Source organism: Amycolatopsis sp. NPDC051373, from assembly GCF_040689465.1.
Lineage (GTDB): Bacteria > Actinomycetota > Actinomycetes > Mycobacteriales > Pseudonocardiaceae > Amycolatopsis.
This window is the reverse complement of sequence record NZ_JBFBAE010000001.1, coordinates 1-54177: the sequence shown is the minus strand read 5'-3', so window position 1 is coordinate 54177 and position 54177 is coordinate 1. Positions and strand designations below refer to the sequence as shown.

Sequence of the window (54177 nt, the reverse complement as noted above, 5' to 3'; positions counted from 1 at the left end):
CGAACGCGTGCTCATCGAGCGTGAGATGGTGAGCGCGATCCTCGCCGCCGTGCACCAGGACAACGCGGCTTCGGCGGCGTTGTTCGAGCGCGCCGGGTACGTCGAGTCGGCGCCCGCCGAGGAGGGCTTCCGGTGGCTGCGCAAGACTCGGGGGTGACCCGCACGCGCATCACCGGGAGGACGCCACCCATGTCCGAAGTCCGCATCGGCGCCCACACGCTCGGCCCGGACCGGCCGCCGTTCGTCATCGCCGAGATGTCCGGCAACCACAACGGCGACCTCGACCGCGCGCTCGCGATCGTCGACGCCATCGCCGACACCGGCGCGCAGGCGGTGAAGCTCCAGACCTACCGCCCCGACACGATCACGATCGACGTCGACGGCCCCGCCTTCCGCATCGGCGACGGACATTCCTTGTGGGGCGGGGAAAACCTGTACAAGCTGTACGAAAAGGCCCACACCCCGTGGGAATGGCACGAACCCATTTTCGAGCGCGCCCGCTCGCGCGGCCTGGAGGCGTTCTCCAGCCCGTTCGACCCGACGGCCGTGGAGCTGCTGGAATCGCTCGACGTACCCGCGTACAAGATCGCGTCTTCCGAGATCGTCGATCTGCCGCTGGTCGACTTGTGCGCCCGCACCGGCAAGCCGCTCATCATCTCGACGGGCATGGCGAGCATCGCGGAGATCGACGCCGCCGTCCGCACCGCCCGCGACGCCGGCAACGACCAGCTCATCGTGCTCGGCTGCACCGCCAGCTACCCGGCCTCGCCGTCCGAAAGCAACCTGCGCGGCCTGCCGGTGCTCGCCGGCGTCACGGGCACGCTCGTCGGCCTGTCCGACCACACGCCGGGCATCGGCGCGCCGCTGGCCGCCGTCGCGCTGGGCGCGGTGGCGATCGAGAAGCACGTGACGCTCGCTCGCGCCGACGGTGGTGTGGACTCGGAGTTCTCGCTGGAGCCCGCCGAGCTGGCCGCGCTGGTGACGGAGAGCCACCGCGCGTGGGAGGCCCTCGGCCGCCCGGTGATCGGCCCGCGCGAGAGTGAGAAGGAAGGCCTTCGCCTGCGCCGCTCGCTGTACGTCGTGGCGGACGTCCGCGCGGGCGACGAGGTGACGTCGTCGAACGTCCGGTCCATCCGCCCGGCCGGCGGCCTGGCGCCGGCCGAGATCACGACGGTGCTGGGCCGCACCTTCCGCGTCGACGCCGCAAAAGGCACGGCTTTGACCTGGGACCTGATCTAGTCTCGGCCGCATGGCACGAGCGAAGTCGCGCAAGGCGTTGCTGACCGTCCTCGGCGTCCTCGGGGCGATCCCCGTCGCCAGCGGCCTGACCGGGATTTTGGGCGGCCCCGAACGCGCCCCCGGCGGCGCCCCCGCCGCGCCCAGCGTCGACAGCGAATACCGCTTCGTCAACACGTTCTGGACCGCGGCGGGCCTCGCGCTCTGGTGGTCGCTCCGCCACCCGGAAAAACGTGCGGCAACCACGCGTGTTGTCCTCGGCACCGCCGCTGTCGGCGGGGTGCCGCGGCTGATCTCGGCCCGGCGGGTGGGCGCGCCGCATCCGGTGTTCCGCGCGGCGATCGTGCTGGAGCTGGTGGTGGTGCCGTTGGTGCTGGTGTGGCACGCGGTGGTGGTGCGCGGTGACGGTCAGTCTGAGGAACCCGGCACCTCGGACCGGTGACCGCGGCGCGGCCTCACCGCGCCCAACCGGCTCGCAGGAGCGGGCCGTGCGCGCCCGTAGCGGCGCAAACGCGAACCGCTGTTACGTTCGCTGGAAAAGCCGCGATCACATACCCATGGACGAGGCATACCGCTTCATTTCCCGACGGAAGAATGGCGACCGGCTGATCGGCATCGCGGGTCCGCTTGGCGAAGACTTGTATGCCGCCGGCACACCACCAGTGTGGGGACTTGCTACGAGGCCGGCCCCATCGTCACGACTCGGTGCGGTCAGGATCGGCGATCGGCTTCACGTTGCACGGGAAGGTGACCGGTGGGTCGTGCGGGACATCCACGGAATCCTGGGGAACCTGCGGTGGCTGCCGGGAAATGACGGCAAGATCGCTGCCGACACCGGCGCTTTGCTCCGCCTGCCAGTTTCGGGCATTCTGCACGTTCAGCGCCTGGTCATCGATCCGAACGGCCTCGTCAAGGACGTCGGCGGTTATGTAGAGCCGAACTAACCGGCGAAGCGATGATGCAAGTTTCCCGGCCGTCTGATTGAGGGTCAGACCCCGAAGAAGCTCCGCACTCCGTCCACAACCCGGTCCACATCCGCGTCCGTCAGGGACGGGAAGAGCGGCAGCGACAGCTCCTGCTCGTAGTACGCCTCGGCGTTCGGGCACAGGCCGCGGCGGTAGCCGAGGTCCTCGAAGACCGGGTGCCAGTAGGCGGGGATGTAGTTGACCTGCACGCCGATGCCCAGCCCGCGCAGGTGGTCGAACAGTGCGCGGCGGTGGCCGTCGAGGACGCGCAGCGGGTAGAGGTGCCAGACGGGGTCGGCGCCGGGCCGCGACGGCGGGGTGAGTACTCCGTCGACGTCGGCCAGAGCCGCGTTGTAGCGCGCGTGGATTTCGGCGCGGCGCTTCTTGAACTCGGCCAAGCGCGTGAGCTGGCTGCTGCCCAGGGCACACAGGACGTCGGGCAGGCGGTAGTTCAGGCCGAACTCGTGCACCTCCTGGTGCCAGCCGCCCTCGTCCGGGTAGCGCTGCAAGGCCTTGTCGCGCACGAGGCCGTGGTTGCGGAAGGCCTGGGCGCGGCCGAGCAGCTCCGGCGACGCGGTGACGACGGCGCCGCCCTCGGCCGTCGTGAGGTTCTTGGTCGGGAAGAACGAGAACGTGGTCAGGTCGGCGAGCGAGCCGACCGGGCGGCCCTGCCAGCTGCCGCCCACGGAGTGCGCCGCGTCTTCCAGCAGCAGTGCGCCCGCGTTGTGCGCGACCTCGGCCAGCGCGTCGAGTTCGGCGGGGTGGCCGGCGTAGTCGACGGCGGCCACGACCTTCGTGCGGTCGGTCACGAGAGCCGCCGCGGCCTCGACGGCGAGGTTGCCGGTGTCCGGCTCGACGTCGGCGAAGACCACCTTTGCGCCGTGCAGCGCGGCGGTGGCGGCGGTGGCGACGAACGTCATCGGCGACGCCACGACCTCGTCACCAGGCTTGATCGCGGCGGCCGCGTACGCGACGTGCAGCGCCGCCGTGCCCGAAGTGACGACAACGGCCGGGGTCGCGCCGGTGTGCAGAGCGAGGTCGGCCTCGAACCGCGCGACGGCGGGACCGGTCGTGAGCCAGTCGCCGCGCAGGACCTCGGTGACGGCGGCGATGTCCTCGTCGGTCACGGACTGGCGGCCGTACGGGAGAAACTCCGCCGACGTGCTCTTTCCCGCGGAGGCGGCGTCGGACTCAGCCATACTGCTCGACCAGCTTGCGCAGTTCGTCCGCTTCGAGCCACAGGTCGTTGGTGTCCGAGCGGTACGCGAACCCTTCGGGCATCGGCTTGCCGTCGGCGGGCGCCTCGTAGCCCCAGCCCGCCAGGTGCGGCTGCACGACGTACCGGTCGGGCAGCTGAACGGTCCGGCGCGCGTCGTCGGGCGCGATCATCTCCTCGTGCAGCTTCTCGCCCGGCCGCACGCCCACCTCGTGCATCGGCGAACCCGGCGCGATGGCCTGCGCGAGGTCGACGAGCCGCATGCTCGGGATCCGCGGCACGTACAGCTCACCGCCGTGCATCTGGTCGAACGAGTCGACCACGAACTGCACGGCCTGCGGCAGCGTGATCCAGAACCGCGTCATGTCCTTGTGCGTGATCGGCAGCGACTCGCCCTGCTCGGCGAGCTTGCGGAAGAACGGGATCACGCTGCCGCGGGAGCCCATCACGTTGCCGTAGCGCACCACGGAGAACCGCGTGACGTGCGCGGCGGCATAGTGGTTGCCGCTGATGAACATCCGGTCGGCGCACAGCTTGGTGGCGCCGTAAAGGTTGATCGGGCTCGACGCCTTGTCGGTCGACAGCGCGACGACCTTCTTCACGCCGGTGTCGATCGTGGCCTCGATGACGTTCTGGGAGCCCATCACGTTGGTCTGGACGAACTCGAACGGGTTGTACTCACCCGTGTCCACCTGCTTGAGCGCCGCGGCGTGCACGACGTAGTCGACGCCGTGCATGGCGCGCTCGAGACGGCGGCGGTCGCGGACGTCGCCGATGAACCAGCGCAGCCGCGGGTCGTCGTTGAACAGTTGGCGCGCTTCGTACTGCTTGAGCTCATCGCGGGAGAGCACGACCAGGCGGCTGGGGTTCAGCTCCGCCAGGGCGTAGGTGATGAACGCCTTGCCAAATGAGCCGGTCCCGCCGGTGAGCAGGATGCTGGAGCCATCCAGCTCGGACATCGACGACCTCCGCGGTTGGGGTTCTTGGTTCTGGCGCGTTGCCGCAGGCCATCATGTCACCCATGCGTGAAGGCCTCGGCGTCAACGCCGTGATCCAGGCCCGGTCCTCCTCGACGCGACTGCCGGGCAAGGTGCTGCGGCCCCTGGCCGGGCGCAGTGTCCTCGGCTGGGTCGTCCGCGCGGCGGCCGCCGCTCCCGGTGTGGACCAGGTCGTCGTCGCCACCTCGGACGCGCCCGACGACGACGCGGTCGCCGAGGAGGCCGCGCGCTGCGGCGCCCTGGTCGCCCGCGGCCCGCTCGACGACGTCGTGGCGCGCTTCGGCGTGGCCCTGGCCGCCTACCCGGCCGACGCCGTGATCCGTCTCACCGCCGACTGCCCGCTGCTCGACCCCGCTTTGATCGGCAGGCTGGCGGCGGTGTGGCGCGCGGAGCCCTCACTGGACTACGTGAGCACCACGCTCGTGCGGTCGCTGCCACGCGGCTTCGACGCGGAGCTGGTGCGGGCCTCGGTCCTCGCGGAGCAGGTCGAGACTGCCGAGGGCCCGGACCGCGAGCACGTGACCTCGGCGATCTACCGGCAGCCCTCGCGGTACTCGTGCACGGGCATCGTGGTGAGCCCGGCCGCCGACGACCTGCGCGTCACCCTCGACACCCCGGAGGACTGGGACCTGATCTCGGCGGTTGTTTCGGTTCTGGGTGATCAGCCCGCGTCCTGGCGTTCGGTGGTTTCGCTGCTGCGCTCCCGGCCGGATCTGGTGGCTTTGAACGCGCACGTCGAGCAGAAGAAGCTCGGCCAGTGAAGCTCCTGCTGCGCGCCGACGCGTCCGCGGTGATCGGCGCGGGCCACATCGCGCGCGTCGTGGCCTACGCCGAGCGCGCCGTCGCCCGCGGCTGGGATGTCTCCTTCGCGGGCGCGACCGACAACGCGGAATGGCTCGCCTCCCGTTTCGACGCGCTTTCGGTGCCCGTTTTGCCGGTCTCTGACTGGGCTTCTCTGGCCTCCGGCTTCGACGCGGTCCTCGTGGACCACTACGCGCTGGGCGACGTGCGCGCCGAGGTCAACGCCGCGGGCGCGCTGCTCGTGTCCCTTGAGGACGACACCTTCGGCCGCCGGCCCGCGGATGTCGTGGTGGACGCCGGGTTCGCGCCTTCGCCCCGCCCTTCGGACGGTTCGGGCGTGCTGCTGCGGGGCGTCGAGTACACGGCGTTGCGCTCGGGGGTCTTGGCTGCTCGGGCCCGTCGCTCCGCTGACGCTTCCCCTTCGCCCCACGTCGCGGTCGTCTTGGGCGGCGGCGCCGAATGGTCGGGGACGGTCAGCCTGCTGCTCCGTGCCCTCGCTGCCACCAGGCTGCCGTTCTCCGCCGACGCTCTCGTCCGCGGCGAGCCTGCTCTGCCGGATCTGTCGGACGACCAGTCCATCCGAGTCGCCGCCCCGCACCCGGGCCTGCTCGACCTCCTGGCCACCACCGACGTCGCCATCAGCGCCACCGGCGTCACCTTCCTGGAACTCTGCTGCCTCGGCATCCCGACGGCGGCGGTGCAGCTCGTGGACAACCAGGCGCCGGGCTACCGGGCCGCCGTGGACCTCGGCCTGGCAGTGGGCCTGGGCGACGCCGGTTCTCTGTCGGATCGGCTGCCCGCGGTGGTTTCCGCACTGGGTTCGCTGCTGTCGGACGCCGGCTTGCGGTCCTCTTTGTCCTCCGCTGCCGCGTCCAGTGTGGATGGACTCGGCGCGGACCGGGTCCTGGATGTCATCGCTTCGAGCCAAGGGGGATTCGATGGATTTCTCAGCCGTTTTCGGCACTGAGCACGCCTCGCCACAGGACATCGACTGGGCGGCGGTGGAAGCCGCCTTGGGCACCGCGCTGCCCGCCGACTACCGTACGTACGCCGACACCTATCCCGCCCTGTACCTGGACAAGCTGATCACCATCCGGCACCCGCTGGCCGTGAGCGAGTGGGCGAAACTCGTCGAGGGCGCGAAGCCGGTGCTCGAGTCGTTCGCCTACGGACGCAGCCAGGTTCCCGACGCCGTGCCGTACCCGCTGTTCCCCGAACCGGGCGGCCTGCTGCCTTGGGGGTACGACGACGACGGCGCCGACTACTTCTGGCGGACCGCCGGCTCGCCCGACGAGTGGACCGTGCTCGTCTTCGACAGCGGCGAGTGGTGGGAGTTCCCGCGCGGCTTCGGCGCGTTGTGGACGGAATGGGCCGGTGGGCGGATCACCACTGCGCCGCTGGGCCGGGAAGACGTCCTGCTGCCCGGATTCTCCGTCGAGCGCGTGGGTGATTGAGGAACGAACCTGTCCTCAAGGGATTCTAGCGTTTTCGGCATGACTCTCACCCCGTTCCGCGTCGACATCCCGCAAGCCGACCTCGACGACCTGCACGAACGGCTTGCCCGGACGCGCTGGCCGGACCAGCCCGAGGGCGTCGGGTGGGAGCTGGGGATTCCGGTGGACGAGGTGAAGGACCTGGCCGAGCACTGGCGCCTGCGGTTCGACTGGCGGGCGGCCGAGGAGCGGATCAACGCGTTTCCGCAGTTCACCACGACGATCGACGGCGAGAACGTGCACTTCCTCCACGTCCGCTCGCCCGAGGAAGGGGCTACGCCGCTTCTGTTGACGCACGGCTGGCCGGGGTCGATCGTGGAGTTCCTGGACGTGATCGGACCGCTCGCCGACCCCCGCGCGTACGGCGGGGACCCCCGCGACGCTTTCCACGTGGTCGTCCCGTCGATCCCCGGCTTCGGCTTCTCCGGCCCGACGCGCGACCGCGCCTGGGGCCCGGCCCGCAGGGCGCGCGCGTGGGCTTCGCTGATGACCACCCTCGGCTACGACCGCTTCAGCACCCACGGCGGCGACTGGGGCGCGCTGATCTCCCGCGAGCTCGGCGTCCAGTTCCCTGCGCGCGTGCTCGGGGTGCACGTCACCATGCTGCCCACCGCCGTCGCCCGCTCGGAGTCGGACCTGGAGGGCTTGACCGGCACCGACCTGTCGTTGGCTGAACGTTCATTGGCGAAATCCCGCGCCTTCCAACACACCGGAACCGGCTACGCGATCATCCAGTCCACCAAGTCGCAAACGCTTGCCTACGGCCTCACCGACTCACCCGCCGGCCAACTCGCGTGGATCGCGGAAAAGTTCCGCTCCTTCTCCAACACCACCCACGACCTCATCGACCGCGACGACCTCCTCACCGACGTCGCCCTCTACTGGTTCACCGCCACGGCCAACTCATCCGCCCGCATCTACGCCGCATTGGAGGGTCCGTGGGGCGCGCCCCTCCCCGTTTCCACGGTCCCCACCGGCGTCGCGGTGTTTCCCGACGACATCGGCCTGCCCCTCCGCCCCCTCGCCGAACGCACCGACAACATCGCCCGTTGGTCCGAGTTCTCGGCCGGCGGCCACTTCCCGGCCCTCGAACAACCGGACGCGCTGATCGGTGACATCCGGAAGTTCTTCGGGAGCTTGTGAACTGGGGGTGTGAAGGGTCCCTTCGTGCTCGGTCGCCGGCGCGAGGGGACCGTTCGGACTCAGTCGGCGGTGCGAGGGGACTGTTCGTCCGGTGCCGCGGCGCGAGGGGACCGTTCGCGCCGGTGCCGCTGGGCGAGGGGACCTTTCGCGCCGGTGCCGCGGGGCGAGGGGACCTTTCGCGTCTACGTGGCGGCGCGCTGGGACCGTTCGCGCACCCGGCGTGAACGGTCGTTTCACACTCGCCCGCCGGCGCGAAAGGACGGTTCGCACGAAGGCGGCGGCGCGAAGGGACGGTTCGCACTCAGTCGGCGGTGCGAGGGGACTGTTCGCGCCGGTGCCGCGGTGCGAGGGGACCCTTCGCGTCTACGTGGCGGCGCGCTGGGACCGTTCGCGCTCGCCGGCGTGAACGGTCGCTTCGCGCTCGCCCGCCGGCGCGAAGGGACGGTCTGCACCCACCCGGCGGCGTGAAGGGACGGTTCGCGCTCGGGTCACGGCGCGGAAGGACCGTTTGCGCTGCGGCGCCGGTTCGAGCGGACCGTTCGCAGCCGCCCACACGGTATGAGAGGACCGTTCGTGCTCCGGCAGCGGAGCGAGGGGATCTTTCGCGGCCACGCGGCGGCGCGCTGGGACCGTTCGCGCCCACCGGCATGAACGGTCCCTTCGCGCTCGGTCGACGGCTCGACTGGACCGTTCGCACTCAGTCGGCGGCGCGAAAGGCGCGTTTGCACCGAGTTGACTAGGCGAGGGGACCGCTCGCGGCCGCCCGCGCGGCATGAGGGGACCGTTCGCGCTCAGGCAGTGGCGCGTGAGGACCGCTCTCGCGGGAGCGATGGGACGAAGGGATCGCTCGCGACCACCAACCGACCGACCGCCAACCGACCGACCGCGAAAAGCCCACTCACCCCGAAACAGCAAGAAGGGACCGTTCACACGCCACCCAGCGCACGAACGATCCCCTCATCACCGACGACTCACCGCGTCGAACAAGACCTCAGGACCTCAAGACCTCACAAATCAAGACCTCACAAATACTGCCCAGTCCCACTGATCCCAGGCCTCTGCCCCTCAGCACCGGGGCCACCCGGCATCACCGCACCCGAGGACCCCGCCGGCAACCCCCGGCGCATCTGCTCCAGCTGGACCCGCGCCGCCATCTGCTGGGCGAACAGGGCCGTCTGGATGCCGTGGAACAGCCCCTCCAGCCACCCCACCAGCTGGGCCTGCGCGATCCGCAGCTCGGCGTCCGACGGAGTCGAGTCGTCCGCGAACGGGTGCACCAGGCGCTCCAGCTCTTCGCGCAGCTCGGGCGCCAGGGCCTCCTGCAGTTCGAGCACCGAGTTCTGGTGGATCTCGCGCACCCGGTTCCGGCTGGCGTCGTCCAGCGGTGCGGCGCGGACCTCCTCCAGGAGCTGCTTGATCATCGTCCCGATGCGCATCACCTTGGCGGGCTCTTCGACCAGCTCGCCGACGGCCTCCTCGCCCTCGGGTGCAGCCGAGGAAACACCCCTGACCGGGGCCCCGTCGGGGCCGACGACCACCACGTGGGGGGTCGACTCGGCGTCGGAAGTCTGCCGGAAGTTCGGCTCGCTCATGTGCTCCATCCCATCAGAAACGCCAGCGTCGCGTCCGAGCGTAGTCGCATGAGCCAACCCCGCGGTAACCGCTAAACCGCACGTCCGTACGGTGTCACCATGGCGTTCGACGTCGCTCGTATCCGTGGGTTGTTCCCCGCGCTGGGTGACGGCTGGATTCACTTCGACGGCGCCGCCGGAATGCTGGTCCCGGAACAGGTCGCTTCGGCCGTTTCGACGGCCATGCGTGCCCCGGTGTCCGGGCCGGGGGGAGCGTTTCCGGCCTCACAGCGTGCGGAGAGCATTGTCACCGCGGCCAGGCGAGCCGTGGCAGATCTGGTCGGGGCGGACCCGGCTGCCGTCGTGCTCGGGCCGAGTGCGCCGGTGATGCTGCGGCGCCTCGTGGACGCGCTGGCGGAGCGCTGGACGATCGGCGACGAGGTCGTCGTGTCCCGGCTCGACGAGGAAGCGAACCTCGCGCCGTGGCAGCGCGCCGCGAAGCGCGTGGGCGCGGTCGTGCGCTGGGGCGAGATCGACATCGAGACGTGCGAGCTGCCTGCATGGCAGTACGAGAACCTCGTGTCCGCCCGCACCAAAGCCGTCACGGTCACGCTCGCGTCCGGCTCGGTCGGCACGCGGCCCGACGTCCCCACGGTGATCGAGTTCGCCAAGCGCGTCGGCGCGCTCGTGGTGGTGGACGCGACGTACGCGGCCCCCTTCGTGCCCCTCGACCTCGCCGAGCTGGGCGCAGACGTCATGGTCGTCTCCGCGCAGGCGTGGGGCGGCCCGTCGGTGGGCGCGCTCGTGTTCCGCGACCCCGAGATGCTGGAACGCATCCCGTCCGCCTCGCTCGACCCGGCCGCCCGCGGCGCCGCGCGCCTCGAGCTCGGCCCCCACGCGTACCCGCTGCTCGCCGGACTCGTCGCCTCGATCGACTACCTCGCCGGCCTCGACGACGCCGCGTCCGGCTCGCGCCGCGAAAGACTCGTGACGTCCCTCGGCTCCGCCAAGTCGTACCACGCTGGCCTGCTCGCCCAGCTGTCCACGGAGCTCCGCTCGCTGCGGCACGTGATGGTGATCGGCGACGCGATGCGCCGCATCCCCGCGCTCGCGTTCGCCGTGCAGGGCAAGAAATCGCCGGAAGTCGCGGAGTACCTGGCGTCGCAAGGCCTCTGCGCCTTCGCCGACGACGGATCGGCCGGCGTGTTCGCGTCGCTCGGCGTCGGCGAGGTGGGTGGCGCGGTGCGCATCGGGCTCGCGCACTACTCCAACGTCTTCGAGATCAACCAGCTCGTGCGCGTCCTGGAAGAGCTGCGCTGACGCCCAGCGCAGCTCCCCGGCTCAGGACTTCGCGGTCAGCAGGATCTTCCCGAACACGTCGCCCTCTTCCAGCATCCGGTGCGCGGAAGCGGCCTCGGCCATCGGCACGACCTGGCCGATGATCGGCTTCACGGACCCGTTTGCCACCAGCGGCCACAGGCGTTCGCGCACGTCGGCGACGATCGCGGCCTTCTGGTCGAGCGGACGGAACCGCAACCCGGCGGCGAAGACGCTCGCACGCTTGCCCAGCAGGCTGCCGATGTTCAGCTCGCCCTTGATCCCGCCCTGCATGCCGATGATCACGAGCCGGCCGTCGGTGCGCAGCGCGTCGACGTTGCGCTGCAGGTACTTCGCGCCCATGTTGTCGAGGATGACGTCGGCGCCCTTGGCCTCGGCGCGCAGCACCTCGACGAAGTCCTGCTCCTTGTAGTTGATCGTGATGTCGGCGCCGAGCTGGCGGCAGCGTTCCAGCCGCTCGGGCGAACCGGCGGTGACGGCCACGGTCGCGCCCAGCGCCTTGCCGACCTGGATCGCGTGGGTGCCGATGCCGCCCGCGCCGCCGTGGACCAGCAGCGTCTCGCCTTCGGCGAGCTTCGCGTGCATCACGACGTTGGCCCACACCGTGCAAGCGACCTCCGGCAGCCCGGCCGCCGCGAGCAGCTCGACCTCACCGGGCACGGGCAGGAGCTGGCCGGCGGGCACGACCACGCGCTCGGCGTAGCCGCCGCCCGCGAGCAGTGCGCACACCTCGTCGCCGACTTGCCAGCCTTCGACGCCCTCGCCCAGCTCCGCGATCGTGCCGGAGCACTCGAGGCCGATGGTCTCGCTCGACCCGGGCGGTGGCGGGTAGTTGCCCTGGCGCTGCAGCAGGTCCGCCCGGTTGACCGCGCCGGCGGCCACGTCGAGCAGCACTTCACCGGGGCCGGGGCTGGGGCCGGGGACTTCGGTCCACTCGAGAACTTCGGGACCGCCGGGTTCGCGGATCGTGATCGCGTACATGTGCCCGACTGTATCCCCCACCTCGCAGTCTCCGCCGAATGCCGCATTGACGTTCCGGACATCGGGCACAAAGGTGAGCAACCATGTCATTAACCCGTAAAAGACTCATCCCGCCGGTGATCCTGGCGGCCTGCGCGACCCTGGCGATGGGCACCACCCCGGCCGTGGCCGCGAAGAGCAACGACCTCGCCAAGCAGCTGACGAAGAAGGTGACCCTCGACGGCGTCAACCGCCACCTGATCGCGCTGCAGCGCATGACCGACGCCAACGGCGGCACCCGAGCCGCGAGCACCGACGGGCACAAGAAGTCCGCCGAGTACATCGCGGGTAAGCTCGAAGCCGCGGGCTTCAGCGTCACGCGGCAGGAGTTTCCCTTCACCTACAACGAAACCCTCGCCGAGACGCTCACCGTCGACGGCGCCGGCGTGCCGGTGATCGCGATGGAGTACACGCCCTCGACGCCGGTCGGCGGCATCACCGCACCCCTGGCCGTCGTTCCCGCCGACGCCACTCCGGGCTGCGAAGCGAGCGACTACACCGGCGTGACCGGCAAGATCGTGCTCGTGCCGCGCGGCGCGTGCCCGTTCGCGCAGAAGCAGCAGGCCGCGGCCGACGCGGGGGCGATCGGCGCGCTCATCTCCAACAACGAACCCGGCCCGCTCAACGGGACACTCGGCACCCCCGCCGACGCGCGCATCCCCACCGGCGGCCTGTCGCAGGCCGACGGCCAGGCGCTCGCCGCGAAGGACGGCGCCACCGTGCAGCTGGAGCTGCGCACCTTCCAGGAAGCGCGGATCAGCTACAACGTGATCGCCGAGACGAAGACCGGCCGCAAGGACAACGTCGTGATGCTCGGCTCGCACCTCGACAGCGTCCCGGCGGGCCCCGGCATCAACGACAACGGCACGGGCTCCGCGGCCCTGCTCGAGACCGCGCTGCAGCTGGGCGCGAAGCCGAAGGTGAACAACGCCGTGCGCTTCGGCTTCTGGAGCGCGGAGGAGTTCGGGCTCGTCGGGTCCACGTACTACGTCGATTCGCTGAGCTTCGAGCAGCAGCTCGACCTCGCGCTGTACCTGAACTTCGACATGATCGGCTCGCCCAACGCCGGCTACTTCGCCTACGACGGCGACGATTCCGACCACGTCGGCGCCGGCGCCGGCCCGTATGGCTCCGCCCAGATCGAGAAGACGTTCGTCGACTACCTGACCGGCCGCGGTGTCGCCGTCGAGGGCACCGACTTCACGGGCCGCTCGGACTATGGCGAGTTCATCGCCGTCGGCATCCCGGCGGGCGGCCTCGACACGGGCGCCGAGGTGCTCAAGACCGAGGCCCAGGCCGCGAAGTGGGGCGGCACGGCGGGTATCGCGTTCGACCCGTGTTACCACCAGGCGTGCGACAACCTGGGCAACGTCGACCGCGTCGCCCTGGACCGCAACGCCGACGGCCTCGCGTGGACGCTGGGCGTCTACGCGACCAGCACGGAGTCGGTGAACGGCGTCGCGCCGGGCAAGCCGGGCAAGGCGGCGAAGAAGCACTCCGCGCACAAGCTCGCCGCCACCGGGGACACGGCGGCCGCGTAGTTTCCCGAAACAAGGAAGGGCACCTTGAGGGACTGAGAGTCCCTCAAGGTGCCCTTCCTTGTGTGTGCGGGTCAGCCCAGGTTGTTGGTGCTGAACGTGTTGCAGCGCGCCGGCTGCCCCGACGTGAAGCCGGTGGTGAACCACTTCTCCCGCTGCGCCGACGTGCCGTGGGTGAAGCTCGACGGGTCCGCCTGCCCGCTGCCGAGCTTGGTCTGGATGTAGTCGTCGCCGATGCGCGACGCCGTGTCGAGGGCGCTGGTGATGTCGTCCTGCGTGATGTTCTGCACCAGCGGTTTGCCGGATTCCGTCGGCGTCGTGGAGGCGTGGTTGGCCCAGACACCGGCGTAGCAGTCGGCCTGCAGCTCCAGCCGGACGGAGCCCGACGTCGGCCCGGTGCCGGTGCCGCGCTTGGACGTGCCGGTGAGGTTTTGCACGTGGTGGCCGTATTCGTGGGCCAGCACGTACGCCTCGGTGAACAGCCCGCCCTGCGCGCCGAAGCGGGTCTTGAGCTCGTCGAAGAACGAGAGGTCGATGTACACGTCGGAGTCGGCCGGGCAGTAGAACGGGCCCGTGTCCGACGTCGCGCTGCCGCAGCCCGTGCGCACGCCGCCGGTGAAGAAGCGCGTCGGCGCCTTGCGGTAGGTCTGGCCGCTGCGCGCGAACTCCTGCGACCAGTAGTCCTGCACGGAGTTGATGATCGCGACGATCGCGCAGTCGTGGTCGCGGTTCGCGTCCGCGCCGGTGTGGCACTTCTGCGAGAGCGTGGTGCTCTCCAGTTGCTGGCCGGAGCCCACGTTGTCGAGCCCCAGCCCGCTCGACGCGCTGTTGGTTCCGAGGCTCGCTCCGCCGAACTGGGAGATCAGGAAGTAGATGATCAGACCGACCACCCCGATCCCGCCACCCCCGATCGCCACGCGGCCGCCGATGCCACCGCCGCCACCACCGCTGCCGCGGAGGTCCTGGACCTCCGAGGTGTCCAGCCCCGCGTCGTCGTCGAATTGCACAGCGGCAGCGTAACGGGCGAGCCGGACACAAGCCGTCCTGCGGGCCGTACCCCGGACACAAGCCTGGGTGCGGCCCATGCGCTGCGGACCGCACCCAGGAACTACCGAGGTTCTTCTGTTGACGGCGGTTGGCCACCGGCCGGGCCGGCGTCCGGCGGAGCCGTCGCGGTGCCGAGGCCGCGAGGAGAGAACAACGCCAGATCGACGCCGGATGCGCGAGAAGAATGCCGAGCGCACCGTAGATGCCCACTCGTGCTGTTCACAGTCGCGACCGGTCCGTATTCAGGCCGTGCCGGCCGCGGGGACACAGCGGGCGGTCAACCGCGGGAATCACCTGCCATGCAACCACCTGGCCTTCCCGGTGGGAGGTCGGTCCGGCGGCGCCCTGACGGCCCGCCTGTTACCTGATCAGCCCATCCGTTGACAAGAAGAATGCGCTTTTTCGGCTCAAGTCTCAACCGTTTCGTAACCCACCTTCGGGGGAAGCTTCCCGAGTTTTTCACCTGACTCCTCGGTTGGGTCTCGACCTGGTGCCGGGGCGCGCAGCGCGTCGGCCTGCCTTCTACCCTTTTGCGATGACCGACGAGCAGGCCGTGCGCTGGCTGACCGGCGTCGAGCAGCACGCGTGGCAGATGTACATCGTCGCCTCGCTCCGGCTGCGCCAGCGCCTGCACCGCGAGCTCACCGAGGCCCACGGGGTTTCGCTCGCCGACTACGAGGTGCTCGTCTGCCTCGCCATCTACCCCGACAAGCGCGTCCGCATGTCCGAGCTCGCCTACCAGCTGGGCTCCACGAAGAGCCGCCTGTCGCACCAGATCAGCAAGCTGGAGGTCGGCGGCCTCGTCCGGCGCTGCCCCGACCCGGACGACAGGCGCGGCGTCATCACCGAGCTCACCGGAGCCGGCCAGGCCCTGCTCGACGCCGCCGCGCCCACCCACGTGCGCGGCGCCCGTGAACACCTCATCGACCTGCTCACCCCGGAGGAACAGGCCACGGTCGGCGCGGTCTTCGGCCGCGTCCTCGAACACCTGGACGACCTGGACAACCGGCGCGATACCCTGACCGACAGGGAAGCGTGGCAGAGCGGCCGAATGCAGACGCCTTGAAAGCGTCCGTAGGGAAACCTACCGGGGGTTCAAATCCCTCCGCTTCCGCAAGTGCGCGTCGAAAAAGCCGCTGAGGGCGGCTTTTTCCTTGCGCAGCATGGTCTCCGGGTCCACGTCGCCGATCACGGCGCGCACCTTCGCCGGGTCGGCGCCGAGCTGCGGCAGCCATGCCTGGTAGTCCGTGAACGAGCCGTGCTCGCCTGCCGGCTCGTGGAGGTCGGCGAGCGGCCCGCGCTGATGGCTGACGAACGAAGCCCAAGACGGATCGGTCGCGCTGCTGTGGTCACCCGCGCTCATCAGCAGGAACGGCCGGTCCAGCCCCTCGGTCGCGGCTCGGCCGAACCGGCTCGCGGGCGCGTTGAAGACCATGCTGCCGTCGAGGTTCGCGCCGGCCACCACGCGCGGGTCGGCGGCCATGACCTCGGCCGCGGTGAAGCCGCCGGCGGAGTGGCCGAACATGCCGACGCGGTCGAGCCCCAGCCGGTCCAGCACGAGCTCCACGTCGGCCACTCGGGCGGCGATGAGCTTCCGGTTCACCGCCTCCGATGAAGGCGGCAGCGTGCTCGGTTCGACGCGTCCGCCGGGCAGGTCCACCGCGAGCGCGTCGTGCGTGTGGTCGAGGCTGACCACGACGTAACCCTCACTGGCCAGCTGCTCGACCAGTACGGTGCCGAGCAGGCGCGAGCTCTGCGCGCCGGGGGAGTAGAGGAGCACCGGGTGCCGGCCGGGCAGCATCGGCGCGCCGGCGCGGGCGGGCGTGGTGAAGCCGAAGTCGAACGGTCCGGCGCCGAGAGCGGCGTGGGCCTGCGCGTTCACGGCCGCGGCGATGCCGTCGGGCAGGTACTGCGCCGGCCCGCCGCCGGGTCGCGCCGGGTAGGTGAGCGTGATCATCAGCTCGCGCGACCCGCCGGTCCACGGGTCTTCGCGCGTCCGGTCCACGAGGTAGCGGTCCTGCGTGCCGACGGCGTGACACCCGGTCGGCGCGGGCAGGTGCAGCTGCGGCGTGGCCGTCGCGGGGACGGAGGCGAGCAAGCACAGCGCGGCGGTGAAAACGGCGATCAGGGATCTTTTACGCATGCCACCGACGCTAGTGAGACAGCCCTTCGGCGCGGATCGGGAACGTCCCCGAGCCCGACCCTGAACCTGTCACTCCGGCGGACCCCCAGGTCGCACCGCGAACGCCTGACTCGTTCCCAGGCAGCGTCAGGGCTTCTTCAGTTCCTTCAGCGCCATCCGCGCCCGCACTTCCGGCCGGCGCAACGGCGGCACGGTCGCCGGGGGCTGACGGCGGTCCGGGAGCTCGTCCAGCAACCGCGCGGTGATCGCCGCGATTTCCGCCACCGCCGCCTCGAACGGGTCGCGCGTGGCGTCCGAAAGCGACTGCACGCCGGTCACCTTGCGGACGTACTGGCGTGCTGCCGCTTCGATCTCTTCGGTTGTCGCGGACGGTTGGAGCCCGCGCAGCGTCGTGATGTTTCGGCACATGCGTGACAGGGTACGTCCCTTCGGGAGCCCTCATCACACTGTCGGGCCATCCTCGTTGACGCCGCCAGACGCGCTTGGGCAGTCTCGATGAAGTGCCCCTCAGACCACGTTCGCTGCGTCCCGCTCGCTCCGCCGTCGCTCAAGAAGTCCCTGAAGACACACCGATTCCCGAACAGGTCTGGCAGCGCGTGCCGGCCGATGAACTGGTCACGCTCGTTTCCCTGATCCTTGTGGCACATGATTTTCCCGACGATCGCGCGCGCATGGCCGCGGAAGCCTTGTGCCACGGCGATCTCACGGGTTCGCCCGACACCGGCGTCGTGGAGCTGCTGCGAATTCACCTGCCCGCTCTGGAAAACGGTGAGGTCGCACCGCGCGCCGAGCCGTTGATGATCGCCGACCGCGGTGCCGCCGCGCTCATCGACTACCGGCGCGCCACCGGCCTGTGGGCCGTCGGCGACGCGATGGACCGCGCCGTCACGCGGGCCGGGCGCTTCGGCGTCGGGCTGATTTCGATGCGGGGCGTCGGGCCGTTCGGCCGCGTCGGGCACCACGCCGCGCGCGCGTTGCCCCACGGGATGATCGGCCTGGTGATGGCCGCCGGCGAGGTCGGTGCCGGCCACCCGCTCGGCATGGCCGCGCCCGCCGGCGCGTACCCGGAGTTCGTCCTCGACGTCGACTTGGGCGACGCCTCGCGCAACCCGCAGTTCGCGGGCTTCGCGTTGCTCGTGGACGTGCTGGCGGGCGTGCTCTCCGGCGTCGCCGACCACGAGAACGACACGGGCCTGCTCGTGCTCGCCATCGCGCCCACCACGCTGCGCAGCGCCGACGGCTTCTACCGCGCGGCCAGCGCGTTGTTCGGCAGCATGCTCGGGTGGGAAGGCGGCACGCCCATCCGCTACCCGGGCTGGCGCGAAGCCCAGTACCTCGAACAATGCCGGGCGGTGGGCGTGGCGCTGAGCGCGCCGGTGCGGCGTCAGCTCGATTCGCTGGCGCTCGGACTGGGGCTACCGCCGCTGACCAGCATGGGTTAGCGCGCGAGCGTCACCCGTCCGCGGTCGCCACCGACGGCCACCACGTCGCCGTCGGAGAGCTGGCGGCCGCGGCGGGTCTCGACCTCGTCGTTCACGGTGACCTCTTCGTTCTCGATGAGGTCCTTGGCGTGGCCGCCGTCCTCGGCGAGACCGGCCAGCTTCAGGAACTGGCCGAGCCGGATCGGTTCGCCGGTGATGGGCACGTCACGCACGGGCTCGCTCATACGCCGCATCATCCGCCATCGGCGCTCACGGGCGCGAGGTGGCTTGTCGGTACAACGCGGTGACGTCGTCGTCGAAGTAGCTGTTGTACGACACGTCGTCGGTGTCGCCGCCGGTCTCGAAGCCGCCGACCACACCGATGACGGTGCCGAGCTTCGTGCGCGGGTCGGCGTCGGCCACGAACGGGCCGCCGCTGGTGCCGGTGGCGAAGCCGGAGCAGTCCACGCGCAGCTGGAAGGTGTCCTCCTTCGAGGTCGTCGTGCTGCAGACGGTGGGGACATCGGAGCCGTCGGGGTAGCCGGTGACCGTCACGGATCGCGCGAACGGACCGTTCGCGCCGAGGCGGTTCGCGCCCGTCACGGTCTCGAGCGGTCCTCTCGCGCCGGTCTGGTGGGCGGTGGCGAAGCCGACGTCGAGGTTCGGGTCGGAGTCGTCGGCCCAGCCCCGCGCCACGAGCTCGTCGCCGACGTCCCAGAAGCCGAACGGAGCCACGCCGTCGTGGAAGCCGGGCGCGAAGGTGACGCCGGTGAGGTACGTGCCGCCCGCGCCGTCGTGAAGGCAGTGGGCGGCGGTGAGCAGCTCGTCGCCGCGGTCGCTGTGGACGACGCTCGCGGTGCAGTAGTGGGAGCCGTTGAGGAACAGCGCGCCGACGGCCGCGTTGTCGGGCCGTGCGGGCGTTTGCGCTGGTGACGCACGGTGTCCGGTGACGGCCACGACGGTCCCCGTCGCGCCGAGCACCACCACCGCGCCCAGCGCGAGCACCACCCGTGCCCGTCGCATCCATCCTCCCGAAGATCGCTTCCGCCACTAGTATCCAAAACCTGGAGCACCGGACGAGGGGGAGCGGCGATGAAGGAGTTCACCGACAAGGTCGCGGTCATCACCGGAGCGGGTTCGGGCATCGGCCGCGCACTCGCGCTTGGGCTGGGCCTGCGCGGCGCGCGGCTGGCACTGTCCGATGTGGACGCCGAGGGCCTCGAGGGCACGGTCGAGGCGGCGAAGGCGCAGGGTGCGGACGTGCGGGGCTACTCGCTCGACGTCTCCGACCGCGCCGCCGTGCTGGCACACGCGGACGAGGTGGCCAATGCGTTCGGCCGGGTCAACGTCGTGGTCAACAACGCCGGCGTCGCGCTGGGCGCCACGGTGGAGGACATGACGTTCGAGGACTACGACTGGCTCATGGGGATCAACCTCGGTGGCGTCGTGAACGGCACCAAGGCGTTCCTGCCGCACCTCGTCGGCTCCGGCGATGGACACCTCGTGAACATTTCGAGCGTGTTCGGATTCGTCGGAGTGCCCACTCAGAGTGCTTACAACGCGGCCAAGTTCGCCGTTCGCGGATTCACCGAGGCGTTGCGTGAAGAAATGCTCGCGGCGCGTCATCCGGTGGCCGTGAGCTGCGTGCACCCGGGCGGCATCAAGACCAACATCGCCCGCCACGCGCGCGGCGGCAACGACGGCGACCAGGAGGCCGCGGCCGCGGGCTTCGAGAAAATTGCCCTGACCACACCGAAGAAAGCCGCCGAAACGATCATCCGCGGGGTGGAACGGCGGTCCGCCAGGATCCTCATCGGACCCGACGCGTACGTCATCGACGCCATCCCGCGCGTGCTCGGGTCGGCGTATCAGCGGCCGCTCGCGACTATGGCGCGGCTCGGCTTCAAACGGATGGGGAAGAACTGAATCCCGTCCGACGTGCGGGAGTTCGGTTGCCCCGGAAAGTCACCGTCACCCAATGGAGTTGCCTTTCTGACAAACCCGTCGGAAATGCACCAGAATGCTGACGTCCATCCGAGTGCCCGTACCCCGGAGGTACCTTCCATGCTGCGCACCGCCGAGCGACGCGCCACTTCGCCCGCCGATGAGCTGCTCGACCGCACGGGCATCCTCGCGGCGAGCGTGCCGCGCGGGCGCCGCAGTCCGGAGGACACCCAGCCGATCCCCGTGGTGCCCGCGCTCCTGCCCATCGCCGGAGACGGGGCCAGCGCCACCGTGCTCGCGCCTCTCGCGCCGCGCCCGCGCGTCGTCGCCCGCCGCCGCACGCGGGGCTGGGTCGCCGGCACCGCCGCCCTGGCCCTGCTCGCCCTCGGCTGGTTCGCCGGCGGCCTCTTCTCGGGCTCCTTCACCGGCCGCACCACCACCGACGACGTCGCCGTGCCGGCCGACCAGCACGAGCTCGTCGCCCCGGCCGCTCCGCTTCCGGCTCGCGCCTCGACGCCTGCCGCCCCCGCCGCGCCCCCGGCCGCCCCGGTGACCGTGTACGTCCCGGTCCCCGACCACAAGGCCGCCACACCCGCGAAACAGCACGTCCCCAGTCGCCCCACCACCCCCCGCACCTCCGCCGGCGGTTCCGACCACCGCCCCACCTCCACCCCGGACGACGACGACCTCCGCTCCGACACGAAGTCCACCCCGGCCAAGTCACCGGCCGCCACGCAGTTCGGCGAGTACATGTCGCAGTGGCAGCCGTGGATCGACTTGGCGGACCGGATGTCGCGTCGCTGACCAGCGGTTCAGCCAACCAAGACGCTCGGCGCGCAATCGCTGACCGGCGGCCGGCCTGCTTCGCGCGACACGGCGTGCCCGCGCGTCGAGGCCCCGCGCTGACGGCAGGCCTGTGCCATTGTCGGCGGACGATTGCCGCGAGTCCGGTTCCGAACCCCGGCTCCGGAGCAAGGCGCGGTTGGACCGCTGACCAGCGGTTCAGTCCAGCTCGGCGCGTGACCCGAAGCCCCAGCCCGGCCAGGGTCAGCCGATCCAGACGTACTCGTGTTCCGGGCGTCCGGTCGCCCCGTAGCGGAGGCGCATTTCCACCGCGCCCGAGTCGGCCAGGGCGGTGAGGTAGCGCTGGGCCGTGGCGCGCGCCATGCCCAGCTCGCCGGCGACCTCCGCCGCCGACAGTGGGGCGCCCGACGTGCGCAGCCGCTCCGACACGAGCCGGGCCGTCGCGGTGGACTGGCCCTTCGGGGTGGTCGCGCGGTCCTGGTCGTGCAGTGCGCGGTAGGCGCGGTCGACGTCGTCCTGGGTGAACGGGCGGTCGGTGGTCACCTGGGTCCGGAAGCGGGCGTACGCGGTGAGCCGCTGGGCCAGCTGGCGGGTCGTGAAGGGCTTGATCAGGTAGTTCAGGGCGCCGGCGCGGATGGCGGCGGTGATGGACGCCGCGTCGGTCGCGGCGGAGAGGACGATCGTGTCCGTCGCGAGGTCCGGCAGCACGGAGAGGCCGGGCTCGTCGGGCAGGTAGATGTCGAGCAGCACGAGGTCCGGCGTCAGCTCGCGCACGCGGGCGCGCGCCTCCGCTGCGGTGTGCGCGATGCCCGCGACGGTGAAGCCCGGCACCTCCGCCACGAACCCCGCGTGGACGCCCGCCACGCGGAAGTCGTCGTCGACGATGAGCGTGCGGATCATGAAAGAGCCTCCACGAGCAGATCAGGCAGTTTCGCGACGAACAGCGCGCCGGCCGCCTCGCCGCCGGCGTCGGCGAGCCAGACGTCCCCGCCGCGAGCGCGGGCCGCCTGCCGCGCGAGGGCGAGCCCCAGCCCGTGGCCGGGCGTGAGTTTCGTCGAGACGCCTTCGTCGAACAGTTTGTCACGCAACGGCTCCGGCACGCCGAGCCCACTGTCCACAACGGACATGTGCAGCGTCGAGCCCTCCGCGAACAGCCCGACCTCCACCGTCGCCGGCCGGCGCGGGCCCATGCGCGCCGCGTGCAGTGCGTTGTCCACGAGGTTGCCGATCACGGTCCCCGTCGCGACGGGATCGGTCACCGAACCGCGCACGAACGAGTCGTCCGCCAGCTTCAGTTCCACGCCCTTTTCCAGCCCCTGCTCGGATTTCGCCACCAGCAACGCCTGCAGGTACGGGTCGCGCACCGCGTCTCCACCCAGCGGCGCCGAGCGCGCCGCCGTCGTCTCGGTCAGCGTCTGCAGGTACTCCTCCGCCTCGGCGTGGTGCCCGAGCTGCAACAGCCCCGACAACGTGTGCAGCCGGTTCGCGAACTCGTGCCGCTGCGCGCGCAGGCCGTCGGACAGCGAGCGGATGCCGTCCAGCTCTCGGCTGAGCGTGTCGAGGTCGGTGCGGTCGCGGAACGTCAGCACGGTGCCGAGCGCGCGGTCCTCTCGCTGCACTGCGCGCGAGTTCATCACCAGCACGCGGTTTCCCGCGACTGCAAGGAGATTGTCCACGGGCTGACCGTCGGCCACGGCCTTGCGCACCCGCGGTGACAGGTCCAGCTCGTCCAAAGTGGCCCCCACCGGCAGGTCGATTCCGAGCAGCCGCTCGGCTTCGTCGTTGCGCACGGACACCCGCCGTGACCCGTCGACGGCCAGCATCCCCTCGCCGATCCCGTGCAGCACGGCTTCGCGTTCGTAGAGCACCTCGGTCAGCTCGTGCGGTTCGAGGCCGTGGGTGACGCGGCGGAGCCGGCGGTTGAGCAGCGCCGACGCGCCGGCGCCGAGCAGCAATGCGAAACCGGCGAACGCCAGCGTCAGGAGAAGTAGCCGGTTGAAGTCGCTGGTCAGCTCGCTCACGTCAAAGCCGACGCTCACCTCGCCGACTACTCGCGAGTCCTGCCAGATCGGCGTCTTGCTCCGCACCGACACGCCGAGTCTGCCAAGCTGGACCGCGCTGACCACGTCGTTGCCGGCCAATGCCTCATCGGCCGGGGTACTGACCTTTTGCCCGATCAGGTCCGGTGTCGGATGGGCTAGCCGGATCCCGTGGTCGTCGGTGATCACCACGAACAGGGCTTCGTTGGCATGGGTGGTGTTCAGCACCAATTGTTCCAGCGGTCCGCCTTGATTTCGGGCAGCGGCCGCTTGGATCACATCCGGGTCCACAGCGACCGATTTCGCGATCGCGAGCGCCCGTTGGCCGTACGCCTCGGCGGTCGTCTCGCGCAGGAGCCAGGCCACCAGCGCCACGCCAAGACCTACCACGAGCACCACCACCCCGATCTGCAACAGCAGGACCTGGCGGGTGAACCGCATGCGTTCGAACAACGCCCACTTCGGCATGCGAGGCAACATACCCCCAGCTCAGGGCCGTGCGCGAAATGAGCAAAACGTGGAGAACGAGCAGAGCGCACGCAGAACGTCGACAAGCTTCCCGGGCTCTTGATGCGCTCTTAACCTCCGTCGCAGTCCCCACCGTGACGAAGGAGTCACCACGATGGCGCCACCCCTCATCGAACTCGAGCACGCGACCAAAAGGTTCCCCAGCGGCTCGGGATCCGTCCACACCGCGGTCCGCGACCTGACCATGACCGTGCAGCCGGGCGAGTTCGTCGCGGTCGTCGGTCCCACCGGCTGCGGCAAGTCGACCACGTTGTCCCTGGTCAGCGGTCTGCAGCCCGCCTCGGCCGGCAGTGTCCGCGTGAACGGCACCGAGGTGAAGTCCATTCCGGACGGTGTGGGCTACATGTTCCAGACCGACGCCGTGATGCCGTGGCGTTCGGTGCTCGACAACGTCGCGTCCGGCCCGCGCTTCCGCGGCGTGTCCAAAGCGGACGCTCGCGAAAAGGCCCGTGACTGGATCGGCCGCGTTGGACTCGAAGGCTTCGAGAAGTACTACCCGCACCAGCTTTCCGGCGGCATGCGCAAGCGCGTCGCCCTGGCGCAGACGCTGGTCACCGACCCGAAGATCCTGCTAATGGACGAGCCGTTCTCCGCGCTCGACGTGCAGACCCGCGCCCTCATGCAGGACGAGCTGCTGCGCCTGTGGTCCGGGTCCGGTGCCGCGGTGATCTTCGTGACGCACGACCTCGACGAGGCCATCGCGCTCGCCGACAAGGTCGTGGTCCTGACCACGAGCCCGGCGACGGTGAAGGACGTCTTCGAGATTCCGCTGGAGCGTCCGCGCAAGGTCGAGGACCTTCGCCTCACCGAGAAGTTCCGGTCGATCTACTCCGACATCTGGGAATCGCTGCGCGGCGAGGTCGACAAGGCCCGCCAGAAGGGGGCGACCAGTGTCGCTTGATCTGATCGTCCCGCCGTCCAACCCGAACCCGCGGATCGAAGACGAAGCGAGTCTCATCGCGCGCCAGAAGCTCAAGACCAACGCGCGCCGGCGCGACATCTGGTTGCTGCGCCTGGCGATCGTCGTGGTGTGGCTCGGCAGCTGGGAACTCGCGGGCCGCTACTGGATCGACCCGTTCTTCTACTCGATGCCGTCGAAGATCTGGGAACGGCTCGTGGAGTGGTTCACGACCGGCACCGATTTCGGCTCCATCTGGTACCAGATCCTGGTGACGGTGGAGGAAGCCGTGCTCGGGTTCGTGCTCGGCGCGATCCTCGGCGTGGTGTTCGGCGTGGTGCTGGGCCGCAGCCAGTATCTCGCCGACGTGCTGGCGCCGTTCATCAAGGCCGCCAACGCTTTGCCGCGCATCGTGCTCGCCGCGTTGTTCGTGATCTGGTTCGGCCTCGGCATGTCGTCGAAGGTCGCGACGGTTGTGGTGCTCGTGTTCTTCGCGGTGTTCTTCAACGCCTTCACCGGTGCTCGTGAGGTGGACCGCAACCTGATCGACAACGCGCGGATCCTGGGTGCGTCGCGCTGGGCCGTGCTGCGCTCGATCGTGCTGCCGAGCGCGACGTCGTGGATCCTGTCGTCGCTGCACGTGGCGTTCGGGTTCGCGCTGATCGGCGCGGTCGTCGGCGAGTACACCGGCGCGAAGGCCGGCATGGGCTTCCTGATCGCCAATGCGCAGGGCACCTTCGACACCGCCGGCGTCTACGCGGGCATGCTGATCGTCACCGTCGTCGCGCTGCTGGCGGAATGGGGCATCGGCACGGCCGAGTCGCGGCTGCTGCGCTGGCGGCCGCAGATGATCACCCAGGCCGGCGCGGTGATCTGATGCGTCTGAAAAGGACACTCGCGGTAGCCACCGCGTTGCTCACCCTCGCCGGCGTCACGGCCTGTCGCGATTCGCGGAACATCGACCTCGGCAACGGCGGCAAACCGCACCTGAAGATCATGATCGGCGGCATCTCCAAGGTCATCTACCTGCCGGGCCAGCTTGCCCAGCAGCTCGGCGAGTACGAGAAGCAGGGCTTCGACGTCGAGCTGTTCGACCAGCCGTCGGGCGCGAACGCGGAGACGTCGTTGCTGGCCGGTGAGGTGCAGGCCGTGGTCGGGTTCTACGACCACACGATCGACCTGCAGGCCAAGGAGCAGTGCCTCACGAGCGTGGTGCAGTTCTCGAACGTGCCGGGCGAGGCCGAGATGGTCGCGTCGGCCAAGGCGCCGGAGATCCGGTCCGGAAAGGACTTCCGCGGCAAGAACCTCGGCGTGACGTCGCTGGGTTCGTCCACGGACTTCCTCACCAAGGCGCTCGCGAGCCGCGGCGGTGTGGACGGCAAGGACTACACGCCGGTGAAGGTCGGCGCCGGGCAGACGTTCATCTCCGCGATGCAGCAGGGTTCCATCGACGCGGGCATGACCACGGACCCGACGATCGCGCAGCTCACCAACACCGGCCAGGCCAAGATCCTCTACGACATGCGCACGGTCGAGGGAACGCGCGCCGCGCTCGGTGGGCTGTACCCGGCCAGCTCGCTCTACATGAGCTGCGAGATCGTGAGGCGCTACCCGGACATCGTGCAGAAGCTGGCCAACGCGTACGTGGATTCTTTGCGGTGGTTGAAGAACCACACGGCGGAGCAGGTCGCCGACGTGATGCCGCCGTCGTTCGCGGGCGGGGACAAGGCGTTGTACGTGAAGTCGCTGGAGGACAGCCTGCCGATGTTCACCGCCGACGGCCGCATGGATCCGGCCGGGGCGCAGAACGTGCTCAACGTGCTCGGCGCGTCGTCGAGCAACGTGAAGCCGAAGAAGGACCAGATCGACCTCTCGAAGACCTACACCACCCAGTTCGTGGACGCCGCGCTCACGCGCTCGGCGCGGTAGTCCACCCGTGTCCGTCCTTCCGCGCGGAGGACGGGCGCACCGTGGCGGCCGCCTCGCCTTCCCGGGGCGGCCGTCACGGACTTCGGCGTACAGAAGGGAGATTCGGGACATATTGGTGAAGTTTTCCCGAAATGTGAAGACCCTTCGAAAGTAGCTACCCACCTGCTCACGCGGATCCAACACTTGTTACCGGTGCGCACCGCCTGTAACACCCCGAGTCCCCATCGGTGATCAGATTGGATCCGCATGAACTCCCCCCTCTCCTCACGGACCGCGCGGGTGCTGGCCGTCACGGCGGCCGCCGCGGCGAGCATCGCGGCCGCGGCCGGCGTCGCCACGGTCAGCACGCCGTCGTTCGGCTCCTTCCACGGCCAGAGCTTCTCGGGCGGCAACTGGGGCGGCTACGTGAGCTTCGGCAGCTTCACGACCGCGACCGCGAGCTGGACGGAACCGTCGGTGACCTGCCGGTCCAGCAACGACCTGTTCGCCCCGTGGGTCGGCATCGACGGTGACGGATCGTCCACTGTGGAGCAGACCGGCGTGGCCACGGACTGCTCCAGCGGCCGCCCCGTCTACCAGGCCTGGTACGAGATGTACCCGGCGGCGCCGGTGTACTACTCGTCCTCGTCCGCCCCGGTCAGCGCCGGTGACCACATCTCCGCGACGGTCACGCGCACCGGGACGAACACCTACAAGCTGGACATCAGCGACACCACCAAGGGCTGGTCGAAGACGATCAGCAAGTCGCTGACCTCCAAGCACTCCTCGGCCGAGGCGATCATCGAGTCGCCGACGGACTCGTACCCGACGATCTCGGGCGGGATCTCGTTCACCGGCGTGAAGTTCAACGGGCAGAGCCTCGCGTCGACCAGCCCCGAAGGCCTCGACGCGGACGACCGCGGCTCCGGCACCTTCAGCCCGGGCGCCATCGGCTCGGACGGCCAGAGCTTCACGATGACGCGCCACTGAAGTTTCGGTCCGCGGGGCTCCGGCTCCGCGGACCGGCTTCAGCGCGTGAAGCCGTACGACCGCTCGACGCGCGCCACCCGCACTTCGAACTCCTCGTACCACTCCGCCCGGCCCCGTCGGCGACTCTCGGTGTGTTCGAGGTTCTTGCGCCAGCCGGCGATGGCTTCCTCGTCCCGCCAGTACGACACGGTGATGCCGAGAGCTTCGTCCCGTGCCGACTCCTCTCCCAGGTAGCCGTCCTGCTCCGCCGCGAGCGCCGACATCCGGGCGGCTCGCTCGGCGTAGCCGTTGTCGCTTTCGGTGCGGCGGGACGTGAAGATCACCGCGTAGTACGGGGGTTCAGGTCTGGGCATGCTCGGTGTATACCCCCTCGGGTCTGAGCCGCGCGAGTGCTTATCCCTGCAACGCCCCGACCGCCCACGCGAACACCATGACGGCGAGCAACAACGACACCGCGGCCTGCACCATCATCGTCAGCTTCGCCCAGATCCGCAGCGGCATGACGTCGGTGGGGCTGAAGGCCGTGGAGTTGGTGAACGAGAGGTACAGGTAGTCGGCGTAGCGCGGTTCCCAGTCCTCGCTGGTGAGCTCGGGGCTGTCCATCTGGGGGAACTGCAGGTCGGGGAACTCCGCCCGCCCCTTCGCCCGCCGCGCCGGCCCGCCGCGGTCGAACTCCCAGTACCAGAGTGAGAAGACGACGATGTTCGTCCAGTAGACGATCGCGCCACTTACGAGCACCTGCGGCGCGTGCCCACTGAACGGCCCCTGCACGATCCCCAGCACCAGCCGCACCGCCGACGCCGCCGTGGTCGCGCTCACCACGGCCAGCAGCACCAACGACACGATCCGTTCGACTCTGCTGAACTCGCCCATCCGGCCGGGGTTGATCAACAACAACGCGACGAGCAACAGCACCGACACCGCGGGCAACAGCCACCACGGCCTCAACACCACCCGGTCCGGCAACGCCAACTGCAACGCGAGCGTCCCCACCACCACCCCGGCAGCCGGCCACCGCGTCTCCCCAGCGGTCACCCTCCGCCACGCCGGCAGGGCGCCGGCTTCACCTGAGTCCACGTGCGTCACGGTAGGGCGGTTGCGCGCACGCTGCTACAACACCGCCGCGAACGCGTCATACGCCCGCTGATCGAACAACACAAACCGCACGAAATCGAACGCCGACGTATCCGCATCCCGAACCGTCGACACCGCGATCCGCGCCGCGTCCTCAATCGGCCATCGGTACACACCCGTCGAGATCGCCGGGAACGCCACGGTCCGGGCGCCGAGCGAGGCAGCCACCGCAAGTGAGTTGCGGTGGCAGTCCACCAGGAGCGAAGACCGGTCTTCCGAAGAAGACCACACCGGCCCCACCGTGTGCACCACCCAGCGAGCCGGCAGCCGGCCCGCCGTGGTGGCCACGGCCTGGCCCGTCCGGAGCCCCTTCCCGTAGTGGCCGGCGCGTAGTGCCCGGCACTCGGCCAGGATCTCCGGGCCGCCCTTGCGGTGGATGGCGCCGTCGACTCCGCCGCCGCCGAGGAGGGAGGAGTTGGCGGCGTTGACGATGGCGTCGACGTGTTGTTCGGTGAGGTCGCCGAGGGCCAGTTCGATGGGTGCCATCCCTGCACCCTGTCACGAAACCGCCGCGTCTCCCGACGGGAGGTGGCGGCCGACGTCCGCCCGTCCCCGTGCCCCCAGCTTGCGCAGCACCTTCGCCACGTGTTGTTCCACCGTGCGCGGCGACAAGAACAGCCCGTCGGCGATCTCGCGGTTCGTGCGGCCCTCGGCGAGCATGCGGGCGACCTCGCGTTCGCGCGGGGACAGCTCGCGGCCGTAGCCGCGGCGGCCGCGTTGCGAAGGGGCCCACGCGCCGTGCTCGCGGAGCAGGTGGTGGCAGCGGCCGGCGTCGCGCGTGGCGCCGAGGCGTTCGTAGGCGCGAGCCGCGGCGGACAGCGCGTCGACGGCCGGGCGTTGGCCCGCCAGCAGGCGCAGGCAGGCGGCGCGCTCGACCATCGACGTTGCCAGGTACGGCATCGGCAGGCGTGCGTACGCGGCGGCCGCCGCGTCGAAGCCCGCGGCCGCGGCCAGGTGTTTGCCGCGGGCGCCCGTCAACACCGCGCGGCCCGCGGACAACGCGGCCACGGCCAGGGGCGCGTCGCGGCCGGTGATGCCGCGCGCGAACTCCTCGACGAACGCGTCGGCGTCCGACCAGCGGCCCGCACGCGCGAACGCCTCGGCCGCCGCCGGCACCAGCGACGCCGCCCACACCCAGACGCCCTTGCGTCGCGCCGCGTCCACGGCGACGTCGGCGACGGCGCAAGCACCCGTCACATCGTCACCCGCCAGCAGGATCCCGATCCGTACCGACGTGGCCGAAAGCGCCACGGGGATCGGGCCGTCAGCGGGGACCGAAGCACGTGCCAAATGTTCAGCAGCCGCGGCGAATTCGCCCCGAACCGCCGCCAAACCGCCGAGCACCAGCGAAGTCTCCATCACGATCGGCCCCAGCTCCGGGTACCGCGAGCGCACGTCCTCCGCCGTCTCCGCGAGCCCGTCCCACTCGCCGCGGAACCACGCCAGCCGCGCGTGTGTGCCCTGGATCAGGCCGATCGCGTACAACGCCCCCGCGTCTGAAGCGCGCCGCGCGCCCTCCTCGACGAGCTGCGTGGCCCGGTCGAGGTGTCCGGCCCACGACTGCGCGTCGGCCAGGTTGCACCACAGCCGCGCGAGCTGCACGCGCTCGGCCACGCTGTCGCCGACGTCCGGCAGCGCCTCGAACTCCGTCCACGCCGAGCCGTCGCCGATGTGCGAAGCGTTGATGATCCGGTCGACGGTCAGCGCCAGCCGCAATTCCGGGTCCGTCAGTCCGGAATGGACTTCCCGCGCCCGTCGCATCCAGCCTTCGTGCCACGAAAGGGGAGTGAGCCCGTCGATGGGTTGCGCCAGCAGGTTGATGCCGCGCGCGGCCAGCTCCGGCCGGTCCACGAGCTCGGCGACGGCACGCTCCACCTCCTCGCGCCCGCGTTCCAGTCGTCCGATCGTGCGCACCAGCAGCATGCCGAGCGACAGCCGGATCGTCCCCCGCACGGTCGGCGGCAGCGGCCGGTCCTCCAGCACGCGTTCCAGCGTCTCGATCACGTCCGGGCGAAAACCGCGTAGCGCCACCTGACTCAGCTTCGTGGCGAGCCGTCCGACATCGTCCGAAGCCGGCAGCACGGCCTGGAGCAGGTCGATCGCGCGCGAGGTCTCGCCGTGGACGATGGCCTCGTCGGCCGCCGCCTCCGCGTAACGGAGCCATTTCTCCGTGCGCCCCGCCGCATACGCGTGCTGCGCCAGCAACAACGAAGGCGGCGAAGGCAACGCGCCCAGCGCCCGCATCGATTCCGTGTGCAGCAACGTCCGCTCCGGGCCGCTCACGGTGTCGTAGACGGCCTTGCGCGCCAGTGGATGCCGGAAGCCGTACCGGTTTTCACCCAGCTCAGCCACCAAACCCCCGGCCAACGCGGCCAGCAGCGCCGAGCGCAGCGACTCCTCACCGAGCCCCGCCACCTCGGCCAGCGTCGCCGGCTCCGCGGGCACCGCCAGCACCGCCGCGGCCCGCGTGAGCTGCGCCGCCTCCGCGGGCAACACGGCCAGCCGCTCCGTCACGGACTCCCGCAACGGCGCCGGCACCTCCAGGTTCTCCAGCAGTCGATCCGACAGTCCCTCACCCGCCGGCAACGGCACGTTCCGCACGGCCCGCAACGTTTCCTCGACCACGAACGGGATCCCACCCGTGCACTCGTGCAGCTTCGTCGCGAACTCGTCACTCACGCGCGGCACCTCGAGCACGTGCACGGCCATCGCCCGCACCGCCGCGACGTCGAGCGGCCCGAGCGTGACGCGTGCGGTGTGGACACTCGGCGCCGCCCGCACCGGCGCACCCAACGGCCCCGGCCACGGCTGGGCGCCCGTGCGGTAAGCGGCCACCACGGCCAGCTCGGGCGGCAGGTCGGCGGCGAGGAACCGCATCAGGTCACACGTGCCCTCGTCGGCCCACTGCAGGTCGTCGACCAGCAGGATCGTCGGTCCACAAGCGACGAACAGCTCCCGCACGGCGCGGAACACGCGGTGCCGCTGCGCGCCCGGGTCGTCCAGTGGCTCGGTTGTCGGCGGCAGCCGGTCGGCCAGCTCCGGCAGCAGCGGCCGCAACACGCCGGCCACGGGGCTCAACGGTCCCAGCGGACGCTCGCCCGCCGCGTGCAACGCCTCCAGCACCGGCCCGTACGGGAACGGCTCGCGCAACGGCTGGCAAATCCCACGCAGCACGCGGCCATCGGCGAACTCGGGCCGTCGGGCCAGCTCGGCCAGCAGGCGCGAGCGGCCCATCCCCGGTTCACCCTCCACGAGCACGGCGGCCGGTCGGTGGGTGAGTACCTCGGCCATCGCGGCGAGCTCCTCGTCCCGGCCCGCGAAAGCCGTCGGCCCGGTGCGCACGGTGACCGACGTCGGACGGGAGACGGCCTGCCACATGTCGACCTCCCTGCACGCTTGTCCGTTTCGTCGGGAGCCTAAGCAGCGTTCGGCCACTCGTAAACCAGCTGACGACCTGCGTCTCGGCACCCGGCTCACACGTCTGCGTACACAGCGTCACCGGTTGGCAGACGGATCTTCGGCCCAGGATCACCATGTGTACGAAACTTCGGGCATCTCCTCGCTCCAGAGGCGCATACCACGTTCCGGCCGTTGAAAGAGCTACGCAAAGTAGTTGCCGGAATCCCTACTTATGGACGGTGCCGCGAGAGAAAATGGTGCCGATACGGCGCTTGGAGCAGGGCGTTCGGCCAAGGGGATTGCGTATACCTATCCGCGCCGAGCCCTTATTGCAGTGGACTGGACCACGCTGCACGCTCTCATCCCGGGGGAAGGGATGCGCCGCGTGGCCGGACCGGTGCCGCGCGTAATCACGAGGGAGAAGCATGAAGATCATCAGATTCCTCGGTATCGCCGCCGTCGCCGCCGCGACGGCGGGCACGATGGCCGCGGTCACGAGCCCGGTCGCGGGTGCCACCTTGTTGAACCCCGACATGGTGCCGGCGATGCAGCGCGACCTCGGTCTCACCCACGACCAGGCCATCGCGCGGCTCGCCGCCGAGGACTCCGCCACGAAGGTGGGCCAGGCGCTGGAAACCGCGCTCGGCGACAGCTTCGGCGGTGCGAGCTACGACGCGGCCACGGGCAAGGCGCGCGTCGGCGTGACCGACGCTTCACTCGTGGAGAAGGTGCGCGCGGCGGGCGCGGAGGCGCAGGTCGTGCGCTTCAGCGAGCGTCAGCTCGACTCCAGCGTGGCCAAGCTCAACGCGGGTGAGAAGACGGCGCCGCAGTCGGTCACGGCGTGGGGCGTGGACGCGGCGTCGAACCGCGTGACGATCACCGTCCTCAAGGGACAGCGGGCGGCGGCGGAGAAGTTCGCCCGCCAGTCCGGTGTGGACACTTCCTCGCTGGAGGTCACGGAGACCACCGCCAAGCCGCAGCTGCACTACAACGTGCTCGGGGGTGACGCGTACTACATCGGCGGTTCGTCGCGCTGCTCCGTCGGCTTCTCCGTGAACGGTGGGTTCCTCACGGCCGGCCACTGCGCCGCGCTCACCGGTGCGGGCCCGCTGACCGGCTACAACCGCGTGTCCATGGGTTCGTTTTCCAGCTACCGCTTCCCTGGCAGCGACTACGCGTACGCACGGGTGAACAGCAACTGGACCCCGGTCGGCCAGATCAACAACGGCACCCGCGTGGCCGGCTCGACGGCCGCGGCTGTGGGCGCGTCCGTCTGCAAGTCGGGCTCCACCACGGGCTGGACCTGCGGCACGATCCGCGCCAAGAACCAGACCGTGCGCTACCCCGAAGGCACCGTCAGCGGCATGGTGCTCACCAACGCCCGCTCCGACCACGGCGACTCGGGCGGCTCGTTCATCTCGGGCAACCAGGCGCAGGGCCTGCTTTCCGGCGGTGACACCGTGAACACCTACTTCTACCCGATCGCCAACGCCCTCTCGGCAACCGGCACGACGCTCGTGCGCGGCTGATTTCCCGCGAACAGAAGAAGGGCGGATCGAGTGCCTCCAGAGCACTCGAGCCGCCCTTCTCCCTTATGCCGCCGCGGGATCGGCAGTCTGGGGGGTCAGACGTTGCTGATCTCCTCGATCAACCCGTCGATGTCGAAGCTCTCGCTCTCGGTGCCGAGCGGAACCAGTTCGTAGGAGGACTCCAGGAACGTCTCGACGTCCTCGCGCTCCAGCTCGAACGACGCGTACCCGTCGGGTGACTCGATTTCCAGCGTGAGCATCGCCGGGTCCTCGGACAGGTCGGGGCGGATGCGCACGTCGCCCAGCCCGGACGGCTCCTCGAGCCCGGTCACGAGCAGGTCACGTGCGAACGTCCACTCGATCCACCGGCCGCGCTCGGTCCGGAACGCCACGGTGACCGCGAACGGCTCCGCGCAGTGGTAGGACAGGCGGGACAGCACCGGCGTGGTGCTCTCGTTCAGCAACACGAACTGGGTCTGGTGTACGGCGTCGGTGTGCACGGCTGCTCCTGGGGTTTCCTCCGGTGGTTCGCGCCCTGCGAACTGGTCGGCAAGGAGATGATCAGCTTCGGCTCTCGTGACGCCGTTTTCCCGCCATTCACGCGATCGGCTGCATCCGTCCTCTGTGGCGTAACACGGACCACATACCCCTTGCGTTCGACCGTTGACCATCCGTCACCCGGGAGGGCAGGGGGTGGGGGACTTTCGTGCACCGTCACGGATGTGTCACGGTCCGAAGTAGACCGTGGCTTTTCCGGGGCTTTCCGTGGGGGTTCAGTCCAGTGGAAGCGTGAGCCCCACCTTCACCCGGTCCATGGCCACGCTCGTGGTGAAGTGCCGGACGTTGGGGTTGTCGAAGAACATCCGCCGCGTGAACGCCTCGAACCCCGCCATGTCGGGACAGGTCACGATCAACACGAAATCCGCCGTGCCCGTGACGTAGTAACACTGCTGCACGCAGTCGTCGCCCAGCACCTGCCGGCGGAACGCGTCCAGCACGGCCAGATTCTCCCGCTCCATCTCCACCATGACGACGAACGTCATCGACAGCCCGAGGGCGCCGGGGGACAGCACGGCGACCTCCTTCTCGATCACGCCCGTCTCGCGCAGGCGCTTGATGCGGCGCTGCACGGCGGCGGCCGAGAGACCCACCTTCGCGCCGATGACCTCTGCGATCGTGCGCGAGTCGGCCTGCAGGCAGGCGAGGATGGCGAGGTCCAGCCGGTCGAGGTCGGGAGTGAGCACGCTTCAGGCTAACCGGGTGCACCGACTCGACGCCTCGTCTTTACCGAGGCTCACCCACTGATCAAGACCGGGTTCGCCCAATACCTCCTATCGAGCGAACGTGAAAGAGGAGGATTAGTGACGTGCACCACAACTGACCGGTCTACCCAGGGGTAGCCCATAGAAGTGGAGCGAGCCGGTGGAACCGCCGTCCACCGGCCGGGGAGGTAATAGCTGTGAGTCCTGTCGGGTTCCCACCTGGTCGTACCGCTGTCGTGACCGCGCTCGGCCGCGCGCTGCCCGAACGGGTTGTGACCAACGAGGAGATCGCGCAGACACTCGACACCTCCGACGAGTGGATCCGCACTCGCACCGGCATCCGTGAGCGCCGCATGGCCGCGCCCGGTGAGTCCACAGTGGATCTCGCCGTCGCCGCCGGCCGCGAAGCGCTCGGCGACAGCTCTGTCGACGCAGTGGTGCTCGCCACCTCCACCGCCGACCAGCTCTGCCCCGCCAGCGCGCCCCAGGTGGCCGCGCGGCTCGGGCTCGGCACGGTCGCCGCGTTCGACGTGAACGCCGTGTGCAGCGGCTTCGTCTACGCCCTGGCCACCGCGCAGGGCTTCATCGCCGGCGGCATCGCCAAGCGCGTGCTGGTGATCGGCGCCGACGTCTTCACCTCACTGGTGGACCCGACGGACCGCACCACCGTGCCCATCTTCGGCGACGGCGCGGGCGCGGTCGTCCTGCGCGCCGGCGACTCGAACGAGCCGGGCGCGATCGGCCCGTTCGACCTCCACAGCGAGGGCGAGCTGGCCGACCTGCTGTGGGTCGAGGCGGGCGGCTCGAAGCACCGGTTCTCCGAGGACCCGCGTGACCACCACCTCGTCATGCAGGGCACGGCGGTGTTCCGCCACGCGTGCGCGCGCATGGCGGAATCGTCGCGGGCCGTGCTGGAGCAGGCCGGCTGGATGGTCGGCGACGTCGACCGGTTCGTGGGCCACCAGGCGAACATCCGCATCCTCCAGGCGACGGCGAAACACCTCGGGCTGCCCGCGGACGCCGTGGTGGCGAACATCGACCGCGTCGGCAACACCAGCGCCGCCTCGATCCCGCTCGCTTTGGCGGACGCCGTGGACGACGGGACCTTGGTGCCGGGTCACCGGGTGCTGCTGACCGCGTTCGGGGCGGGGCTGACCTGGGGTTCGACGTTGCTGACCTGGCCTGAGCTGGGCTAGTTCGTCCAGGCCCTAGTTCGTCCAAGCCTCAGTCGCTTGCTGGCGGCCGCGCAGCAGGAGTGAGCCGTGCGGCTGCCACAACTCGCGCTCGCCGCCGAGCGCGGCCTTCACGGCGCCCTCGCTGGCCAGGATGCGTGACGGCACGGACTTCGCGTGCTCCGTCAGCCGCGCGGCTTCGTTCACGGCGTCGCCGATCACGGTGTACTCCAGCCGGCTCGACGTGCCCAGCTGGCCCGCGAACACCTGCCCGCACGCGACGCCGATGCCCAGGTCGAGCTCGCCGTCGGCCACCACGGCGTCGCGGATCGCGCGGGCGGCGGCCAGCGCCATGGTCGGGGCGTCGGACAGGCGCGTGGGCGCGCCGAAGATGCACAGGGCCGCGTCGCCCTGGAACTTGTTGACCAGGCCGCCGCGCGCGTCGACGGCCGAGACCACGCTGGCGAAGAAGCGGTTCAGCTTGGCCACGAGCTCCTCCGGCGGCGTGCGCGACGCGAGCGCCGTGGAGTCGACGACGTCCACGAACAGCGCCGTCACCTCGCGCACGTCGCCGGACAGCGAGGCGCCGTATTCGAGGGCGTGCCGCGCGACGTCCGTGCCGACGTGCCGGCCGAACAGGTCCCGCATCCGCTCCTGCTCGCGCAGACCGGCGGCGAGCTCGTTCACGGAGGTCTGGAGCATGCCGATCTCGCTGGAGTCGTCGACGTCCACGGACACGTCGGTGGTCCCGCGCGCGATCCGGTCCAGAGCCACGCGCAGGCGGTGCAGCGGCGCGGCGACGGCGCGGGCCAGCAGCGCGGTGCCGATGGCGCCCGTGGTGAGGCCGATCACGGACAGCGTGATCAGGCTCGCCGTCGGGTTGGCCCGGCTGACGTCGGGCGGCGTCGCGACCAGCAGCACGCCGACGAGCGGCACGCCGCTGGCCAGCGCCCACGTGACGATCAGCCTGGTCAGCACGGTCACCGGGAGCGAGCCGTGGGGCGGCGTCACGTCGAGGGCGATCGTCATCACCGGCCGCGCCACCCACTCCGCGGCGAGGTACATCAGGCCGACGGTGGTCAGCCCGCCGAGGCCGATCGTCAGCGCCATGCCGGACGCGTCCTCGAACGAGCCGAGCGCGCCGGCCAGCGTGCCGAGCGCGATGGTGCCGATGAGCCACAGCGTGCCGCTGACCACGGCCATGTCCACGGGCAGCCGCAGCGCGCGCTTGGCCTCGTCCTCGGTCGGCGGGCGGCCGATCGTGAACCACACCACGGTGCGTCGCTGCAGGTAGGCGGTCCAGAGCGTGCCCACGAGCAGGCTCACCGCCACGATCCCGCCCGCCGTCAGGCCGAGGATCCACCCGCGGTCGCCGACGTCGCCGGGCAGCCCCTGCAGGAACAACAGCAACGCGACGACGGCCGACCCGGCGACACTCGACCCGATGCCGAGCGCGGCGAAGCCCAGACTCGTGCGCAGAACCAGCCGGAACCGCCCCGCCGTTCGCTTGCGCACGCCGCCGATCGTACGGGCTGGCGCTCGCGTCCGGCTCGGCGAGAAAAGGCGTGGCAGCGCTCGCGGCCGCGTCGCTACCGTGCTGCCCATGCAACCCCTCGACGCCGACGCGATCCGCGCCTCCTTCGTGAACTGCTCCCGCGGCGAGGCCAAGTCCGTCACCCTCCCCGCCGACGTCGCCTGGGCCACGCGCGACTTCCTCGGCTGGCGCGACCCGAAGGCCCCCGGCCGTGCGTACCTCGTGGTGCCCCACGACGGCGGCGTCGTGGGGCTGTCCCTGCGCGCCGCGCCCCCCGCTACGTCGCGCTTGCGCAGCAACATGTGCGCCTTCTGCTCCACCACCCACGCCACGTCCGACATCACCCTCTTCACCGGTCGCCGCGCCGGCAAGTCCGGCCGCGAGGGCAACACCCTGGGCACGTACGTCTGCGCCAACCTGTTTTGCAGCGCGTACGTCCGCGGGGAGCTCAAGCCGGCCGTCCCGCAGCCCGTGGAGACTCTGACCCTGGACGAACGCGTGGCGCGCATGGAGGACAAGGTGCGGCGGTTCGTGGACCGGATCCTGGAACCGCACTAGTGCGGGTGCTCGTCACGGGCATGTCGGGGGTGGGCAAGAGCGCCCTGTTGGCCGAGCTGGGTGCCCGCGGGTTCCCGACCGTTGACACCGACTACGGCTCGTATACCGAGGTGGTTGACGGGGAACGGTTGTGGCGTGAGGACGTCATGGCGGAGTTGCTGGCTTCGTCTGTGACGCTGTTCGTTTCGGGAACGGTGCGGAACCAGGTGCGGTTCCGTCGGTTCTTCTCTCATGTGGTGCTGTTGAGCGCCGCTGGGGATGTGCTCGCGGCGCGGCTGGCTACGCGCACGTCGAACTCATACGGGAAGGACCCGGCAGAACTCGCGGAGACGTTGGGGTATCTGGAAACTGTGGAACCTCTGCTACGCGCGTCGGCGACCCTTGAGGTCGTGACGACGGTTCCGGTCGCGGAGGTCGCGGACCTCGTTCTGGCGCATGTGTTGTGAGGTCTTGGTTTTAGGGATGCTTCCACCGAATCTCGACGGCGTTGTGGGAACTTGAGGTTCTGACCCCCTCCACGAGCGGTTGACACCGGGCGCCGCCCGTGCAGATCCGAGGCAGCGGCGAAGGAATGCCAACGCACAGGATCCCGGCGATGCGCGCAGAAGCTCAAACAACAGCCCAAGCCCAGCGTGCTCGGAGTTCCCCGATGTACTTCAGCCGGCCCCGAATCGGCTACATCGCAGAGTCGTTGCCCGCCGCGTAATTGTGAGCATAAGACTTCGCATCCAACAAATGCTTCAGCGTGATCTCCCGTGCGGCAGGTCCGTCGGAGGCCTTCAAAGCCGACAGGATCGCCCGGTGCTCGTCCACCGCCTTGCGGATCTGGCCCGGCAGCCGCAGCGCTGCCCGGCGCTCCTCGCCCACCAGGGCCAGGACGGAACGCAGGAGGTCGGCGACGTCGTCGTTGCCGGCGTTGCCCGCCATGACGCGGTGGAACTCGGCGTCCGTCGCGATGACGCGCAGCATGTCGCCCTCGGCGGCCGCGGCTTCCATCTCGGCGACGTTGTCCTCGAGCTTCTGGATCGTCCGCGGCGAGTGGTTGCCGGCGAGCCGCTCGGCGAGGGTGGGCTCGACCGTCGCGCGCAGGTCGAACAGCTTCTCCACCAGCTGTTCGTGCTCGGAGAACCAGCTGCTCAGCGGCGCTTCGGTCTGCTCGCGGACGTAGGTGCCGGAGCCCGCGCGGATCTGGACGTAGCCGATCGAGTCCAGCACCCGTAGCGCCTGCCGCAGCGACCCGCGGCTGATGCCCAGCTGCTCGCACAGGGCGCGTTCCGCGGGCAGCCTCGAGCCCGGCGGGAGCTCGCCACTGTCGATCATCGCGCGCAGGCGGTCGACGGTGGCGCTCCAGACCTGTTCGGATTCGTGGGCCACCCGCCCATCCTGGCAGGTCGTGGCGGGCGGCGGAAAATGTCGGTGGTGCGTGCCACTCTGAGAGCGTGACTGCGAAGTTCAAGGACTTGGCCCTCGACGCCCAGGACCACCAGAAGCTGGCCGACTGGTGGTGCGTCGCGCTGGGCTACGTTTGGCGCGGCGAGGCCCGCTCAGCCGACGATCCGGTGCCGATCGTCGACGCCGCCGGGGTGGGGCCGTTGATCTGGGTGAATCCGGTGTCTGAGGCGAAGACGGTGAAGAACCGGATGCACCTCGACGTGTTCGGTGACGTGGGGGAGCTGGTTTCGTTGGGGGCGGTGCTGGTGAGGAACAAGGGCGTAGATATCGATTGATGGGTGATGGCGGATCCGGAGGGGAATGAGTTTTGTGTGTTCGAACCACGGGATTGAGGCAGCTGGTTGATGTTTCGGCCAGGCGGGTAGTTCTTCAGGAGCAGGAGGTTTCACGCCGCTGGTTTTGATCATGGAGTGTCCATGAAGCCGATGAAAGGTTGGTTCGGCCAGGGGAGGATGCCGCCAAAGGTCGCGCTTTCTTTCGCGATCCTTTACACGCTGATGAGTTTCGCCTGGCTGGTGCTGGCTCTTTTCGGCGGTCTCGCCGGCTGGAGGGTGTGGGGCATGGTGAGTGTTGCTGTGCTCAACGTGCCGCTCACGGCCTACTGGTGGATGGGGTTCGCGCACTCCCTCAACCGGTCGGGTTGATGCGGCGTCCGGCCGTGTCAGCTCTTGACCTCGGGCAGGCTGTTTCCCAGTTGCTGTTGCCAATTCGCACCGGCGTCCGGGTGATCCGTCGAACGGCTCAGTTCCGCCCATTTCTCGTCCACAGCCAAGCGGTTGCGCCAGACTTCGCGGCCGTATTCGTACGCGTCGCTGCCGGCCAGCAACCGCAGTGGTGGGTCCGGAAGCTCCGCGACGCGAAGCACCAGGTCGGCGACGAGCGCCGGGTCGCTGTTCGCGGTCTTCTCGAACCCAGCCATGGCGCGGGCGGAAGCGCCGACCGTCGGCTCCTAGGGCGCGCTGATCGGCGGCGTCGCCATCGACGAGCCGGCCCAGTCGGTGCGCACGCCACCCGGCTCGAGCACGGTGACCTTGATGCCAAGCGGCGCGACCTCCGCAGCAAGCGCCTCGCTGAACCCGCCGACAGCCCACTTCGCCGACTGGTACGCCGTCATCCCCGGGCTCCCGATCCGGCCGCCCACCGAGGAAATCTGGATGATCCGTCCGCCGCCCTGCCGGCGAAGCACCGGAACCGCGGCCTTCGTGACATAGACCGTGCCCAGGAAATTGGTCTCGACCTGGCGCCGGAAGGCCTCCAGCGACGTGTCCTCAAGGGCGGCTCGATCCCCCTGGCCGGCGTTGTTCACGACGACGTCGAGGCGCCCGAAAGCCCGAACGCCACCCGCGACAGCGGCCTCCGCAGCGGCAGGATCGGTCACGTCCAACGCCTCGACGTGCACCTGCGACCCGAAGCGTTCCCGCAGGTCATCGAGCGAACGCGGGTCACGGGCGGTCGTCCGATATAACGCAAGTTGATTGCGTTACTTCGACGGTAGCACTCCGAGGCGGGGTAACGCAGCCGGCTTGCGTTAAAGTGTGGTGTGCATCGCCGGGCGCGTTCCGAGGAAGCCAAGCTGCAGCGCGCCGAGGACCTCCTCGCCGCGGCCCGCCGGCTGGCCGTCGAGCTGGGCGGGGTGCGGCACGTGACGCTCGCGGCCGTCACCGAGGCGGCGGGGCTGCACGCGTCGGCCGTGCGGCGGTACTTCGCCAGCCGCGAGGAGCTGTTCCTCGAGCTCGCCGAACGCGGCTGGGAGGAATGGCGCGACGTCCTCACCGCCCGCCTCGCCGGCGCCCGCGGCCTGCCGCCGGGCGAGCTCGCCGAGGCGCTGAGCACGACGATCGTCACGCTCCCGCTCTTCTGCGACCTACTCACGCACGTGTCGCTAAGCCTCGAAGGCGACGTCTCCGTCGAGCGGGCGCGCCAATACAAGACGAGGTCCTTCAGGGCCTACGACGTGATCGTCGAGACCCTCGTCAACGCGGGAACCCTTACGGCACACCAGGTCCACGACGTCATCGCCACGCTGCTCGGCACCACGTCGTACTTCTGGCAGCTCTCCCACCCGACGGCCACCCTCGCCGAGCTCTACCGCCAGGAACCCCGCTGGTCCCACACAGCGCTCGACTTCGAGCCCCGTCTCACGCGGCTGCTGACAGCCACCGCGGAAGGCCTGGCCAAGCGTTAAACGAGCGCGTTCGACGCCAGGTGCAGCGCTTCGATCAGGTGCGCACGGTGTCCGGGGTGGACGTTGATGCGGGCCTCGCCGTGGGTGTTGCCGATGAACGTCAGCACGCGGCCGCGGTCGGTGAGGTCGAGGACGGACATCGGGGTGCTGCGCGTCCGCCGGCCCGCGTCGTCGCGCGTCGCGACATACAGCTGGTGCGCGGCATCGCGACCGGCGCGCATGAGGCGGCGGAGCTCGTCGGCTTCGTGGGACATCTCGGTCAGTGGATTGTCGGACTCGTAATCGCGCCCCGCGTCCTCGAAATGGGCCTTCGGCACGCTCATCGGCGCCAGCCGCGCCGGCGGGCGCGTGGGCAGCGCGTCCACCAGGTGCTCCGCGGCCTCGCGCGCCGGGATCGGGTCGAGCTGCACCACGCGGTGGTCGGTGATCAGGCGCACCGCGTCACGGCCCGACTCGGCCACGAGGATCGCGCCGTCGTCCGCGCCGTCGCGGAAGTTGCTCCACGAGTACATCTCGCGCGCAGGGTTGGCGAGCACGTCCAGCGTCGCGCGCCACGGCCGGGCGAGCTCACCGGCCGACGTGGCCAGCCCCAGGTCGTACAACGCGTCCAGCGCACGTCGGCGCAGCGTCGCCTCGGCTTCGTCGGTGCGGTACGTCTGGTCGGGCCCCACGACAATCGGCGGCTCACCGAGCTCGGCGACGGTCCAGGCAACCAGGAACACCGGCCGGGGCAACCGCACCGGCCTGTCGATGATCGTCATCGGTCTGCTCAGGCTCCGATGGTCGGGGGCGTCGGCGGAAGGCCGGTGTGGGGATCGAGGAGCCTGCCGTCTTCGTCGTCGAGGAGCGAGAAGGCGGAGTCGTCGTCGATGCCGTACTTGCGCTGGTGCTCGGCGTCTTCCTCGCCCTTGCCCTTGTTGCCGGCCGCGCCCATGCCGCCCATTCCGGGCGTGCCCTTGGCGCCGGCCGCACCGGCTGCCGCGCCTCGGCCGGCCAGCGCACCACCACGGCCGCCTTCTTCGCCGAACGCCCCTGTGCCGGCGCCACCACCGAGCCGCGACCCGGTTCCGGTCCCTGCCCCGCCGCGTCCGCCGAACGCCCCCGACCCACCTGCACCGGCGCCTACGCCTACGCCGAAGCCGCCAGGCCCGAAGCCGTCCCCTCCACCCGTCGCCGACCACGACGGATTCCCACTGCCGATGGGGAACCTCTGCCCTGGCGGCGTGACCCGCGGATCGTCGAGATCACTGGACGTGTGCGTGTCGTCATCGTCACCGGGCCGCCTACCCGGCCGATCCTCGTCCCGCGGCGGCCTCTGCTCCGGCGGCACCACGGGCCGTCCGGTCGGCGGCGGCAACACCGTCGGCGGCGGAATGTTGGGCGGCGGCGTGGTCGGCGGAGGTGTCGTCGGCGGAGGCGTCGTGATGTGCCGGGTGTCGACCTCGGACTGCGAGGTGGACGTCTTGTCGTCACCGGTCGTGTTCTTGGTCGTGCGGGTCAGCTTCTCGCGCTTGACCTTGCCGGGCTGGGTGATCGTGACGGTGCCGTCGAACTCGTTCAGCTTGCCGTAGTCGGTCTTGAGGCTCTGACCGCTGTTCTGCGCCTGCTGGGCGTAGCCGTTGTACCGGTCGAGGTTCTGCTGGGCGAGCTGGTTGTACTGGTTGATCTTGTCTTCGGTATCCGTGTCCCACGGCGTCGCCACATCGATGAAGTCCTTGTGCGGCGGGGTTCCCGGCATCGGCTGCAGGGCGGCTTTCATCTCGTCGAACCCGTGCGCGAGACCGGTGAGGTTCTGCCCGTTGGTCGTATACGTCTGGGACGCCGCGGCCGTCGTGTCTGAGAAGACCTTGATTCGCTGCTGCGCGGCCTCGGCCCCGCCGCCGGTCCAGACGGACTCGAGGCCGGTGCTGAGGTTCTGGATGTCGGCACTGATGGTGTGGTGATCCGCCGCGAGTTGCGTGGCTTGCCCAGCCCCCTCGTGCCAACCGCCGGCGCCCTTGCTGTTGAGCACCTTCTGCACCAACTCGGGTGCCGGCACGGCCTGCTGGCCGACGTTCCCGTGCCCGACGTCGTCGACCCACTGCTCGGCGTCGTTGATGCGGTCGCCCGCCCACTTCGCGGCGTCACCGATCTTGCTGAAGAAGCTCATCAGCCACCAGCTTTCTGGCGCAGGTTGGTGACGACCATGTCGGCCACCCTCGCGGCGAGCTCGCAGGGGTCGGCGACTCCGATCTTGGCTTGACTCAGGTAGAGCGAGGCGTCGAAGGAAAGGTCATCTCGGATACCGACACTCACCTGGCAAAACTCCTGCGGAGCGCCTTGCTTTTCCGAAGAATGCGCGGCTGCGGGGAAGCCTTGGATGGGCTTGAGTTCGTGCCATACGCTGGCCTGCGGTTTCGTGTTCGCGTACACGCCGCTGAGACCTTCATGCGTCTGCGTGTCGTAGCCGACTCCGACGCCGGCATCGGCGTCCCAGTTGCACGCCTGTCCGAGAGCGGCGTTGTCGTCGCGCTTTCCCTGCGGCGCTGAGCCCAGGATTTGCTTGAGCTGGTCCGAGGTCAACGCATCCTGGCACGGGTCACCCGAGAGCACCGAAGTGGGCAACGGGTGCTCCACCTTCGGAGCGCCGTCGTGCGGCAAACTGGCCGCAGATGGTGCCGAGGCCGGGATGCTTGCCGGGGCGGCGGCGTTCCCACTCGAGCATCCTGCGACGGCAGCAACGGTGGCTGCTGTGCCGGATAGAAGCAGTAGCAGTCGCTTGGTTGTCACGCGAACCCCTTATCCTGGTCGCCGGCCGCGGCCTTCACGTCGGCGCCAGCATTCTCGTCAGCCGCGACGGTGATACCCAGTGCCAGTTCGAGCTTGCTTACCAACTGCCCGGCGTACTTGAGCTCGCGACCGACCTGATCGGCGCCTTCACCGAACGCGCCCCCGCCGCGGCCATCGCCGACGAGGAGTGTGTTGTAGCTGGTGCTACCCGGATCGTCCGTCGGAGGCCGGATCTTTCGCAGTGCCTCGGCTTGGGTGTTCATGTGCCGGAGGTTGTCGCGGACGCGTTTGGCCACCGTCAGCATGCTCTGCGCCTCGTCACGACTCAGGCTGAAGCCGCCGCCACCACCGGGGCTGGGCACGGCCGCTCCGCCGGACGCACCACCGCCGGCCGGTTGGTCGCCGGTGATGGTGAAGTTCATGCCAGTGAGCCAGTTCGACTCCGGCGCAGGTAGAGCCACTGCGTTCCCCCTCATGACGCTTCAGTCCCGTGGCGGACCGTCCCCTGCGGCAACGGTAATGGACTGATCACCCTCGGGTGGGCATTTTGCCGAAGTCGGGCGAAAGGCGCTAGAGAGCTGTCGCCGATCGGGTGGAGGTTATTCATCACACGCCGGCCTTGTGGCGGAGGTTGGTGACGACCATGTCGGCCACCCGGGCCGCCAGGTCGCAGGGGTCGGCTCTGCCGACTCTGGACGAGCTCAGCACCAGCGAGGCGTCGAACTCCAGCTCGTCGCTGATGCCGACGCTCACCTGGCAGAAGTCGTTCGGAGTGTCGAGGCTGTACGTGGAGTGGGCTACCGCTGGGAGGCCTTGGATGGGTAAGAGTTCTCGCCACACTTTGGCCTGGGGCTTTGTTCCTGCGTAGACGGCGCTGAGTCCATGCTGTTGTTTGGTTGCATAGCTCACCGATGCCAGGGCGTTGGCGCTCCAATTACACGCTGGGCCCAGAGCCGAGTCGTCGCGTTTGCCGATGGGCGTGGTGCCCAGGATCAATTCCAGCTGGTCCGAGGTCAGCCCCTCCTGGCAAGGGTCGCCGGACAGAACCGATGCCGGCAGAGGGTGTTCCACCTTCGGAGCGCCGCTGTGGGGCAGAGGCCTGGTAGTGAGCGACGGAGGCGGGGTCGTCGGTGCGCCGGCCCGTGCATGCCCAGAGCAGCCGGAGGTCGTGGCGACAACCACCACAACCCCACACAAAGCGACAAGCCGCCAAAAGATACGCACTGCCATCCCCCTCGGATGAGCCGGCCGGAGGCGGCCGGTTACTCCAGGTTACCGAGACAAAGGGGACAGAGCGTCACCTACTAGGGGCCAACCGGCACTGTTCCTCCTGACACATCGCGTCGCGGGGGTGGGCGAGGGTGCTTAGGGTGCCGGGGTGGGTGCGTTATGACGTGGTGGCATGCGGTGATCATCTTCGTCGCCGGGGTTTGGGCGGGGACGATCAACGCGGTGGTCGGGTCGGGGACGTTGGTGACGTTTCCGGTGCTCGTGGCGTTGGGATACCCGCCGATCACCGCGACGACGTCCAACGCCGTGGGGCTCGCGCCCGGCACGATCAGTGGGGCGTACGGCTACCGCGCCGAGCTGGAGGGGTACTGGCCGCAGGTGCTGAGGTTCTCGGTGGCGTCGTTCTTCGGCGCGATCGGGGGGACGATTCTGCTGCTGACGTTGCCCAAGGACGCCTTCGAGACGATCGTGCCGGTGCTCGTGGGGCTGGCGGTGGTGCTGGTGATCGTGCAACCGAGGGTGTCGAAGTGGGTGCAGAAGCGCCGTGACGCCAACGGGACCGAGCACAAACCCGGGCCGCTGCTTCTCGGGTTGCTGTTCCTCATCGGCATTTACGGCGGCTATTTCACCGCCGCGCAGGGCGTGATGATGATGGCCGTGATGGGGATGCTGCTGTCGGAGCCACTGCAACGGCTCAACGGAGTCAAGAACGTCCTCGCGGCCGTCGTCAATGTCATCGCCGGCCTCATCTACGCCGTCGTCGCCCCGGTGAGCTGGCCGGTGATCGGGCTGCTGGCCGTCGGGTCGACGATCGGGGGGCAGATCGGGGCGAAGGTCGGTCGCAAGTTGTCGCCGACGGTGTTGAGGGCCGTGATCGTGGTGATCGGTGTTGCGGCTGTGGTGGAACTGGTCCTGAAGTGAGTGCTGCCAACGTTGTGCGGGCCCGATGGCTGCGGTGAAACGCTGACTCACCCGCGACCCGTTGGTGCCGAGGGCCACCGCACGGTCTGCAGAAGGCCTGGAATGACCTGTCCCAATGCGACGCGGCAGGATCAGCGGAACGGAGGCCGTCCCGCCGACCCATGCCGCCCTGTCACGCCAGGAACTCCTGGGCGGCCGCCAGGAACAGGTCGTTCTCCTCTGGCGTCCCGATGGTCACGCGCGCGCCGTCGCCCGGGAAGGGGCGCACGATCAGCTTGCGGTCCAGCATGTGTTCAGAGAATTCGACCGTGCGCTCGCCCAGTGGGAACCACACGAAATTGGCCTGGGTAACCGGAATCTCGTAGCCCATGGAAACCAGCGCCGTACGCACGCGGTCGCGTTCGGAGATGATTTCGGCGCAGCGTTCCATCAGCTCGTCGGCGGCATCCAGCGAAGCCATGGCGGCGACCTGGGCGATGGTGTTCACCGAGAAGGCCACGTACACCTGCCGAAGCGCCTCCGCGATTGAAGCGCAAGCCACGGCGTAACCCACCCGCAGGCCGGCCAGCCCGTAAGCCTTGGAGAAAGTCCGCAGCACCGCAACGTTGTCCCGAGTACGCGCGAATTCCACGCCGTCGGGGACGTCCGCATCGGTGACGAATTCTGTGTACGCCTCATCCAGCACCACGAGCACGTGGGACGGGACGGCGTCGAGGAACCGCGCGATTTCGTCATGCGTCAGCACGGTGCCGGTGGGGTTGTTGGGGTTGCAGACGAAGATGAGCTTCGTGCGGTCGGTGATGGCCGCGAGCATGGCGTCGAGGTCCAACCCGTGCTCGGGCGTCAAGGCGACCTTCACCGAAGTCGCGTGCGCGACCTGCGTGACGATCGGGTACGCCTCGAACGAGCGCCAAGCGAACATCACCTCGTCGCCGGGACCGCAGACGGCCTGGATGAGCTGCTGGCACAGGGAAACCGAGCCGCAGCCGACGGCGAGGTGGTCGAGGGGAACGTTCAACTCACGAGCGAGGCGTTCGCGCAGGGCGTGGGAACCGCTGTCGGGGTAGCGGTTGACGTCGGCCATCGCGTCGGTGATGGCGGCGCGCACGCTGGGCAGCGGGCCGCCTGGCACCTCGTTGCTCGCGAGCTTGATCGCGCCTTGGATCGTCCGGCCGGGGACGTACTTCGGCAACGAATCGAGGTCGGGGCGCGGTGCGAGGGACGGCATCGTCGGTACTCCTCGGGTCAAACGGGACGGCCTGGCCACCGTATCTCGCGACGTCGGATCCACAAAGTTCCCAATGTTCACCTGGAGGTGATTGCATGAGGTGATGACGTCGACGAGCACCGTGGATTACCAGCGTACCGACGGTCGCGCCCTGCGCCTCACCTTCGCGGAGCCCGACGGTGCCATCCGCGGCGGCCTCGTTGTCCTGCATGAAGGTGACGGGGTCACCGACGGTGTGGTGCTGCTCGTCGCGAGCCTGGCGAACGAAGGCTGGCTCACCGTCACGCCCCACATCGCCGGCGGCGAGAAGCTCACGCAGCAGGACCTGCTCGACGCGACGGACATCACACTCGAATGGCTGGTCGAGCACGGTGTGGAGGCCGATCTGCGCGGCGTCGTCGGGTTCGACCTGGGTGGCACGGCGGCGCTCGTGGTCGCGTCGCACCGCCGGCTCGGCGCGGCGGTAAGCGTGGGCGGCCAGCGCGTGACGGAGCTGCCGCGGCTGCTCGACATCGCGGGCCACGTGACCAGCCCGTGGCTCGGCATGTACGGCGACGCCGGTGACGAAGCCGGCGGCGCCGAGGTGGAGCAGCTGCGCGAAGCGGCGGCGTCGGCGAAGGTGGCCACGAACGTCGTGCGCTACGCGGGCGCCAACCACCGCTTCGACGCCGACCCCAGCGCGGCCGAGGAAGCCTGGCAGCGCACGTTGGACTGGTTCGACGCGCACCTGCGGTAAGCCGGAGACAAGCCAGAGACAAGCCGGAGACAAGACGGTGGCCGGGGTGGTTAGCCGCAGTTAACATCGGCGGGTGACCCAGACTGCCGATGTTCCCGAAGTGCTCTGGCGACCCGACCCGAGCCGCGTGTCCGACACTCGCATCGAAGCGTTCCGCAGGTGGCTGCGGGAAGAACGCGGCGTGGAGGTCGACGACTACGACTCGCTCTGGCGCTACTCCGTGGAGCACGTGCCCGAATTCTGGGCGGCCGTCGCCGAGTTCTCTGGTGTGCGCTGGCACGAGAAGCCGCGAGAGGTCCTCTCGGGCGCGATGCCGAACGCGAAGTGGTTCGACGGCGGCACGCTGAACTACGCGGAACACGCGCTCAGCCCGGGCGTCGCGGGCGCGGCGAAGGGCGACGACGAGCTCGCCGTGATCTTCCATCGCGAAGACGGTTTCGCCGAGCAGCTCACGTACGGCGACCTTCGCGCGCAGGTCGCCGCGGCACGCGGAGCGCTGAAGGCGTTGGGCGTCGCGAAGGGCGACCGGGTGGTGGCGCTGGCGCCGAACTGCCCGCAGACGCTCGTCGCGTTCCTGGCGGCGGCGTCGCTGGGGGCGATCTGGTCGTCGTGCTCACCGGACTTCGGTGTGCGCGCGATTTCCGACCGTTTCACGCAGATCGAGCCGAAGGTGCTCATCGCGGTGAACGGCTACGCCTACAACGGCCGCCAGTTCGACGTCACTCCCACGGTCGAGCGGTTGCGCGCGGAGATCCCGTCGCTGAGCGCGACCGTGTTGGTGAAGTACGTGGGCGAGGGGACCGTTGACGGCACTTGCGACTGGAACGCGATGCTCGCCGAACACGCCGGCACACAGCTGGCGTACGAGCCGGTGGAGTTCGGGCACCCGCTGTGGGTGCTGTACTCGTCCGGCACGACGGGCCTGCCGAAGGGGATCGTGCAGGGGCACGGCGGGATTGTCGTCGAGCACCTCAAAGCCCTTTCCCTGCAAGCGGATCTCGGGCCGGGCGAGCGGTTCTTCTGGTTCACCACCACCGGCTGGATGATGTGGAACTTCCTCATCTCGGGCCTGCTGGTCGGTTCGACGATCGTCCTTTACGACGGCAGCCCCGGCCATCCGGACCTCAACGTGCTGTGGCACCTGGCCGAGCAGCACCGCATCACGTACTTCGGCACGTCGGCGCCGTTCATCCAGAGCTGCCTCAAGGCGGGGCTGGAACCGTCGGCGCGTTACGACCTGAGTGCGTTGCGCGCCTTGGGTTCCACGGGTGCGCCGCTGTCGGTCGAGGGCTTCCGGTGGATCGCCGACAAGATCGGGAAGTCGGTGCAGATCTGCTCGGTCTCCGGCGGCACGGACCTGTGCGCGGCGTTCGTGGCGGCGTCGCCGGACGTACCGGTGTGGCTGGGCGAGCTGTCGTGCCGGGCGCTGGGCGCGGCTGTCGCGTCGTACGACGAGGCCGGCAACCCGCTGGTCGACCAGGTCGGCGAGCTGGTGATCACGGAGCCCATGCCGTCGATGCCGGTGTTCTTCTGGAACGACCCCGACGGCACGCGGCTGCACGAGGCGTACTTCGACATGTACCCCGGCGTCTGGCGCCACGGCGACTGGATCCGTGTGACCCGGCGCGGCTCCGCGGTGATCTACGGCCGCAGCGACTCCACGCTCAACCGCGGCGGCGTGCGCATGGGCACGGCCGAGTTCTACCGCGTGGTGGAGGGCTTCGAAGAGGTCGCCGACTCCCTCGTCGTGGACACCTCCGCGGCCGGAAACGACGACGGGCAGCTGCTGTGTTTCCTCGTGCTGGCGCCGGGTACGCGGCTGGAGGAGCTCGAGCCGAAGCTGCGGAAGGAGCTTCGTAGCGCTCTGTCACCACGACATGTTCCCGACCGGTTCGTGGTGGTCGGTGAAATCCCCCGTACCTTGAACGGTAAGAAGTGTGAGGTACCGGTGAAGAAGATACTCTCCGGAGTCGCGCCGGAGAGGGCTGTGAGCAGGGACGCGCTGGCCAACCCGGCCGCGTTGGCCCCGTTCACGGAGCTCGCGGGGGAGCTCGCCGGGCGGTGACGAAGCAGGGGGAAGCATGGCTGGGCCGTACGTGTTGCACGCGTGGTGACTGGCACACGCGCGCAGCACAGCTGGCAGGTGGCGGGCGTGACGACCGTCAAGGCGATCACCTGGGTGACCAGGCTCGCCGGCCTGCTGACGCTACTTTCCGTGGTGGTTCCCTCCGGCCGTAACCTGCGTGGCCACCTGGCCGAGTGGCTGGAGTTGCCACAGGGGGCGACCGTCGCGGCGGCGACCGTGGCCGTGGTCACGGGCGTGCTGCTGATCATGCTCGCGGCCGGGCTGCGGCGGCGGAAGCGCCGGGCGTGGCAGCTCGCGGTCGGCTTCGCGGTGTTGTTGACCTTGTCACACCTGGGGCTGCGACACGTGTTCGGCGCGGGCGTGGTGTCGGTGGTGCTGCTGATCGGGCTGATCGTGAACCGCCGCTACTTCGTCGCGGAGCCGGACCCGACGACGGGCCGTTGGCGCGCGGTGCGGGTGTTCCTGCAGCTGGTGCTGGCGGGGTTCGTGATCAACGTGGTGCTGCTTTCGGTGGCGTCCGGGCGGATGCTCGAGCCGTTGAGCTTCCCCGGCCGGCTTTCACAGTCCGGGCTGGCGCTGGTGGGCGTGAGCGGTCCCGCCGTGTTCCGCGGTCTGTGGCTGGGGGACCTGTCGGCGGCGATCGGGCTGCTGTTCAGCATCGCGGCGGTGCTCGTGTCCGCGTACTTCCTGCTGCGCTCGGCGGAGCCCGCGCCGCGGCTGTCGGACGACGAGCTGGCGCGCCTGCAGGCCCTGCTGGCCGAGCACGGCGACCGCGACTCGCTGGGCTACTTCGCGCTGCGGCGCGACAAGTTCGCGGTGTTCTCGAAAACGGGCAAGGCAGCCGTGACGTACCGCGTGATCGCCGGCGTCGCGCTGACCTCGGCCGACCCGCTGGGCGACCACGAGGCCTGGCCGGGCGCGATCGAGGAGTACCTGGAGATCTGCAAGCGCAACGCGTGGGTGCCGGCGGCGATGGGCGCGTCGGAGCTCGGGGCGACGGTGTGGGCGCGCTTCGGGCTGGAGGTGCTGGAGATCGGCGACGAGGCCATCGTCGACACGGCCGGCTTCACGCTGGAGGGCCGCATCATGCGTGGCGTCCGCCAGGCGGCTTCGCGGACTCGCCGGGCGGGGTACAAGGTGCTGGTGCGGCGGGCGGAGGATCTGCGGCCGGGCGAGCTGGACGAGCTGGTGCTGTTGGCCGCTGCGTGGCGGGGCACCGAGACGGAACGCGGCTTCTCGATGGCGCTGGGCCGCATGGGCGACCCCGGCGCGGTGATCGTGACGGCCGAACAGGGCGGACGCGTACGCGGCGTCCTGCAGTTCGTGCCCTGGGGCGCGCGGGGCCTGTCGCTCGACGTGATGCGGCGGGACCGTTCGGCCGACAACGGCGTGAACGAGCTGATGATCTCGGAGCTGCTGGTTTATTCGCACGAGCACGACATCGACCACGTCTCGCTGAACTTCGCCGCGTTCCGCTCCTTGATGGAACAGGGACAACGCATCGGAGCGGGTCCTGTGGCACGTATCTCGGCGAAAGTCCTGCACTTCTTCTCGCGCTGGATCCAGATCGAGAGCCTGTACCGCTTCAACGCCAAGTTCCAGCCACGGTGGGTCCCGCGGTACCTCGTGTACCCCGGCGTGCGCGAACTCCCGCGCGTCGGCGTGGCCACCTTCGAAGCCGAGGGCCTCGGCGGCCGTTCCCCCTGGTTACGGCGCCTGCTGCAACGCTGATCTTCACTTTCGGGGGGTGCCTTCGCGGGGTAATGGGGGGTGTGTAAGCTATCTGGGCAGTGGTCGACAAGGCCCAGGAGGCTTCGCCTAGTCTGGTCTATGGCGCCGCACTGCTAATGCGGTTGGGGGTAACCCCCCCTCCCGGGTTCAAATCCCGGAGCCTCCGCTGGTGCCTGTTTCGGCAGGTGCTAGGTTAACAACTGAACAAGCGCCCGTAGCTCAGCTGGATAGAGCATCTGACTACGGATCAGAAGGTCAGGGGTTCGAATCCCTTCGGGCGCACGTCTGGTTGAGACAGCAGTACCAAGAAGCCCGCCGGAGACGGCGGGCTTCTTGCTATCCGGGCTTTGTTCGGCAGCCACAGCAGGGACGCGGGGACCCCGCGCACGGAGCAGACCCCGCCCGGGGCCGTGTCCAGGCGGGGTCTGCTCGGGGTGGTCCGCAGACCACCGCGGGTGGGCGGCGAAGAGTCACGCCCGCCCGGGGTCACTCAGGTCAGCACCGGGCGGCCCAGCGGCAGTCCCTTGCCGCCCGTCGCGGCGGACATCGCGCCGAGGTACAGGTAGACGCCGACCGCGGCGAAGACGAAGCAGACGTAACCGCCGGCGGTGGAGGCGCCCGGGGCGTCGCCCACCGTGCCGTAGAGCACGAGGGCCACGGCGAGGTCGATCAGCACGAACAGCACGGTGAACATGGCAGGCAGTCGCAGCGTGCCGAGGGTCAGCAGGACGATCGTGATCAGCCAGGCGATCAGGAAGATGCCCTGCGTGGCGATGGCCGCGTCCGAGGTGATGCCGAACCAGTTGTGGGTCAGGCCGAGCACCAGCGCCGAGTAGCTCCACCAGAACCCGGCGAAGATGCCGAACACCGAGGCGACGGCGTTCTGGCCCAGCGACAGCGCCCACACCGCGGCGACGAACTGGCCAAGGCCCGTCGCGGGCAGGATGATGGCGATCGAGGCGCCGACGGCACTGGCCGGGACGTACCCGGTCAGAACCAGGCCGAGCGCGATCGTGCCGACGATGAAGGTGGGCAGCCCGATCATGCCGGGGTCGCCCACGGGTGCGGTTTGGACAGGGGCTTCGACTTCGGTGGCAACATCAGTGGACATCGTGTACTCCTCGTTGAGCTGCGAATGATCCTCGAGTGCGGTCAGGCTGGGCGGTGGTCCTCGATCGGCTGGAGTGGGAGACGTGGTTGCGCTACCTGCTTTTCGTGCCGAGTTCGGTCACCGGCGCGGGTTGAAGTGGCGGTCCAGCTGGAGTGCGGGACGCGGTGGCGCCACCCGCTTCTCGCGCCGACCTGGGCCGCCGGCTTCGGTTCGAAGCGGCCCGCCAGATGGAGCGGGGCCTGGTTGCGTTACCGGCCTTCTCCGTCGAACCCGGTGGCCGGCAACGGCCTGAAGCGGCAGGCCCGGTGGCGATCGGGTTGATGGGGAGACGTGGTGGCACCACGGCCTTCCCTGCCGAGTTGGATCGCCGGCTTCGGGTCGAAGCGGCGGACCAGCCGGAGCGAGAGACGTGGTTGCACCACCCGCTTTCTCCGCCGAGCCTGATCACCGACGCCAGGGCGAAGCGGCGGACTGGCCGACTCGAACCACGCCGTGGCGAGCGCGCGGGACCGGGCGGGGAGAACCGCTTCACTGGGTTCTGGGCCACATTCCTGACAGCTCAGGGTGGTCGTCGTCGATCAGGCGGTGCGCCAAGGCGATCGCCTCCTTGGGATCGATCTGGTCGAAGTCGGGATGCCCCTTGGCGATTCCCTCGAAGACGGCGGCCAGCTCGGTCGCCGCGGTCGGGGACAGGCCGGTGTCCTGGCTGCACTGCACGTAGCGCAGCCGCAGCACGCCCGCGGCCTGCATCAGCAAGGCACAGTAAGTATTGTGCGCGGCTGGTGCCCGATCGGATCGTGCAGCTGACTCTTTGCCTTTCACGCGGACTCCTTTGTCTCGTCAAGTCTCCCGACGCGGCCGGTCAGGCGGTGGCGCGTTTTTTGAGTTCCTTCGCCGCGGCACCCGGGTCGGCGGCGTTGTAGATCGCGCCCCCCGCCACAGCGACGGTCGCGCCCGCGTCGCGGACCGCGCCGATAGTGTCGATCTTGATCCCGCCCGCGATGGAGAACGGGACACCGGCCAGACGACCGTCTTCCAACAGGGTGTCGATCGTGTAACCAGGCCGGGCCTGCTCATCCAAACCCGCGTGGATCTCCAC

General features: G+C 69.7%; 57 protein-coding genes, 3 tRNA genes and 2 pseudogenes (1 of these 62 only partly in view). 32 read left to right on the top strand and 30 right to left on the bottom strand.

The features are described from left to right. The 4 genes from AB0383_RS00310 to AB0383_RS00295 all read left to right on the top strand — a co-directional run. Positions 1-157, top strand: partial view of a GNAT family N-acetyltransferase gene (locus AB0383_RS00310; RefSeq protein ID WP_366184175.1) — the end only. The gene continues 305 nt to the left of window position 1, outside the view; only the last 157 of its 462 coding nucleotides appear in the window; the start codon falls outside the window, past its left edge; it ends in the stop codon at positions 155-157. A gap of 32 nt (positions 158-189) precedes the next feature. Further along, positions 190-1239: a pseudaminic acid synthase gene (gene pseI, locus AB0383_RS00305; RefSeq protein ID WP_366184173.1), complete on the top strand. Its 1050-nt coding sequence runs from the start codon at positions 190-192 to the stop codon at positions 1237-1239. Between the two features lie 10 nt (positions 1240-1249). Continuing rightward, entirely contained in the window at positions 1250-1678 is a 429-nt protein-coding gene (locus tag AB0383_RS00300) for a DUF4345 domain-containing protein (RefSeq protein ID WP_366184171.1), read from the top strand. 115 nt (positions 1679-1793) lie between these two features. Further along, positions 1794-2180 carry a hypothetical protein gene (locus AB0383_RS00295; protein ID WP_366184169.1) on the top strand — a complete coding sequence of 129 codons (387 nt, stop codon included), beginning with the start codon at positions 1794-1796 and terminating at the stop codon, positions 2178-2180. 44 nt (positions 2181-2224) lie between these two features. Here the strand turns inward: AB0383_RS00295 and AB0383_RS00290 are convergent, their stop codons facing one another. Together AB0383_RS00290 and pseB are read right to left on the bottom strand one after the other, a co-directional pair. After that, positions 2225-3400 carry an aminotransferase class V-fold PLP-dependent enzyme gene (locus tag AB0383_RS00290; RefSeq protein WP_366184167.1) on the bottom strand — a complete coding sequence of 392 codons (1176 nt, stop codon included), beginning with the start codon at positions 3398-3400 and terminating at the stop codon, positions 2225-2227. Next, the gene (gene pseB, locus AB0383_RS00285) at positions 3393-4376 is read right to left on the bottom strand and encodes a UDP-N-acetylglucosamine 4,6-dehydratase (inverting) (protein WP_366184165.1); all 984 of its coding nucleotides are present in this window, start codon (positions 4374-4376) and stop codon (positions 3393-3395) included. Before pseB ends, AB0383_RS00290 begins: the two co-directional genes overlap by 8 nt. Positions 4377-4438: 62 nt before the next feature. On the opposite strand from pseB, the gene AB0383_RS00280 reads away from it, so the two are divergent. The 4 genes from AB0383_RS00280 to AB0383_RS00265 are packed head-to-tail and all read left to right on the top strand — an operon-like array spanning position 4439 to position 7852. Beyond that, positions 4439-5176: a glycosyltransferase family protein gene (locus tag AB0383_RS00280; RefSeq protein WP_366184163.1), complete on the top strand. Its 738-nt coding sequence runs from the start codon at positions 4439-4441 to the stop codon at positions 5174-5176. Then, a complete protein-coding gene (locus AB0383_RS00275; RefSeq protein ID WP_366184161.1) occupies positions 5173-6183 on the top strand; it encodes a spore coat protein in 1011 nt (336 codons plus the stop codon). Before AB0383_RS00280 ends, AB0383_RS00275 begins: the two co-directional genes overlap by 4 nt. Continuing rightward, positions 6155-6670, top strand: coding sequence for a hypothetical protein (locus AB0383_RS00270; protein ID WP_366184159.1), 516 nt, complete (start codon positions 6155-6157; stop codon positions 6668-6670). Before AB0383_RS00275 ends, AB0383_RS00270 begins: the two co-directional genes overlap by 29 nt. Before the next feature lie 39 nt (positions 6671-6709). Continuing rightward, the gene (locus AB0383_RS00265) at positions 6710-7852 is read left to right on the top strand and encodes an epoxide hydrolase family protein (protein ID WP_366184157.1); all 1143 of its coding nucleotides are present in this window, start codon (positions 6710-6712) and stop codon (positions 7850-7852) included. A gap of 1022 nt (positions 7853-8874) precedes the next feature. Here the strand turns inward: AB0383_RS00265 and AB0383_RS00260 are convergent. After that, a complete protein-coding gene (locus AB0383_RS00260) occupies positions 8875-9453 on the bottom strand; it encodes a bacterial proteasome activator family protein (protein ID WP_366184155.1) in 579 nt (192 codons plus the stop codon). A 90-nt stretch (positions 9454-9543) separates the two neighbouring features. On the opposite strand from AB0383_RS00260, the gene AB0383_RS00255 reads away from it, so the two are divergent. After that, positions 9544-10743: a cysteine desulfurase-like protein gene (locus AB0383_RS00255; RefSeq protein ID WP_220245647.1), complete on the top strand. Its 1200-nt coding sequence runs from the start codon at positions 9544-9546 to the stop codon at positions 10741-10743. Between the two features lie 21 nt (positions 10744-10764). Here the strand turns inward: AB0383_RS00255 and AB0383_RS00250 are convergent, their stop codons facing one another. After that, positions 10765-11742, bottom strand: a complete 978-nt coding sequence (locus tag AB0383_RS00250) for an NAD(P)H-quinone oxidoreductase (protein ID WP_366184153.1) — start codon at positions 11740-11742, stop codon at positions 10765-10767. An 83-nt stretch (positions 11743-11825) separates the two neighbouring features. Between AB0383_RS00250 and AB0383_RS00245 the strand changes: the two genes are divergently transcribed. Next, on the top strand, positions 11826-13322 hold the full coding sequence (locus AB0383_RS00245) for a M28 family metallopeptidase (protein WP_366184151.1): 1497 nt from the start codon (positions 11826-11828) through the stop codon (positions 13320-13322). 71 nt (positions 13323-13393) lie between these two features. Here AB0383_RS00245 and AB0383_RS00240 read toward each other — a convergent pair whose 3' ends face one another. Continuing rightward, positions 13394-14326, bottom strand: coding sequence for a neutral zinc metallopeptidase (locus tag AB0383_RS00240; protein WP_354883805.1), 933 nt, complete (start codon positions 14324-14326; stop codon positions 13394-13396). Between the two features lie 575 nt (positions 14327-14901). Between AB0383_RS00240 and AB0383_RS00235 the strand changes: the two genes are divergently transcribed. Both AB0383_RS00235 and AB0383_RS00230 read left to right on the top strand, forming a co-directional pair. After that, positions 14902-15432: a MarR family transcriptional regulator gene (locus AB0383_RS00235; RefSeq protein WP_364173606.1), complete on the top strand. Its 531-nt coding sequence runs from the start codon at positions 14902-14904 to the stop codon at positions 15430-15432. Then, a tRNA-Ser gene (locus tag AB0383_RS00230) sits at positions 15396-15480 on the top strand. Before AB0383_RS00235 ends, AB0383_RS00230 begins: the two co-directional genes overlap by 37 nt. Here AB0383_RS00230 and AB0383_RS00225 read toward each other — a convergent pair. Together AB0383_RS00225 and AB0383_RS00220 are read right to left on the bottom strand one after the other, a co-directional pair. Next, on the bottom strand, positions 15451-16509 hold the full coding sequence (locus AB0383_RS00225) for an alpha/beta fold hydrolase (protein ID WP_366184148.1): 1059 nt from the start codon (positions 16507-16509) through the stop codon (positions 15451-15453). The genes AB0383_RS00230 and AB0383_RS00225 overlap by 30 nt on opposite strands. 126 nt (positions 16510-16635) lie before the next feature. Next, complete coding sequence (locus AB0383_RS00220; RefSeq protein ID WP_220245653.1) at positions 16636-16917, bottom strand: DUF2277 domain-containing protein; 282 nt, start codon at positions 16915-16917, stop codon at positions 16636-16638. Between the two features lie 92 nt (positions 16918-17009). Here AB0383_RS00220 and AB0383_RS00215 point away from each other — a divergent pair, with 92 nt between their 5' ends. Further along, the gene (locus tag AB0383_RS00215) at positions 17010-17951 is read left to right on the top strand and encodes an Ldh family oxidoreductase (protein WP_366184146.1); all 942 of its coding nucleotides are present in this window, start codon (positions 17010-17012) and stop codon (positions 17949-17951) included. Here the strand turns inward: AB0383_RS00215 and AB0383_RS00210 are convergent. Continuing rightward, on the bottom strand, positions 17948-18175 hold the full coding sequence (locus AB0383_RS00210; protein WP_366184144.1) for an RNA-binding S4 domain-containing protein: 228 nt from the start codon (positions 18173-18175) through the stop codon (positions 17948-17950). The genes AB0383_RS00215 and AB0383_RS00210 overlap by 4 nt on opposite strands. Positions 18176-18200: 25 nt before the next feature. Then, positions 18201-18953: a serine protease gene (locus AB0383_RS00205; protein ID WP_366184142.1), complete on the bottom strand. Its 753-nt coding sequence runs from the start codon at positions 18951-18953 to the stop codon at positions 18201-18203. Positions 18954-19022: 69 nt separating this feature from the next. Between AB0383_RS00205 and AB0383_RS00200 the strand changes: the two genes are divergently transcribed. Further along, entirely contained in the window at positions 19023-19856 is an 834-nt protein-coding gene (locus AB0383_RS00200; RefSeq protein WP_366184140.1) for an SDR family NAD(P)-dependent oxidoreductase, read from the top strand. Between the two features lie 138 nt (positions 19857-19994). Next, positions 19995-20678: a hypothetical protein gene (locus AB0383_RS00195; RefSeq protein ID WP_366184138.1), complete on the top strand. Its 684-nt coding sequence runs from the start codon at positions 19995-19997 to the stop codon at positions 20676-20678. Positions 20679-20921: 243 nt separating this feature from the next. Here AB0383_RS00195 and AB0383_RS00190 read toward each other — a convergent pair whose 3' ends face one another. Together AB0383_RS00190 and AB0383_RS00185 are read right to left on the bottom strand one after the other, a co-directional pair. Next, positions 20922-21578, bottom strand: coding sequence for a response regulator (locus AB0383_RS00190; RefSeq protein WP_366184136.1), 657 nt, complete (start codon positions 21576-21578; stop codon positions 20922-20924). After that, positions 21575-23158: a sensor histidine kinase gene (locus AB0383_RS00185; protein ID WP_366184860.1), complete on the bottom strand. Its 1584-nt coding sequence runs from the start codon at positions 23156-23158 to the stop codon at positions 21575-21577. The genes AB0383_RS00190 and AB0383_RS00185 overlap by 4 nt, the downstream gene beginning before the upstream one ends. Before the next feature lie 181 nt (positions 23159-23339). On the opposite strand from AB0383_RS00185, the gene AB0383_RS00180 reads away from it, so the two are divergent. The 4 genes from AB0383_RS00180 (at position 23340) to AB0383_RS00165 (ending at position 27041) form a co-directional block, all read left to right on the top strand. Continuing rightward, positions 23340-24146 carry an ABC transporter ATP-binding protein gene (locus AB0383_RS00180; RefSeq protein WP_366184134.1) on the top strand — a complete coding sequence of 269 codons (807 nt, stop codon included), beginning with the start codon at positions 23340-23342 and terminating at the stop codon, positions 24144-24146. Continuing rightward, positions 24136-25020: an ABC transporter permease gene (locus AB0383_RS00175; protein ID WP_366184132.1), complete on the top strand. Its 885-nt coding sequence runs from the start codon at positions 24136-24138 to the stop codon at positions 25018-25020. The genes AB0383_RS00180 and AB0383_RS00175 overlap by 11 nt, the downstream gene beginning before the upstream one ends. Continuing rightward, positions 25020-26072, top strand: coding sequence for an ABC transporter substrate-binding protein (locus AB0383_RS00170; protein WP_366184130.1), 1053 nt, complete (start codon positions 25020-25022; stop codon positions 26070-26072). The genes AB0383_RS00175 and AB0383_RS00170 overlap by 1 nt, the downstream gene beginning before the upstream one ends. A gap of 246 nt (positions 26073-26318) precedes the next feature. Next, positions 26319-27041: a G1 family glutamic endopeptidase gene (locus AB0383_RS00165; RefSeq protein WP_364173585.1), complete on the top strand. Its 723-nt coding sequence runs from the start codon at positions 26319-26321 to the stop codon at positions 27039-27041. 38 nt (positions 27042-27079) lie between these two features. Here AB0383_RS00165 and AB0383_RS00160 read toward each other — a convergent pair whose 3' ends face one another. The 4 genes from AB0383_RS00160 to AB0383_RS00145 are packed head-to-tail and all read right to left on the bottom strand — an operon-like array spanning position 27080 to position 31553. Beyond that, complete coding sequence (locus tag AB0383_RS00160; RefSeq protein ID WP_364173583.1) at positions 27080-27394, bottom strand: antibiotic biosynthesis monooxygenase; 315 nt, start codon at positions 27392-27394, stop codon at positions 27080-27082. A 40-nt stretch (positions 27395-27434) separates the two neighbouring features. Then, positions 27435-28094 carry a hypothetical protein gene (locus AB0383_RS00155; RefSeq protein ID WP_366184858.1) on the bottom strand — a complete coding sequence of 220 codons (660 nt, stop codon included), beginning with the start codon at positions 28092-28094 and terminating at the stop codon, positions 27435-27437. A gap of 57 nt (positions 28095-28151) precedes the next feature. Further along, on the bottom strand, positions 28152-28661 hold the full coding sequence (locus tag AB0383_RS00150; RefSeq protein ID WP_366184127.1) for an O-acetyl-ADP-ribose deacetylase: 510 nt from the start codon (positions 28659-28661) through the stop codon (positions 28152-28154). A gap of 12 nt (positions 28662-28673) precedes the next feature. Then, positions 28674-31553, bottom strand: a complete 2880-nt coding sequence (locus AB0383_RS00145) for an AAA family ATPase (protein ID WP_366184125.1) — start codon at positions 31551-31553, stop codon at positions 28674-28676. Between the two features lie 446 nt (positions 31554-31999). Here AB0383_RS00145 and AB0383_RS00140 point away from each other — a divergent pair, with 446 nt between their 5' ends. After that, on the top strand, positions 32000-33103 hold the full coding sequence (locus AB0383_RS00140) for a S1 family peptidase (RefSeq protein WP_366184123.1): 1104 nt from the start codon (positions 32000-32002) through the stop codon (positions 33101-33103). Between the two features lie 95 nt (positions 33104-33198). Here AB0383_RS00140 and AB0383_RS00135 read toward each other — a convergent pair whose 3' ends face one another. Next, positions 33199-33603: an SsgA family sporulation/cell division regulator gene (locus AB0383_RS00135; protein ID WP_366184121.1), complete on the bottom strand. Its 405-nt coding sequence runs from the start codon at positions 33601-33603 to the stop codon at positions 33199-33201. A gap of 273 nt (positions 33604-33876) precedes the next feature. Next, complete coding sequence (locus AB0383_RS00130; RefSeq protein ID WP_220245668.1) at positions 33877-34347, bottom strand: Lrp/AsnC family transcriptional regulator; 471 nt, start codon at positions 34345-34347, stop codon at positions 33877-33879. Between the two features lie 254 nt (positions 34348-34601). On the opposite strand from AB0383_RS00130, the gene AB0383_RS00125 reads away from it, so the two are divergent. Next, positions 34602-35561, top strand: a complete 960-nt coding sequence (locus AB0383_RS00125) for a beta-ketoacyl-ACP synthase III (protein WP_366184118.1) — start codon at positions 34602-34604, stop codon at positions 35559-35561. A 12-nt stretch (positions 35562-35573) separates the two neighbouring features. On the opposite strand, the gene AB0383_RS00120 is transcribed toward AB0383_RS00125, so the two are convergent. Continuing rightward, complete coding sequence (locus AB0383_RS00120) at positions 35574-37052, bottom strand: adenylate/guanylate cyclase domain-containing protein (RefSeq protein WP_364173569.1); 1479 nt, start codon at positions 37050-37052, stop codon at positions 35574-35576. Positions 37053-37140: 88 nt separating this feature from the next. Between AB0383_RS00120 and AB0383_RS00115 the strand changes: the two genes are divergently transcribed. Further along, positions 37141-37629, top strand: coding sequence for an FBP domain-containing protein (locus AB0383_RS00115; protein WP_366184116.1), 489 nt, complete (start codon positions 37141-37143; stop codon positions 37627-37629). Positions 37630-37634: 5 nt separating this feature from the next. Next, a complete protein-coding gene (locus tag AB0383_RS00110; RefSeq protein ID WP_366184114.1) occupies positions 37635-38075 on the top strand; it encodes an AAA family ATPase in 441 nt (146 codons plus the stop codon). 229 nt (positions 38076-38304) lie between these two features. On the opposite strand, the gene AB0383_RS00105 is transcribed toward AB0383_RS00110, so the two are convergent. Further along, on the bottom strand, positions 38305-39003 hold the full coding sequence (locus AB0383_RS00105) for an FCD domain-containing protein (protein WP_366184112.1): 699 nt from the start codon (positions 39001-39003) through the stop codon (positions 38305-38307). 86 nt (positions 39004-39089) lie between these two features. On the opposite strand from AB0383_RS00105, the gene AB0383_RS00100 reads away from it, so the two are divergent. Both AB0383_RS00100 and AB0383_RS00095 read left to right on the top strand, forming a co-directional pair. After that, positions 39090-39356: a VOC family protein gene (locus AB0383_RS00100; protein ID WP_366184110.1), complete on the top strand. Its 267-nt coding sequence runs from the start codon at positions 39090-39092 to the stop codon at positions 39354-39356. 141 nt (positions 39357-39497) lie between these two features. Beyond that, positions 39498-39725: a hypothetical protein gene (locus tag AB0383_RS00095; RefSeq protein WP_366184108.1), complete on the top strand. Its 228-nt coding sequence runs from the start codon at positions 39498-39500 to the stop codon at positions 39723-39725. A 17-nt stretch (positions 39726-39742) separates the two neighbouring features. Here the strand turns inward: AB0383_RS00095 and AB0383_RS00090 are convergent, their stop codons facing one another. Both AB0383_RS00090 and AB0383_RS00085 read right to left on the bottom strand, forming a co-directional pair. Next, the gene (locus AB0383_RS00090) at positions 39743-40000 is read right to left on the bottom strand and encodes a hypothetical protein (protein WP_366184106.1); all 258 of its coding nucleotides are present in this window, start codon (positions 39998-40000) and stop codon (positions 39743-39745) included. A 30-nt stretch (positions 40001-40030) separates the two neighbouring features. Further along, positions 40031-40525: pseudogene (locus AB0383_RS00085) on the bottom strand (SDR family NAD(P)-dependent oxidoreductase); the annotation flags it as partial. A gap of 96 nt (positions 40526-40621) precedes the next feature. Between AB0383_RS00085 and AB0383_RS00080 the strand changes: the two are divergent. Beyond that, entirely contained in the window at positions 40622-41266 is a 645-nt protein-coding gene (locus AB0383_RS00080; RefSeq protein ID WP_366184104.1) for a TetR family transcriptional regulator, read from the top strand. Here the strand turns inward: AB0383_RS00080 and AB0383_RS00075 are convergent. The 5 genes from AB0383_RS00075 to AB0383_RS00055 all read right to left on the bottom strand — a co-directional run bounded on the left by AB0383_RS00075 (position 41263) and on the right by AB0383_RS00055 (position 45265). Next, positions 41263-42027, bottom strand: a complete 765-nt coding sequence (locus AB0383_RS00075; protein WP_366184102.1) for an ESX secretion-associated protein EspG — start codon at positions 42025-42027, stop codon at positions 41263-41265. The genes AB0383_RS00080 and AB0383_RS00075 overlap by 4 nt on opposite strands. Before the next feature lie 8 nt (positions 42028-42035). Then, positions 42036-43415: a hypothetical protein gene (locus tag AB0383_RS00070; RefSeq protein WP_366184100.1), complete on the bottom strand. Its 1380-nt coding sequence runs from the start codon at positions 43413-43415 to the stop codon at positions 42036-42038. Further along, positions 43415-44035 (bottom strand): DUF3558 domain-containing protein, encoded by a 621-nt coding sequence (locus AB0383_RS00065; protein WP_364173545.1) that lies wholly within the window; start codon positions 44033-44035, stop codon positions 43415-43417. The genes AB0383_RS00070 and AB0383_RS00065 overlap by 1 nt, the downstream gene beginning before the upstream one ends. Continuing rightward, positions 44032-44457 carry a hypothetical protein gene (locus AB0383_RS00060; protein WP_366184097.1) on the bottom strand — a complete coding sequence of 142 codons (426 nt, stop codon included), beginning with the start codon at positions 44455-44457 and terminating at the stop codon, positions 44032-44034. The genes AB0383_RS00065 and AB0383_RS00060 overlap by 4 nt, the downstream gene beginning before the upstream one ends. Before the next feature lie 184 nt (positions 44458-44641). Further along, a complete protein-coding gene (locus tag AB0383_RS00055; RefSeq protein WP_364173540.1) occupies positions 44642-45265 on the bottom strand; it encodes a DUF3558 domain-containing protein in 624 nt (207 codons plus the stop codon). 159 nt (positions 45266-45424) lie between these two features. On the opposite strand from AB0383_RS00055, the gene AB0383_RS00050 reads away from it, so the two are divergent. Beyond that, on the top strand, positions 45425-46186 hold the full coding sequence (locus AB0383_RS00050; RefSeq protein ID WP_366184095.1) for a sulfite exporter TauE/SafE family protein: 762 nt from the start codon (positions 45425-45427) through the stop codon (positions 46184-46186). A 172-nt stretch (positions 46187-46358) separates the two neighbouring features. Here the strand turns inward: AB0383_RS00050 and hisC are convergent, their stop codons facing one another. Continuing rightward, positions 46359-47414 (bottom strand): histidinol-phosphate transaminase, encoded by a 1056-nt coding sequence (hisC, locus tag AB0383_RS00045; RefSeq protein ID WP_366184856.1) that lies wholly within the window; start codon positions 47412-47414, stop codon positions 46359-46361. 103 nt (positions 47415-47517) lie between these two features. Between hisC and AB0383_RS00040 the strand changes: the two genes are divergently transcribed. From AB0383_RS00040 to AB0383_RS00020, 5 genes are all read left to right on the top strand, one after another. Then, entirely contained in the window at positions 47518-48150 is a 633-nt protein-coding gene (locus AB0383_RS00040; RefSeq protein WP_366184093.1) for a dienelactone hydrolase family protein, read from the top strand. A gap of 73 nt (positions 48151-48223) precedes the next feature. After that, positions 48224-50215 carry an acetoacetate--CoA ligase gene (locus AB0383_RS00035; RefSeq protein ID WP_366184091.1) on the top strand — a complete coding sequence of 664 codons (1992 nt, stop codon included), beginning with the start codon at positions 48224-48226 and terminating at the stop codon, positions 50213-50215. 42 nt (positions 50216-50257) lie between these two features. Further along, complete coding sequence (locus AB0383_RS00030) at positions 50258-51967, top strand: phosphatidylglycerol lysyltransferase domain-containing protein (RefSeq protein ID WP_366184089.1); 1710 nt, start codon at positions 50258-50260, stop codon at positions 51965-51967. A gap of 76 nt (positions 51968-52043) precedes the next feature. Further along, positions 52044-52133 (top strand) — tRNA-Ser (locus tag AB0383_RS00025). A 42-nt stretch (positions 52134-52175) separates the two neighbouring features. Further along, positions 52176-52249 (top strand) — tRNA-Arg (locus AB0383_RS00020). 208 nt (positions 52250-52457) lie between these two features. Here the strand turns inward: AB0383_RS00020 and AB0383_RS00015 are convergent. The 3 genes and pseudogenes from AB0383_RS00015 to AB0383_RS00005 all read right to left on the bottom strand — a co-directional run. Continuing rightward, positions 52458-53078 (bottom strand): GPR1/FUN34/YaaH family transporter, encoded by a 621-nt coding sequence (locus AB0383_RS00015; protein WP_366184087.1) that lies wholly within the window; start codon positions 53076-53078, stop codon positions 52458-52460. Between the two features lie 528 nt (positions 53079-53606). After that, positions 53607-53900 carry a hypothetical protein gene (locus AB0383_RS00010; protein WP_364173523.1) on the bottom strand — a complete coding sequence of 98 codons (294 nt, stop codon included), beginning with the start codon at positions 53898-53900 and terminating at the stop codon, positions 53607-53609. A gap of 40 nt (positions 53901-53940) precedes the next feature. Further along, positions 53941-54177 (bottom strand): annotated as a pseudogene (locus AB0383_RS00005) (3-hexulose-6-phosphate synthase); the annotation flags it as partial.

Excerpts from the sequence above, each read along its gene's own strand:
- pseI (WP_366184173.1), top strand. The coding sequence starts at position 190 with ATGTCCGAAGTCCGCATCGGCGCCCACACGCTCGGCCCGGACCGGCCG.
- AB0383_RS00300 (WP_366184171.1), top strand. The coding sequence starts at position 1,250 with ATGGCACGAGCGAAGTCGCGCAAGGCGTTGCTGACCGTCCTCGGCGTC.
- AB0383_RS00295 (WP_366184169.1), top strand. The coding sequence starts at position 1,794 with ATGGACGAGGCATACCGCTTCATTTCCCGACGGAAGAATGGCGACCGG.
- AB0383_RS00290 (WP_366184167.1), bottom strand. The coding sequence starts at position 3,400 with ATGGCTGAGTCCGACGCCGCCTCCGCGGGAAAGAGCACGTCGGCGGAG.
- pseB (WP_366184165.1), bottom strand. The coding sequence starts at position 4,376 with ATGTCCGAGCTGGATGGCTCCAGCATCCTGCTCACCGGCGGGACCGGC.
- AB0383_RS00280 (WP_366184163.1), top strand. The coding sequence starts at position 4,439 with ATGCGTGAAGGCCTCGGCGTCAACGCCGTGATCCAGGCCCGGTCCTCC.
- AB0383_RS00270 (WP_366184159.1), top strand. The coding sequence starts at position 6,155 with ATGGATTTCTCAGCCGTTTTCGGCACTGAGCACGCCTCGCCACAGGAC.
- AB0383_RS00265 (WP_366184157.1), top strand. The coding sequence starts at position 6,710 with ATGACTCTCACCCCGTTCCGCGTCGACATCCCGCAAGCCGACCTCGAC.
- AB0383_RS00260 (WP_366184155.1), bottom strand. The coding sequence starts at position 9,453 with ATGGAGCACATGAGCGAGCCGAACTTCCGGCAGACTTCCGACGCCGAG.
- AB0383_RS00255 (WP_220245647.1), top strand. The coding sequence starts at position 9,544 with ATGGCGTTCGACGTCGCTCGTATCCGTGGGTTGTTCCCCGCGCTGGGT.
- AB0383_RS00250 (WP_366184153.1), bottom strand. The coding sequence starts at position 11,742 with ATGTACGCGATCACGATCCGCGAACCCGGCGGTCCCGAAGTTCTCGAG.
- AB0383_RS00245 (WP_366184151.1), top strand. The coding sequence starts at position 11,826 with ATGTCATTAACCCGTAAAAGACTCATCCCGCCGGTGATCCTGGCGGCC.
- AB0383_RS00235 (WP_364173606.1), top strand. The coding sequence starts at position 14,902 with ATGACCGACGAGCAGGCCGTGCGCTGGCTGACCGGCGTCGAGCAGCAC.
- AB0383_RS00225 (WP_366184148.1), bottom strand. The coding sequence starts at position 16,509 with ATGCGTAAAAGATCCCTGATCGCCGTTTTCACCGCCGCGCTGTGCTTG.
- AB0383_RS00220 (WP_220245653.1), bottom strand. The coding sequence starts at position 16,917 with ATGTGCCGAAACATCACGACGCTGCGCGGGCTCCAACCGTCCGCGACA.
- AB0383_RS00210 (WP_366184144.1), bottom strand. The coding sequence starts at position 18,175 with ATGAGCGAGCCCGTGCGTGACGTGCCCATCACCGGCGAACCGATCCGG.
- AB0383_RS00205 (WP_366184142.1), bottom strand. The coding sequence starts at position 18,953 with ATGCGACGGGCACGGGTGGTGCTCGCGCTGGGCGCGGTGGTGGTGCTC.
- AB0383_RS00200 (WP_366184140.1), top strand. The coding sequence starts at position 19,023 with ATGAAGGAGTTCACCGACAAGGTCGCGGTCATCACCGGAGCGGGTTCG.
- AB0383_RS00195 (WP_366184138.1), top strand. The coding sequence starts at position 19,995 with ATGCTGCGCACCGCCGAGCGACGCGCCACTTCGCCCGCCGATGAGCTG.
- AB0383_RS00190 (WP_366184136.1), bottom strand. The coding sequence starts at position 21,578 with ATGATCCGCACGCTCATCGTCGACGACGACTTCCGCGTGGCGGGCGTC.
- AB0383_RS00185 (WP_366184860.1), bottom strand. The coding sequence starts at position 23,158 with ATGCGGTTCACCCGCCAGGTCCTGCTGTTGCAGATCGGGGTGGTGGTG.
- AB0383_RS00180 (WP_366184134.1), top strand. The coding sequence starts at position 23,340 with ATGGCGCCACCCCTCATCGAACTCGAGCACGCGACCAAAAGGTTCCCC.
- AB0383_RS00170 (WP_366184130.1), top strand. The coding sequence starts at position 25,020 with ATGCGTCTGAAAAGGACACTCGCGGTAGCCACCGCGTTGCTCACCCTC.
- AB0383_RS00165 (WP_364173585.1), top strand. The coding sequence starts at position 26,319 with ATGAACTCCCCCCTCTCCTCACGGACCGCGCGGGTGCTGGCCGTCACG.
- AB0383_RS00160 (WP_364173583.1), bottom strand. The coding sequence starts at position 27,394 with ATGCCCAGACCTGAACCCCCGTACTACGCGGTGATCTTCACGTCCCGC.
- AB0383_RS00150 (WP_366184127.1), bottom strand. The coding sequence starts at position 28,661 with ATGGCACCCATCGAACTGGCCCTCGGCGACCTCACCGAACAACACGTC.
- AB0383_RS00145 (WP_366184125.1), bottom strand. The coding sequence starts at position 31,553 with ATGTGGCAGGCCGTCTCCCGTCCGACGTCGGTCACCGTGCGCACCGGG.
- AB0383_RS00140 (WP_366184123.1), top strand. The coding sequence starts at position 32,000 with ATGAAGATCATCAGATTCCTCGGTATCGCCGCCGTCGCCGCCGCGACG.
- AB0383_RS00115 (WP_366184116.1), top strand. The coding sequence starts at position 37,141 with ATGCAACCCCTCGACGCCGACGCGATCCGCGCCTCCTTCGTGAACTGC.
- AB0383_RS00095 (WP_366184108.1), top strand. The coding sequence starts at position 39,498 with ATGAAGCCGATGAAAGGTTGGTTCGGCCAGGGGAGGATGCCGCCAAAG.
- AB0383_RS00090 (WP_366184106.1), bottom strand. The coding sequence starts at position 40,000 with ATGGCTGGGTTCGAGAAGACCGCGAACAGCGACCCGGCGCTCGTCGCC.
- AB0383_RS00075 (WP_366184102.1), bottom strand. The coding sequence starts at position 42,027 with ATGACGATCATCGACAGGCCGGTGCGGTTGCCCCGGCCGGTGTTCCTG.
- AB0383_RS00070 (WP_366184100.1), bottom strand. The coding sequence starts at position 43,415 with ATGAGCTTCTTCAGCAAGATCGGTGACGCCGCGAAGTGGGCGGGCGAC.
- AB0383_RS00060 (WP_366184097.1), bottom strand. The coding sequence starts at position 44,457 with ATGAACTTCACCATCACCGGCGACCAACCGGCCGGCGGTGGTGCGTCC.
- AB0383_RS00055 (WP_364173540.1), bottom strand. The coding sequence starts at position 45,265 with ATGGCAGTGCGTATCTTTTGGCGGCTTGTCGCTTTGTGTGGGGTTGTG.
- AB0383_RS00050 (WP_366184095.1), top strand. The coding sequence starts at position 45,425 with ATGACGTGGTGGCATGCGGTGATCATCTTCGTCGCCGGGGTTTGGGCG.
- hisC (WP_366184856.1), bottom strand. The coding sequence starts at position 47,414 with ATGCCGTCCCTCGCACCGCGCCCCGACCTCGATTCGTTGCCGAAGTAC.
- AB0383_RS00040 (WP_366184093.1), top strand. The coding sequence starts at position 47,518 with ATGACGTCGACGAGCACCGTGGATTACCAGCGTACCGACGGTCGCGCC.
- AB0383_RS00015 (WP_366184087.1), bottom strand. The coding sequence starts at position 53,078 with ATGTCCACTGATGTTGCCACCGAAGTCGAAGCCCCTGTCCAAACCGCA.